This window comes from Methylobacterium sp. CM6241, assembly GCF_054817845.1.
Genome location: NZ_CM139246.1, coordinates 3,146,279 through 3,203,949, shown reverse-complemented (window position 1 = coordinate 3,203,949; position 57,671 = coordinate 3,146,279). Strand labels below are relative to the sequence as shown.

The 57,671-nt window shown below is 61.9% G+C and carries 47 protein-coding genes and 6 pseudogenes (2 of these 53 running past the window's edge); 23 read left to right on the top strand and 30 right to left on the bottom strand.

Annotated elements, in window-relative coordinates:
- Positions 1-1,386, bottom strand: partial view of a tetratricopeptide repeat protein gene (locus tag ACYQR9_RS14935; protein ID WP_461226987.1) — the 5' portion only. Its footprint begins 414 nt before the window's first position; only the first 1,386 of its 1,800 coding nucleotides appear in the window; its start codon is at positions 1,384-1,386; its stop codon lies beyond the left edge, outside the window.
- A 355-nt stretch (positions 1,387-1,741) separates the two neighbouring features.
- Positions 1,742-2,875, bottom strand: coding sequence for a cyclophane-forming radical SAM/SPASM peptide maturase GrrM/OscB (gene grrM / locus ACYQR9_RS14930; protein WP_461226985.1), 1,134 nt, complete (start codon positions 2,873-2,875; stop codon positions 1,742-1,744).
- A 1,314-nt stretch (positions 2,876-4,189) separates the two neighbouring features.
- Here grrM and ACYQR9_RS14925 point away from each other — a divergent pair.
- The gene (locus ACYQR9_RS14925) at positions 4,190-4,876 is read left to right on the top strand and encodes a zinc metallopeptidase (RefSeq protein WP_461226983.1); all 687 of its coding nucleotides are present in this window, start codon (positions 4,190-4,192) and stop codon (positions 4,874-4,876) included.
- Between the two features lie 193 nt (positions 4,877-5,069).
- Positions 5,070-6,031, top strand: a pseudogene (locus ACYQR9_RS14920) (IS630 family transposase).
- Positions 6,032-6,196: 165 nt separating this feature from the next.
- On the opposite strand, the gene ACYQR9_RS14915 reads toward ACYQR9_RS14920, so the two are convergent.
- Positions 6,197-6,397 (bottom strand): hypothetical protein, encoded by a 201-nt coding sequence (locus ACYQR9_RS14915; RefSeq protein WP_461226981.1) that lies wholly within the window; start codon positions 6,395-6,397, stop codon positions 6,197-6,199.
- A gap of 172 nt (positions 6,398-6,569) precedes the next feature.
- On the opposite strand from ACYQR9_RS14915, the gene ACYQR9_RS14910 reads away from it, so the two are divergent.
- Positions 6,570-7,124 carry a PAS domain-containing protein gene (locus ACYQR9_RS14910; protein WP_461226979.1) on the top strand — a complete coding sequence of 185 codons (555 nt, stop codon included), beginning with the start codon at positions 6,570-6,572 and terminating at the stop codon, positions 7,122-7,124.
- A gap of 326 nt (positions 7,125-7,450) precedes the next feature.
- Here ACYQR9_RS14910 and ACYQR9_RS14905 read toward each other — a convergent pair whose 3' ends face one another.
- Complete coding sequence (locus ACYQR9_RS14905) at positions 7,451-7,765, bottom strand: hypothetical protein (RefSeq protein ID WP_461226977.1); 315 nt, start codon at positions 7,763-7,765, stop codon at positions 7,451-7,453.
- A 52-nt stretch (positions 7,766-7,817) separates the two neighbouring features.
- On the opposite strand from ACYQR9_RS14905, the gene ACYQR9_RS14900 reads away from it, so the two are divergent.
- Entirely contained in the window at positions 7,818-8,084 is a 267-nt protein-coding gene (locus tag ACYQR9_RS14900) for a hypothetical protein (RefSeq protein WP_461226975.1), read from the top strand.
- Positions 8,085-8,087: 3 nt separating this feature from the next.
- Here the strand turns inward: ACYQR9_RS14900 and ACYQR9_RS14895 are convergent, their stop codons facing one another.
- Positions 8,088-8,327: a DUF6894 family protein gene (locus tag ACYQR9_RS14895; RefSeq protein ID WP_056432528.1), complete on the bottom strand. Its 240-nt coding sequence runs from the start codon at positions 8,325-8,327 to the stop codon at positions 8,088-8,090.
- Positions 8,328-8,689: 362 nt separating this feature from the next.
- Here ACYQR9_RS14895 and ACYQR9_RS14890 point away from each other — a divergent pair.
- Positions 8,690-10,417: pseudogene (locus tag ACYQR9_RS14890) on the top strand (GGDEF domain-containing protein).
- 26 nt (positions 10,418-10,443) lie between these two features.
- Positions 10,444-10,868, top strand: a pseudogene (locus ACYQR9_RS14885) (IS630 family transposase); the annotation flags it as partial.
- A 28-nt stretch (positions 10,869-10,896) separates the two neighbouring features.
- Here ACYQR9_RS14885 and ACYQR9_RS14880 read toward each other — a convergent pair.
- Positions 10,897-11,547 carry a PAS domain-containing protein gene (locus ACYQR9_RS14880; RefSeq protein WP_461226973.1) on the bottom strand — a complete coding sequence of 217 codons (651 nt, stop codon included), beginning with the start codon at positions 11,545-11,547 and terminating at the stop codon, positions 10,897-10,899.
- A gap of 48 nt (positions 11,548-11,595) precedes the next feature.
- Between ACYQR9_RS14880 and ACYQR9_RS14875 the strand changes: the two genes are divergently transcribed.
- A complete protein-coding gene (locus tag ACYQR9_RS14875; protein ID WP_461226971.1) occupies positions 11,596-12,000 on the top strand; it encodes a hypothetical protein in 405 nt (134 codons plus the stop codon).
- 211 nt (positions 12,001-12,211) lie between these two features.
- Positions 12,212-12,412: a hypothetical protein gene (locus ACYQR9_RS14870; RefSeq protein ID WP_461226969.1), complete on the top strand. Its 201-nt coding sequence runs from the start codon at positions 12,212-12,214 to the stop codon at positions 12,410-12,412.
- A 61-nt stretch (positions 12,413-12,473) separates the two neighbouring features.
- Here the strand turns inward: ACYQR9_RS14870 and ACYQR9_RS14865 are convergent, their stop codons facing one another.
- Positions 12,474-12,674 (bottom strand): hypothetical protein, encoded by a 201-nt coding sequence (locus ACYQR9_RS14865; protein ID WP_461226967.1) that lies wholly within the window; start codon positions 12,672-12,674, stop codon positions 12,474-12,476.
- A gap of 621 nt (positions 12,675-13,295) precedes the next feature.
- On the opposite strand from ACYQR9_RS14865, the gene ACYQR9_RS14860 reads away from it, so the two are divergent.
- Complete coding sequence (locus ACYQR9_RS14860) at positions 13,296-14,558, top strand: glycosyltransferase (RefSeq protein ID WP_461226965.1); 1,263 nt, start codon at positions 13,296-13,298, stop codon at positions 14,556-14,558.
- A 1,045-nt stretch (positions 14,559-15,603) separates the two neighbouring features.
- Here the strand turns inward: ACYQR9_RS14860 and ACYQR9_RS14855 are convergent.
- The 3 genes and pseudogenes from ACYQR9_RS14855 to ACYQR9_RS14845 form a co-directional block, all read right to left on the bottom strand.
- The gene (locus ACYQR9_RS14855; protein WP_461226963.1) at positions 15,604-16,908 is read right to left on the bottom strand and encodes an IS701 family transposase; all 1,305 of its coding nucleotides are present in this window, start codon (positions 16,906-16,908) and stop codon (positions 15,604-15,606) included.
- Positions 16,909-17,240: 332 nt separating this feature from the next.
- On the bottom strand, positions 17,241-17,828 hold the full coding sequence (locus ACYQR9_RS14850; RefSeq protein ID WP_461226961.1) for a PAS domain-containing protein: 588 nt from the start codon (positions 17,826-17,828) through the stop codon (positions 17,241-17,243).
- Positions 17,829-18,429: 601 nt separating this feature from the next.
- Positions 18,430-18,698: pseudogene (locus ACYQR9_RS14845) on the bottom strand (IS630 family transposase); the annotation flags it as partial.
- A gap of 61 nt (positions 18,699-18,759) precedes the next feature.
- Between ACYQR9_RS14845 and ACYQR9_RS14840 the strand changes: the two are divergent.
- Positions 18,760-19,710: an IS481 family transposase gene (locus tag ACYQR9_RS14840; protein WP_461226959.1), complete on the top strand. Its 951-nt coding sequence runs from the start codon at positions 18,760-18,762 to the stop codon at positions 19,708-19,710.
- Here ACYQR9_RS14840 and ACYQR9_RS14835 read toward each other — a convergent pair.
- The 3 genes and pseudogenes from ACYQR9_RS14835 to ACYQR9_RS14825 form a co-directional block, all read right to left on the bottom strand.
- Positions 19,710-19,871, bottom strand: a pseudogene (locus ACYQR9_RS14835) (IS630 family transposase); the annotation flags it as partial. The gene ACYQR9_RS14840 and the pseudogene ACYQR9_RS14835 sit on opposite strands and share 1 nt — an antisense overlap.
- Before the next feature lie 475 nt (positions 19,872-20,346).
- On the bottom strand, positions 20,347-23,205 hold the full coding sequence (locus ACYQR9_RS14830; RefSeq protein WP_461226957.1) for a sensor domain-containing phosphodiesterase: 2,859 nt from the start codon (positions 23,203-23,205) through the stop codon (positions 20,347-20,349).
- A 212-nt stretch (positions 23,206-23,417) separates the two neighbouring features.
- Positions 23,418-26,006 (bottom strand): calcium-binding protein, encoded by a 2,589-nt coding sequence (locus ACYQR9_RS14825; protein WP_461226955.1) that lies wholly within the window; start codon positions 26,004-26,006, stop codon positions 23,418-23,420.
- Between the two features lie 257 nt (positions 26,007-26,263).
- On the opposite strand from ACYQR9_RS14825, the gene ACYQR9_RS14820 reads away from it, so the two are divergent.
- The 4 genes and pseudogenes from ACYQR9_RS14820 (at position 26,264) to ACYQR9_RS14805 (ending at position 30,073) form a co-directional block, all read left to right on the top strand.
- Positions 26,264-27,405, top strand: a protein-coding gene (locus ACYQR9_RS14820; RefSeq protein WP_461226953.1) for an IS3 family transposase whose coding sequence is annotated in 2 segments (ribosomal slippage) — positions 26,264-26,531 and positions 26,531-27,405 — 1,143 coding nt in all. Because the reading frame shifts where the segments join, the coding sequence is not laid out codon by codon here.
- A gap of 299 nt (positions 27,406-27,704) precedes the next feature.
- A complete protein-coding gene (locus ACYQR9_RS14815) occupies positions 27,705-28,094 on the top strand; it encodes a helix-turn-helix domain-containing protein (RefSeq protein WP_461226951.1) in 390 nt (129 codons plus the stop codon).
- A gap of 426 nt (positions 28,095-28,520) precedes the next feature.
- Complete coding sequence (locus ACYQR9_RS14810) at positions 28,521-28,874, top strand: ParB/Srx family N-terminal domain-containing protein (RefSeq protein WP_461226949.1); 354 nt, start codon at positions 28,521-28,523, stop codon at positions 28,872-28,874.
- A 75-nt stretch (positions 28,875-28,949) separates the two neighbouring features.
- A pseudogene (locus tag ACYQR9_RS14805) lies at positions 28,950-30,073 on the top strand (IS3 family transposase).
- Between the two features lie 49 nt (positions 30,074-30,122).
- Here the strand turns inward: ACYQR9_RS14805 and ACYQR9_RS14800 are convergent.
- The 5 genes from ACYQR9_RS14800 to ACYQR9_RS14780 form a co-directional block, all read right to left on the bottom strand.
- Positions 30,123-30,353 (bottom strand): hypothetical protein, encoded by a 231-nt coding sequence (locus ACYQR9_RS14800; protein ID WP_461226947.1) that lies wholly within the window; start codon positions 30,351-30,353, stop codon positions 30,123-30,125.
- A gap of 261 nt (positions 30,354-30,614) precedes the next feature.
- Entirely contained in the window at positions 30,615-31,361 is a 747-nt protein-coding gene (locus ACYQR9_RS14795) for a hypothetical protein (RefSeq protein WP_461226945.1), read from the bottom strand.
- 187 nt (positions 31,362-31,548) lie between these two features.
- The gene (locus ACYQR9_RS14790) at positions 31,549-32,109 is read right to left on the bottom strand and encodes an HAD domain-containing protein (protein WP_461226943.1); all 561 of its coding nucleotides are present in this window, start codon (positions 32,107-32,109) and stop codon (positions 31,549-31,551) included.
- A 108-nt stretch (positions 32,110-32,217) separates the two neighbouring features.
- Complete coding sequence (locus ACYQR9_RS14785; RefSeq protein ID WP_461226941.1) at positions 32,218-33,855, bottom strand: inorganic phosphate transporter; 1,638 nt, start codon at positions 33,853-33,855, stop codon at positions 32,218-32,220.
- A 279-nt stretch (positions 33,856-34,134) separates the two neighbouring features.
- Complete coding sequence (locus ACYQR9_RS14780; RefSeq protein WP_056453266.1) at positions 34,135-35,037, bottom strand: LysR family transcriptional regulator; 903 nt, start codon at positions 35,035-35,037, stop codon at positions 34,135-34,137.
- Positions 35,038-35,161: 124 nt separating this feature from the next.
- Here ACYQR9_RS14780 and ACYQR9_RS14775 point away from each other — a divergent pair, with 124 nt between their 5' ends.
- Positions 35,162-35,563, top strand: a complete 402-nt coding sequence (locus ACYQR9_RS14775) for a DoxX family protein (protein ID WP_461223953.1) — start codon at positions 35,162-35,164, stop codon at positions 35,561-35,563.
- Between the two features lie 136 nt (positions 35,564-35,699).
- A complete protein-coding gene (locus ACYQR9_RS14770; protein ID WP_461226939.1) occupies positions 35,700-36,743 on the top strand; it encodes an LLM class flavin-dependent oxidoreductase in 1,044 nt (347 codons plus the stop codon).
- Between the two features lie 47 nt (positions 36,744-36,790).
- On the opposite strand, the gene ACYQR9_RS14765 is transcribed toward ACYQR9_RS14770, so the two are convergent.
- The 6 genes from ACYQR9_RS14765 to ACYQR9_RS14740 form a co-directional block, all read right to left on the bottom strand.
- Positions 36,791-37,561 carry an ABC transporter ATP-binding protein gene (locus tag ACYQR9_RS14765; RefSeq protein WP_461226937.1) on the bottom strand — a complete coding sequence of 257 codons (771 nt, stop codon included), beginning with the start codon at positions 37,559-37,561 and terminating at the stop codon, positions 36,791-36,793.
- Complete coding sequence (locus ACYQR9_RS14760; RefSeq protein ID WP_461226935.1) at positions 37,558-38,910, bottom strand: ABC transporter substrate-binding protein; 1,353 nt, start codon at positions 38,908-38,910, stop codon at positions 37,558-37,560. Before ACYQR9_RS14760 ends, ACYQR9_RS14765 begins: the two co-directional genes overlap by 4 nt.
- 40 nt (positions 38,911-38,950) lie before the next feature.
- Positions 38,951-39,988, bottom strand: coding sequence for a branched-chain amino acid ABC transporter permease (locus ACYQR9_RS14755; RefSeq protein WP_461226933.1), 1,038 nt, complete (start codon positions 39,986-39,988; stop codon positions 38,951-38,953).
- A 5-nt stretch (positions 39,989-39,993) separates the two neighbouring features.
- Positions 39,994-40,887: a branched-chain amino acid ABC transporter permease gene (locus ACYQR9_RS14750; RefSeq protein ID WP_461226931.1), complete on the bottom strand. Its 894-nt coding sequence runs from the start codon at positions 40,885-40,887 to the stop codon at positions 39,994-39,996.
- Positions 40,884-41,759, bottom strand: coding sequence for an ABC transporter ATP-binding protein (locus tag ACYQR9_RS14745; RefSeq protein WP_461226929.1), 876 nt, complete (start codon positions 41,757-41,759; stop codon positions 40,884-40,886). Before ACYQR9_RS14745 ends, ACYQR9_RS14750 begins: the two co-directional genes overlap by 4 nt.
- 416 nt (positions 41,760-42,175) lie before the next feature.
- A complete protein-coding gene (locus ACYQR9_RS14740; RefSeq protein WP_461226928.1) occupies positions 42,176-43,048 on the bottom strand; it encodes an SDR family oxidoreductase in 873 nt (290 codons plus the stop codon).
- Positions 43,049-43,151: 103 nt separating this feature from the next.
- Between ACYQR9_RS14740 and ACYQR9_RS14735 the strand changes: the two genes are divergently transcribed.
- Positions 43,152-44,045, top strand: coding sequence for a LysR family transcriptional regulator (locus ACYQR9_RS14735; protein ID WP_461229812.1), 894 nt, complete (start codon positions 43,152-43,154; stop codon positions 44,043-44,045).
- A gap of 65 nt (positions 44,046-44,110) precedes the next feature.
- On the opposite strand, the gene ACYQR9_RS14730 is transcribed toward ACYQR9_RS14735, so the two are convergent.
- From ACYQR9_RS14730 to ACYQR9_RS14720, 3 genes are all read right to left on the bottom strand, one after another.
- Positions 44,111-44,287, bottom strand: coding sequence for a hypothetical protein (locus tag ACYQR9_RS14730; RefSeq protein WP_461223969.1), 177 nt, complete (start codon positions 44,285-44,287; stop codon positions 44,111-44,113).
- Between the two features lie 2 nt (positions 44,288-44,289).
- A complete protein-coding gene (locus ACYQR9_RS14725) occupies positions 44,290-48,192 on the bottom strand; it encodes a chemotaxis protein CheB (RefSeq protein ID WP_461226926.1) in 3,903 nt (1,300 codons plus the stop codon).
- Positions 48,193-48,666: 474 nt separating this feature from the next.
- Positions 48,667-49,815 carry a helix-turn-helix domain-containing protein gene (locus ACYQR9_RS14720; RefSeq protein ID WP_311275557.1) on the bottom strand — a complete coding sequence of 383 codons (1,149 nt, stop codon included), beginning with the start codon at positions 49,813-49,815 and terminating at the stop codon, positions 48,667-48,669.
- Between the two features lie 283 nt (positions 49,816-50,098).
- Between ACYQR9_RS14720 and ACYQR9_RS14715 the strand changes: the two genes are divergently transcribed.
- Both ACYQR9_RS14715 and ACYQR9_RS14710 read left to right on the top strand, forming a co-directional pair.
- Positions 50,099-50,812: a Crp/Fnr family transcriptional regulator gene (locus ACYQR9_RS14715; protein ID WP_207413718.1), complete on the top strand. Its 714-nt coding sequence runs from the start codon at positions 50,099-50,101 to the stop codon at positions 50,810-50,812.
- A 1-nt stretch (position 50,813) separates the two neighbouring features.
- Positions 50,814-51,074, top strand: a complete 261-nt coding sequence (locus ACYQR9_RS14710; protein ID WP_056426362.1) for a DUF6894 family protein — start codon at positions 50,814-50,816, stop codon at positions 51,072-51,074.
- A 49-nt stretch (positions 51,075-51,123) separates the two neighbouring features.
- Here the strand turns inward: ACYQR9_RS14710 and ACYQR9_RS14705 are convergent, their stop codons facing one another.
- Together ACYQR9_RS14705 and ACYQR9_RS14700 are read right to left on the bottom strand one after the other, a co-directional pair.
- Positions 51,124-51,957, bottom strand: coding sequence for a helix-turn-helix domain-containing protein (locus ACYQR9_RS14705; protein ID WP_461229811.1), 834 nt, complete (start codon positions 51,955-51,957; stop codon positions 51,124-51,126).
- A 279-nt stretch (positions 51,958-52,236) separates the two neighbouring features.
- Entirely contained in the window at positions 52,237-53,133 is an 897-nt protein-coding gene (locus ACYQR9_RS14700; protein WP_461226924.1) for a helix-turn-helix domain-containing protein, read from the bottom strand.
- Positions 53,134-53,323: 190 nt separating this feature from the next.
- Between ACYQR9_RS14700 and ACYQR9_RS14695 the strand changes: the two genes are divergently transcribed.
- From ACYQR9_RS14695 to ACYQR9_RS14680, 4 genes are all read left to right on the top strand, one after another.
- The gene (locus tag ACYQR9_RS14695; RefSeq protein WP_461226922.1) at positions 53,324-54,721 is read left to right on the top strand and encodes a sensor histidine kinase; all 1,398 of its coding nucleotides are present in this window, start codon (positions 53,324-53,326) and stop codon (positions 54,719-54,721) included.
- Between the two features lie 135 nt (positions 54,722-54,856).
- The gene (locus tag ACYQR9_RS14690; protein ID WP_461226920.1) at positions 54,857-55,480 is read left to right on the top strand and encodes a response regulator transcription factor; all 624 of its coding nucleotides are present in this window, start codon (positions 54,857-54,859) and stop codon (positions 55,478-55,480) included.
- A 229-nt stretch (positions 55,481-55,709) separates the two neighbouring features.
- On the top strand, positions 55,710-55,961 hold the full coding sequence (locus tag ACYQR9_RS14685; RefSeq protein WP_461226918.1) for a hypothetical protein: 252 nt from the start codon (positions 55,710-55,712) through the stop codon (positions 55,959-55,961).
- Positions 55,962-56,008: 47 nt separating this feature from the next.
- Complete coding sequence (locus ACYQR9_RS14680) at positions 56,009-56,215, top strand: hypothetical protein (RefSeq protein WP_207413725.1); 207 nt, start codon at positions 56,009-56,011, stop codon at positions 56,213-56,215.
- Between the two features lie 235 nt (positions 56,216-56,450).
- Here the strand turns inward: ACYQR9_RS14680 and ACYQR9_RS14675 are convergent, their stop codons facing one another.
- Positions 56,451-57,671 carry the 3' portion of an FAD-dependent oxidoreductase gene (locus ACYQR9_RS14675; protein WP_461226916.1) on the bottom strand. Its footprint extends 438 nt past the window's final position, so the window shows 1,221 of its 1,659 coding nt (coding positions 439-1,659); its start codon lies beyond the right edge, outside the window; the stop codon is at positions 56,451-56,453.

Sequence of the window (57,671 nt, the reverse complement as noted above, 5' to 3'; positions counted from 1 at the left end):
GTATCGACTCTGCGCTATTTGCAGCTCTGCGATGAGGTCTAGGGAACGCGCATAAAAAGGATGTTGTCCCGAAAGCGACTTCATTCCAAGTCTAAGCGCCTCATTTAAGGTCTTATCGGCGAGCGGGAGACGATCCTTTCTTATATAATATCGACCAAGATTGTTAAGGGCTGGTATTTGCCTAAAATGCTGCGGTCCAAATTTTGCAGTTAAGATCTCCTGGGCGGTAGATATATCCAATAAAACAGAGTCGTAGCGAGCCTGCAGGGTATGTAGAAAAGCTAGGTTGCTTAAAGAGCTAGCAACGTTAGTATTGTTCGGAATTGACAGGCTCGTGAAAAGCTCTAATGCCTCATTTAGGAGAGCGTCAGCTTCGTCGTATCTACCCCAGTTGTGGTACACGGATCCAAGCTGACTCGCCGTGCTAGCTCGTTCAGCGGCTGTGGCTTGCGTATATCGAGTGCGCACCTCAAGTAAAACCTTCTCAGCTTCAGGGAGATCACCGACGGCCAAGAGCAAGGCTCCATAACTCTCCTCGACCTCTCGGGTTGCCAACGCAGCTTCCACATCAGGCGCAAGCCGCGTTCGTAAGTCCTTCGAGATTTCATTAGCCTCCGAATACCGACCAAAAGTGACCGCAAGACGCTGTAGTTTAGTGGCGACTTTCACGTTATTCGGTGCAATCACAGCTGCGCGGCGATAAGAGGCATAAGCATCGCTTAAGTCCCCTTCTTCTTCAGCCAAACCGCCAGCCTGCAAAAGGTTTGCTGCTGCTTCATTGGCATTTTTTGCTGCCTCCTCTTTGAGCAGCAAGGCCGCCGCCCGAGGTGAGCCACGAGAAAGTTCAATTTTAGCCTTTGCCATTTGTTTGGCCGGGATGTTTGATCCAATCTGGTCAAGCCGACGTCCCGCCTCTGCGGCGGCACTCACATACGCTTCGGTCGCTTTCGTGGGGTCGCCCAATTTGTCGAGCAAAGTCTGAAGAGAGACGAGGAGAGTACGCAGATCCTCGGCACTTAAAGATTGCTCCCCGGTCAGGCGAGCCTTTATTTGATCTCGACGAGCCGTCCATGCCGAAGTAAGCGTTGCCTCTGTCGTAGCCATGGTATCTTTTGAGGCTAGTATCACCAGAGCTACAAAGGAGGTCCCTATTAACGCGAGAACGGCCCAAAAAATCAGGGAATAAAATCGAGCCTTAAGCCACTGCTCGCCGGTTACCCCCCCTTCTGGTATGGGATCATATTCGCGCTGCATCAGAGCAGCACGTTGTTCGGGAGGGATATACAATAGCGACTTGAGCGTACCCCTTAACCGTTGGCGGCTGAAAATACCGTATGATACGACCACGAACGCGAGTGTACCGACTACAAGACTGAGGGTGATCACGGGGCCGCGCCGGCTTGTCGACTCATAATGATCTGGTTAAGCAGTTGCGGCTATCTGCATTGCTATAATTAGTATAACGCTTAGACAACCGAGTACGGCGATGAAGGTCCAGAATACGAGAGTACTGCGCCGAGCCTGAATCCACTCAGCGGCGGTCATTCCCTTCGGCGTCGTATCATACTCACGAGCTATAAGTTTGGCGCGGTCCCCTTCGGGGATCGACGTAATTATTTTAGATATTTGCTTCAATCTAAATTGCGCGCTTGCAGAATAGGTTAATGCGACCACTAGTACGAGATAAGCGACAAACGAGAAGGGACTCACAGCCGCAGTGGGTAGAGCCTTGACCAATCCGTCAAGCATCGAGCAGTGCTCCTCTGCCGGTGAGGCCGTCTTCGACCCAGCTAATGCCCAAATTTATCATGTTTTTTATTACAAGTCGGCAAAATAAGGTCTCCGACGACGCAAAGCTTCCGTTTTCAAAGTATTTGTTTGACGGAGCGCCTCCCCCACAAACGCCGAAGTATTCGCAACTCTGCCGGCAGGCATCTACTCCCGCGGCAACGTCTTTCGCGACGGCCAGCAGGCGCTCATCACGGAACAGGTCGGATAATGGACGGTCCGCAATATTGCCAAATATAAATGGCCCGTAGGCCGTATCGACTCCAAGAAGCTCTGGACAGAATGTTGACACGTTACCAAGTCGGTCAACGTTCAACGTGCGGAATGGCTCCGCAAGCGCGTTTCTAGGGGCAGTCAGGTCGGCTCCGAGTACGGCGTTAACTGCATAATCGATTTCTCGGACCCACTGCGGGAAGCTACTAGCGCGCAGTAGGTCATAGTATCGATCAAAAAAAGCTCGAAATCGTTGCTCAATACCTTCCTCTGTCAGTGATGACGTCGCGTTAGCGGCTTCCTGCTCCTCAACGTTAAAGCAGATCTCGCGAATATTATTCTCGAGAAAGAATTGAAAAATCTCGTCTGCGCACTCAAGAGAACTACTAGTTAGTACGGCAATCACGTGAAAGCGGATTTTCCCTTGCTGCAGAGTTCGAACTCCCCGCATCGTGCTGTCAAATGTGCCGCGTCCTCCACGATCCTTTCGACGAGCGTCGTGAAGTTTTTTCGGACCATCGAGGCTTACACCGACTGTGACTTCGTGCTGTCTGAAAAGATCGCACCAATCATCGTTAATTAATGTAGCATTCGTTTGAAAGTTATGCTTGATAGCAATCTTTCTCGGTCTGAGCTCCTCGATTATCTTAAATGCTTCTTTATAATAGCTAGGTGGCAGAACAGTTGGCTCGCCTGCATGCCAAGATATTTCAAGTTCGTCATCAATTAAATCGGACGCGAATAGATTCTTGGCCGCAGCCGTTAAGGTCTGCATGCTCATTGCGCCCTTAATGTTGCGCGAAGTCAGGTAGCAATAATCACAATCAATATTACAGAATGCCGTGGATTGTATAATGAGAATGGACGCAGGCATTCTGTATCTCTCAAAAAGTTCAGCACTTGTTCGCCGATGAATTGCTGGCGTTTCTGAAACAGTTATCGAACGCCTTGCTGAATTGCGTGAGCGTAATGCCGCCATCCCGCGTCTGAGTTGATTTGACAGTTGCATCGGCTTTGATGAGGGCAGAACGAAGGGACTGGATTCGATCTTCTACAGTCTCTCCCGAAGACTTATTTAGTGCAGTTGCCTCTGATGTGATTACACTCAGGCTGGCACAAAGGGCTATCGGCCCCACAGCCGCGAAAACCTTGTTACGTGCCATTTCCCACTCCCAACTAGATAACTCGACATTATCGAGTTCGCACTCGACTGCAATCCCCCAATCAGAATGTCCCGCCCTGAACGGGAAATTTTTACATTCGTGTCTCATTTTTGGGCTTCCGGCGCATCTTGTTAGTTGCGAACGGGAACCCTCGTTAGAACCTGGATTTCGGTGCTGGTGGTCGTTGTCGCTTGCTGGCTATGGAAAAAGACGCAGTTCATTGCCAAGTATGGACGCCGAAATGGGGTGCTTTCAGAGTTCGCTTCAAGAACGGGATGACCGACAACATTCACCGTCCTGGCGACAGGAAAATTGGTAAATTTCAGGGCTCCCCCCCAGCTCGATAGCCGCTCCGGCAGCGTAGAACGCACGGCCCTTTCTGCCCACCCACTAGCTGCTCCTTCGTCCCCATGAGCGAAATCATCGCCGAGTGGTCAGTTTGGAGTTCGATGCCGTTGCGGTCCGGGTGGCCTCCGCTCCGAGCCAGGAGGCTATCTCGGCCGCGACTTGGATCCTGAAGGTGAGGTCGTGATCAGGCTGACAGCCACGGTCCGCGTCATGGTCGCGTTCGGGCCCGTAAACTCCTGCGAGAGCGCGAATAGCTGCCGGCCCTCAAGTACGATATTTCAGATGCATCCGACCTTAAGGGCGCCTTAGAGTTCCTGGCCGGAACGTACAATCCGGATAAGGTCGTTTTCCACCTACAGGTAGCCTTTGATACGGCCTTCGAGACAATTTGGGCGTACAAACAGATGTCGGTTTCTCGGCGTCCAGCCAACATGTGTTACCCGCTCAGAGGGGAAATTGCCCGACGGTCAACGAATGACCGCTTTCGGGTAACACGGGCGCGTGGGCTGTACGGCCGGGTTGGGTCGGATGCCGAACGTCCGCTTACGGACGCAAGGCCGGGGTCGGGTTTCCACCCAATCCAGTCTTTGACGCTGGTCAGGCCATTGTCGGACGGTGGATATTTTAAGCAAGGCGCCGCGCTTTCACGGATACGGCCGCGTGCCTACATATCCCTCGTGCCCGTCCTCCTAGCGCTTGGCGCCGTCCTCCTGTTCGGTCTGGTGTTCGGCCCCCAGTGGTGGGTGCGCCGGGCGATGCAGCAACACGCCACCGAGCGGCCGGACTTGCCCGGGACCGGCGGCGAACTCGCCCGCCATCTGCTCGACCTAGCCCAGCTGGAGCACGTCCTCGTCGAGATCGCGCCAGCCGACCACTACGATCCGATTGCGAACGTCGTGCGGCTATCGCCGGAAAACCATGACGGCCGCTCGATCACCGCGGTCGCGGTCGCAGCGCATGAGGTCGCCCACGCGCTCCAGCACGCGGCGGGGGATCGGCTCCTCGCGGCACGGGTAAGGTTCGCCCCGGTCGTGCAGGGCTTCGAGGTCGCCGCGGCCTTGGTGATGACGACCGCGCCCGTGGTCCTTGCCTTCGTCCATTCGCCTGCCCTGCTCGCCCTGCAGATGGGTATCGGCATTGCGCTCCTCGGCGTTCGCGTCCTGTTTCACTTCCTGACGCTGCCCGTCGAACTCAATGCAAGCTTTTGCCGGGCCCTTCCCATCTTGGAGACGGGTCGCTACCTCGACACAGGCGACATACCCGGCGCCCGCACTGTACTGCGCGCCGCCGCCCTCACGTACGTGGCCTCGTCCCTCGTGGCCCTCGTAAACATTGCCCGCTTTCGACGGCTCCTCCCGTTCTAAACGTCCAACGCGAGCGTCCGGTTTTCCGCCCCACTAAGTTGCGATCGGACCGTCGCCTTCCGGGCCTGACCCAGCCATCCCTCGTGGTTGCTGTGCGCCCTAGAGCGTTTTCGGTTTGCGCTGAGTCGATGCGGCGGGGTTCACAGAGATGCGGTAGGCTGATTCACTGATCGCTCTGGGTGAGGAGCGACCGATGGGACGGCCCTACAGTCATGATCTGCGCGAGCGGGTGGTGGAAGCCGCGGCCACGACCTCGCGCCGGCAGGCAGCAGCGCGGTTTGGGGTCGGTGTTGCCACCTCGATCCGCTGGATGGCCCCGCTCACGACGACCGGGACGGCGGCCCGACCGTAAGGATGCGCGCGCCGCTCGAAGCTCGATCCGTACGAGGCGTTCCTGCGCGGCGTGATCGACGCAAAGGACGACATCACCCTGGAGGAGATGCGGGCCTGGCTTCGGGACGAGCACGCTCTGACGGTCGGGCTCGGTACCCTTTGGACGTTCCTCGACGCGCGCGATCTCACGTACACAAAAACAGCCCACGCCGCGGAGCAGAACCGCCCGGATGTGAAGGCCGCCCGCGAGGTGTGGTTCGAAGGTCAGCTGGATCTCGACCCTGCCCGCCTCGTATTCCTCGACGAAACCTGGACCTCGACCAACATGGCCCGCACCCGCGGGCGTTCATCGCGCGGAGAGCGGCTTCGCTCGCCCGTGCCGCATGGCCATTGGAAGACCACGACCTTCGTGGCGGGCCTAAGCCTGTCCGGGATCGCCGCGCCGTTCGTGCTGGATGGGCCGATCAATCTGGGCGCCTTCCAGCCCTACGTCGACCGCGTCTTGGCGCCCGAACTCGTTCCCGGCGACATCGTCGTCATGGACAACCTCGGCAGCTACAAGGGGCCTGCCGTGCAAGCCGCCATCGAGGCCGCGGGCGCACAGCTGTTGTTCCTCCCGCCCTACAGCCCCGAACCGAAGGACCGCGCAGCGACTTCAACCCTATCGAGATGGCCTTCTCGAAGCTAAAAGCGCTGCTGCGCAAAGCCGAGGAACGGACCGTCGAGGGAATGTGGTCGGCCATCGGGCGCCTCGTCGACGCCGTCACACCCGACGAGTGCGCCAACTTCTTCGCCGCAGCAGGATATGAGCGGATTAATTGAAAACGCTCTAAGGAGAAGCTAGCCGCCTGCCCGGAAGCGGACCTTCCGCATCCGAACCCTTGCAGACCCCGGGACAGTCCGCTTCCCAGCAGCGAGGCCTCGGGACTCACAACGGAACATTTCAATGTCGGTTCGGGTCGAACAACTACTGTAACCGCACTGCATTCAGGTTTCATCTTCAACAATTGCGCGGAGGGCTTGAAGGGCCCGGTAGCGCCCTTCCTGCGTCCTTATCTTGAACCACAGGCTCAAGCACTCGCTTGCATCCAAAGGCGTGCTGTCATGGTAGAACTGCTGCACAGGCACACCAATTTCGTGAGCGATTCGCTGGAGGAGTGCTGCAACACGCTTATCTGATTCTTCCATATCGAATTCTAAATCGTATCCAGAAAAAATTGTTCCCTGGAAAAATAACTCCGGCCTGTCCGTAGAGTGCTTGCACGAAGTCTGTTCGACTTTCTAAATAAAATCGTGATATAATTCCTTTTTGGCGCAGAGGCTTCAGCGTCGCATTGGAACTGAAGCTAAGGAGCGCCATATGATCTTCGTAACAAATTTTGACGGCGGCGTAAGCTACGTAAGTTACGAATGGACTGTGTTCACTGGGCAAGCAGCAACCGAGGTTGTTGGGCATGGATGGTTCAGCTGTGTCCATCCTGATGATTACGAGATCGCAGTTGGCTTTCTTCGCAAGGCGCACGAGCAGCAGAGCGAGTTCAGCATTCGCCTCCGGCTACAGCGCCCTGATAAGAGCTATACGTGGGTGATGATCGGAGCTGTCCCGTCCTTTGGACCACCGGGGAGCACCTTTTTAGGCTATCTCGGCTCAATGACCGAACTCAGTGCTGGTACCTTTGATCCTCTGACCGCCTACGGCACACTTGCGCGCTTCGTTCCACCGCCTTCGCACCCCTCGACGCCGTCAGGCTCTGCGTTGGAACTCGTGGCCAACTACTTACTAGTCGCACACGGGCTCATTGAGCAGGATCATGCAAAGGAAATGCTGCCTGTATTGCGGAATGCACTGCTTACGGCGGGCATATTGCTCGCTCAAAGCACCACATCACCTGCGCAAGGTAATAGCGTCCATTGAAAGGCGCAGGACAGAATGTCCGCTTCGGACCGCCGGGCTGAGGTCTGCTCCCCACCCGACCCGGTCGTAGAGCGGACGGACGGGTCCCAACCTAAATCGGTCAGTCCTCGCCATCCAAACCTGCCCGTAAGCAGCCATATGTCGAGCCGCGGTAGTGATGGGCCTACCATCGGTGATGGCACTAAGATCCGTATTCGCCAGAAAGCGGCTAGCCACGCCAAAGAGCGATCCACAGGCCACCGAAACGACCGTCACGCACTTGGTCGCGATACGGCGGAACAAGGGATGACAAGCCTATCCTGAAAATGGACTTCGCCGGACCATCATCAGAAGTGGCCTTCGGCTCGGATTGGGAGGCGCCTGAAGCGACGGCCGCATGCATGAAAGAGGGCGTTCGCGATGGCGGTGTTGTCACCAATGTTGCCGAGTTCGCCCAAGCCCTTCAGGCCAAGTGCATTCACCTCGGTATCCTCATCCGGCACCTGGATTGCCTCGACTTCCGGAGCATCGGCCGCCGTCGCGACAAGGTACTCGGCCAGATCCTCGTTGCAATACGCGCCATGATTGAGCATCGTTTCCTTCAGGAGAGCCGACCCCAAGCCATCCGGTCCTGTCGCAAACGCGAACTCGCTGACGTTCATGGGTCGTTAGCCATACCCGCCCAGCTTGCTGCCTCCGTTCCGGAGCCAGTCCATGATCCTCAACGCCCTCAAGCTAAAGCGCCAAGCGCGTGACGACTTCACCAAGGCGCTGATCAAAGAAACAAGGGTGATGCTGGACGAGCCAGAGGCCGAACCCAAGCGTCCATCCAAGCTCGGCGCTCAGAAGCTGACGCCTGAGGAGCAGAAGCGCAGGTTCGTCGAAGGGGCGCGTGAGGCCGGGGCCAGCGAGGATGAAGCGGACTTCGATGCAGCGTTTAAGCGGATCGCGAAGCCAAAAGTCCCGACAACTCCAAAGTAGACGCTACCGGATCAGCCACGTGCCTGTATAGGTCACGGCGGCTGAGTAGACAGGGTGCCCCTCTTCGTCAGTCACCAGCACAGAGAAAGCTTGGTGTTCGCCGTCCTTGCACACTTCATCGGCCGCTATCTCAGGTAGAACCTTCTTGGCATGCCGCGCCACTGCATTGAGATCGGTAAGTTCAATCCCCTCTTCATCACGAAGCGATACGCCGTCGTGGATGTCGAAGTAATAACGTGGCACAGCGGCTCTCCACACATAAAAGGCGGGAGCGCAATTTGTCTCTCAAGCGCGGGGCGCCAATCAGAGGGCCGCGATTGTTCTATCCTACACGAGGAGCATCGCAACCGCACTAACATCTACTGCGGCAAATGGCGAGTTCAACTCGTTGCTGGCCACTTCGCACGTCGTATATGTCGACGATATAATCGCCAAAACAAACGCGATTACGCTGGGGCCTAGCGAGAGCTACCCCCCCCGCTCGAAACGCGCCGGCTGGAAAAATCTTTTTCTTAGCCATCTTCTTTCACGCGGAAACAGGAGCTTGGGGCCCTTCTCCCTCCGGCGTGCCGATCCGTGTCGGTTCCAACATCATAGGACCGGCAATGGCACTGTGTGAGCGCGAAGCGGGTGTCGCGACGGCAAGCACCCGGCGCAGCAATGTCCGGCATCGCCTTGTCGCTCAGGTTGGTCTCGTCGTGGTCATGATCACGATCGTGCTCTCGGGCTTCTTTTACACCAACCGGCACCAGCAGGCTCTCATCGATCTGCGCGAAGGCGGGCGGCAGATGCGCATCGCCCAGGAAGCGCTCATGGACGCGGAAGCCTACGTCCTCAACAGAGCCCTCGGCGACCGGGACAGCGAATACAGCGAGTACAGCCGCGCCTTCGAAGCGTTGCATAGCCGTCGCGATACGTATCTGGCTCGCCTCGATCCTTTCCTAAAGATGCCCGACGGGACCAGCGCCTCCGCCGACGCCAGCATCAAGTCGCTCGAAGCCATCTGGACGGATACACTCGAACTCGTCCGTGCCGGAAAGCTGGAGGCGGCTCAGGCCCTGCTCAGGGAGCGCAGGAGTGCGGCTCTGATCGGCACCATGCGTCGCGCGTTCGATGCCTTCCTGGCCGACTGGAACTCGCACTTCGCCGATCACGAGACGCGCATTGAGATCGGCAAAACCATCGTGTTGCTCTCGCAGATCCTTATTGCCGGAGTGATGATCTTCGCATTCCGATCAAGTGCGCGAGATGCCCAGGCCCGGGCGACGGCCATCACGGACATGGACGCTTCCAGAACACAGATCGGCCATCTGTTCGAGATGACGGATATGCTCCAGAGCGCTGCCGATCATCACGATGCAAACGCAGTCCTCCGCGCCACCGCTGGCGAGTTGATCGGCGGGTTCAGCGGCGCGCTCTATGTCTTCAACAATTCGCGCGACCGCCTCGTCCTCTCGACCTCCTGGGCATGCGAAGATGGATCGCCCCCGCCGGAGGTGATCGCGATCAACCAGTGCTGGGCCATGAAGCGCGGCAAGCCGCACATCAACCGTGGCGGCTCCAGAGCCCTTTGCTGTGAGCATCATGTCTCCGGTCTCGCCGCCCTCGAAATACCGATGGTCGCGCGGGGTGAGAACCTTGGTCTTCTTCAGATCTTTGCGCATGGTTTGGACGCAGAGAAACGCCTCGCTGACATCCTGCCGCTGAGTTCGGCGCTCGGGGACGCGATGTCGCTCGCCCTGTCCAACATCGCTCTGCGCGAGAAGCTGCGCAACCAGGCGCTCCGCGATCCACTGACGGGCCTCTATAACCGACGCTACATGGAGGACAGTCTCGATCGATATGTCCGCATCGCTGAGCGCGAGGGGCGGATGGTTTCGGTGATCATGATCGACCTCGACCACTTCAAGCGCCTCAATGACGAGCACGGTCATGCGACAGGTGACGCTGTTCTGAGGGAAGCGGCGGCTGCGATCGTCGGAGCGCTCCGTGAGACCGATGTGGCCTGTCGCTACGGTGGCGAAGAACTGATCGTGTTTCTCCCCGACTGCAGCCTCGAGGATGCAGCGCTCTAGGCAGAACAAATCCGAGAGCGGATCGAGGCTCTGTCCGGGGCCCATGGTGCGAAGGTCTCGGCGTCGCTAGGGGTGTCCTCTCTGCCGAGCACATCAAGCAACAGCGCTGACCTCGTCAAGGCAGCCGACACGGCACTCTATCGAGCCAAACATAGCGGAAGAAACCAGGTCGCGACCGCTCCGGTTCAATCGGGCTGGCGTGCCGAAAGCGAAGCCCCGGCTAGCCCACAGGGGCGCCTTCGTGTCGCGGGCAAATAGCTTAACGGCACTTAAGAAGAAGTAAAACAACAACCGCGGGGCTGCCTGTCAGCAGCCTGACGACGAGACCGCCCTTCGACTGATTGATGGCCGGGGTCCGCTTCGGCCGCTATGCCGAAAAGGCCCTGGTGCCGGCCATGAAGCACGGTAGCACGGTCGTGCTCGACAACTTGTCCGCCCACAACGTCAGCGGCATCCGCGAGCGCATCGCTTCTGCAGGTGCCCGCCTGCTCTACCTCTCGGTCTATTCGCCCTAAACGAAAGACCGCTAAGAGATTTCAATCTGACCGAACTCGCCTGTGCCAAGCTCAAGGCCAATTTGGGTGCCCAGGCCGCCTGCACGGTCGCAGAACTCTGCAACACGCTCGCGCAGGTCCATGGACGCTTCACGCCGAATGAGTGCCGCAATTACCTGATAGCCGCAGGGTACGATGCCTTTGACCCAACCTGACTGGAAGCGGCTCTATAAAGTTTCAGAGTTAGTTCATCGAGCCGCGACGTCGGGCATCCGTAAGCTTCGACAACGCTCGTCCGACTTCAAGCAGCAGCATATCGCTCATCCGGTGCAGGAGAGGCTCAGGAAGCTCGTGGATTGCCTCCTGCGCCGCGAGGCAATGCTCGGCAGCCCGTTCCAAGGGGTGCTGATGCTTAAAGTCTGGAACGGGATTCGCCTCATGGTCACGAACACGCGATTGTGTGATGTCGATTAGCACACCGCTTCCACGCTGAGGCCGCCCTGCCTCGTCCAAGGTGATACGCCCACGATCCAGAACCCAACGTACAACGCCGTCAGCAGAGCAAACTCGGTACTCGAACGTGCAGCAAATTCCCGTCATCATACTGCGCACTATCTCGTCGGCAAAACGCTCACGATCCTCGGGATGCACCCCGGCAAGGAACACATCGAGCGCCACGCCGGCAGCCATCGCTGTGGGGTCGATATTGAACACGAGTGCAACGAGTGCGTCCGCATACGCGAGATCCTTCGCAACGTCGTATTCCCATCGTCCAATCAGGTCTGAAGCGTCGAGCGCCTGTTGCAACATGATCTGCGAGACCTGCGTCCCGCGCGTTTGAATACGCCCCACACGCGTCTCCAGAATCTGATAAGGTTCGATCCAATACGACAATATAAGCGAAACCTAAGTAAATCTATACCGGTAGAAAATTACTACGAGATGGTGCAAAATACATCGCTAAACGTGATTCAATCAAAAGTTGCGCTGGAGGGCCGCATGGGCCGGAAGTTGAGTTCGGCTGAAGCCGATGTGTTTGCCAAAGACAGTACAAGTTTGCCGAATCAGACCGCTGAAGTCACCTCGTCATATGGCTCAGTGCTTCAATCAAGAATTGCAAAGGCGCTGGATCTTTCCGTAGCGGACTTCCTCCATCCAGCTGAATCCGAGAAACATACCCAAGAAGCCAATCATGACGGCCATGCGCCGGAGACTGGGCTGACGCAAGACTGCGTGGATCTCATTGAGGCTTTTGTACGTGTGGTAGATCCTAAAGAGCGTGAACGCATTCTTAATATGGTTCGAAACGCGGCTCGCGTGAGCGAGCACGAGGAGCCGCAAGGTTGACGGCCCGATCTGTAGGCTAAGGCGGATTATCAGTATTTAACCGAAACTAATGCAGTTTCAAATAGAACAATACAGAACTATTTGCAGTCGCGGTTTTGGCGTCATCTGATCTGTATATATTTATCTTTATATTCGATGGTTTTCTTAATTTGCCCTGTGCGAGGCACGCTGGCTAGATCAGGGGTCTGTGGCTGGGTGAAAGGCCAAATACATGCCTGAAGCTCAGAAAATTTCGACCATCAGCCGTATTCAATCACTACTGGATGATGACTTCGCTGAAATTTCATCAGCCCTTAGTCGATTACAGGAATTATTACAACTAGAGGCCGCATCGCGATTGATAGCAGATCGGGGGGCACAAGTTAAGGATGGCGCGGTGATAGGCTGGTTAGCATGGCACTCCTTAATCTGATTGTTAACGGCGCATACGAAGCGTAGCCGATAGCAGATCGTGTCTATGTGCTACGTTGTTGCTATTTAGCATCACTTAAGCGAACAATTTCATTTCGCCGTTCCTCTCTTTGTGAAAGTTCCTGGCCGACCTGCCACAAGAGAGCACGTGTCAAAGCAATCATCGCAGGGGTGCCTGCTTCGATGACGGCCTCATGCGCCGACAAACAAGCCTCTGCCATCTCGTTGAAACGCTCGTCGTCTTCCATTTCTGCACCGTCCATTCTGTCCGAAACTGGTTGGATACTGGCAGGATAGCTTAAGTAATCAACGTGGATCAAACGCGAAATGTTCTAACTCAGGTTGTATTTTGCATGGCCTCCAAAAGATGCGATAAACCGGTTGCGCACAATCGGAGTTACACATGTGTAAGCGGGATGCCGCTGAGTACGAGTCAGACCAATCGGAAGCGCTATTGAACCGGATCGCTGTAGCACTCGATTGCCCGGTTGAAGTGTTCTCAGATCTGTCATTGCCTGATCGAAACCCTACGGCGGAGCTTCTGCAACTTTGGGCCATGATTGAGGTCGAGCAGGACCGATTGAAGGTGCTGAGCTTCATCCGCGGCTTGGCTCCCAGAACCGACGTTCCACAGAGCCGCTGACGTTTAAGCGCCATCCGCAGCCTGCTGTGGGAATGGCGAGCCGATCTACAGAAAGCTGCTGCAGCAGAAGGGCTGCTTCCATGCTGTAAAGGCTTGCGGTTTCCGGCGCAAGTAGCGAAGGAATGCTGTAGTGACCTGATGATTGATAGTATAACCAAGGTGGTCTCAGCCATATCAATTGCTTTTTTGCCTTGAATCGCCGATTTTGCGCCCTCGGTTTTCTACTACTTAAGGCTCTCTAATGAAGGTCATTTTCGTTTCGATAGGTAGCCATGGGGACGTCTTGCCGTTCATAGGCCTTGCCATCGAAATGCGCCGACGCTCCTTCAATGTCCTCCTCGCTGCGCCAGGACATTTTGAGAGGCTGGCGAAGCAAGCGCGACTGCCGTTTCACCCCCTTGGCAGCCAAGCTGAGTACGATGAGGCCATCGCCGACCCGAACCTTTGGCATCCTCGCAAGGGAGCGGCCCTTCTGCTTGGGTACGCGCTGAAACTGATGCCGGTCGTTGACGCCTTCCTAGGCCAGGAGGCAGAACGGGGCCCGATCCTGGTCGTCGCCTCAACACTCAGCTTAGGCGCCCGTATCGCTCAGGATCGCCTGGGGCTCGACGTGATCACGGTTCACCTCGCTCCTTTCATCTTTCGGAGCCGGCATGCACCTCCCATCATCCCAGGAGTGCCGCTTCCCCGTTGGCTCCCAAATCGTCTCAAGCACTCAATCCAGCTTGGAGCCGAAAAATACGTGCTCAATCCCGTCTCTCTTCCCGCGGTCAACGCATATCGGGCTGAGTTCAATCTGCCTGCTGTGGATCGATTGAGGACATGGTGGCACTCGCCTCAGCGCATCATCCTCATGGTCCCAAGCTGGTTCGCCCCGCCACAGGATGACTGGCCACATCGCACAGTCCAGACCGGATTTCCTCGTGTCGATACCTTCGGTGATGCCGGTACGCTGTCACCATCGCTTGCTGCGTTCGTAGAAGGCGGTGAGCCTCCCTTGGTCTTCACCTACGGCTCCGCGATGAGACAGGCAGGGCGTTTTTTCGAGACGGCCGTCGCCATCTGTAGGCGGATGGGACGTCGCGGTGTTCTCCTGGCGCCTCAGAACGGCCAGATCCCCGACGATCTACCGGCCAGCGTGTTCAGGGCGGCCTACGCCCCTCTCAGTGCACTGCTCCCATATTCCGCCGCGCTGATCCATCATGGCGGGATTGGCACTGTTGCGGAGGGGCTAGCTGCTGGCGTTCCGCAGCTCATCGTACCAGTCGCCTTCGATCATTTCGACGAGGGAGAGCGTCTTCGTCGTCTTGGGGTAGGTATGACGCTCTCACGCAGACGCTTCACACCCTCTCGCGCCAGCCAATGCCTCAATACGCTTCTCCATTCTCCAACTGTTGCGGAGGCTTGCAAAGAAGCGAAGAAACGAAGTGCTCAAGAGAACGGCATAAAGGTCTGCTGTGGCATCATCGAGCGGTTCTCGAAACGGATGCGTCACGGTTACTGAAAAATCTGCGCTTAATGGATTTGTATTTCTACGGGCGTTTTATCTAGCCATCGGTTGTGGTCCTCCTGGCGTTATGGCTCCGAGCTATATGCAGAATGTTGTCATGGCACGAAAAAAGCTTCAGTCTGAAGAGATTATCGCCAAGCTTCGCTGAGGGGATGTTTTGGTCTTGTAAGTACGCAAGGTCGCAGAAGGTATACGATCTATCTAGTTGGCCGAGTTCACGTATTGCCGTTTGCGTTCCGGATATGGTTTTAAAGGTCATCAGGTCAAGCGACTGGATTAACTGGAGACGGAGAGCCTATGACTTTGCTGTGCATCCACGCCGTTGGGGCGTGAAATGCTTCCTCGGCTGGATTAGCCGCAACTGCCGCCTTCGGGGAAAATTTTGAGGCGACCTTCGCTTTGGCTCAGACTTTCCTCTACGCTGCCGCCTTCATGATCCTCATGCGAAGGCTGGGCCGAGCGTCATAACTTATCGGACAAAAATCAAGCAAAGCATTATAGGCATAAGTATTTACTTAATACAATGCGGTGCTTCGCGAGGCAATGGCTCTGAAGATACATGGCTTACCGAACCTGTTGCTATCCGAAGCCAGCAATCTTTGTGATAATAAATGAGCGAAATTCTCCTTAGGATGAGTAAGCATTCCGGCTGTGGCTGATTGAGTCTGTTGCCGTACAAAAAGTTGAGCGGCGCTCAACCTAAGCTATCAAGGGACCCGTTCGACTTTATGACTACTTATACGGGTGACCTAACCGGCTGGCTTGGAATGGGCTGCTTTACAGTCTCAGGCAGTATCGAACCGGCTAGATATGAAGCGAAGACAGAAGACGGATATTGAGCACGTAGCGCTGAAACTGCGACAGGTAGAGGTTTGAACGGCGCTGAGCAAGAATTTTTCGCTGAGTTGTGCTATAAATTTGTTCGCTTTCTGAGGGCCGCACGTGGCCTTACACAGTACAATTGCAACTGCATAATTTGGTAGCCGACCTTAGCACTACTTTAGCAGACTGATTTCAGGGAGGCCGGTGGAGTACGGCATCACAGTGCGGGCATCGCCGCGGTGGTGGCTGGCTGGGGTGATCCAGGATGGCTTGGCGGATCGCCTGCATCGAGGGCTGGGGCGGTGGGCAGGCGATTCTTTTTTTTCCGCCCCGCCGCGGCGAGGCGGCGGGACTGAAGGAAGGCGTAGGCGATCATCGTCATCAGCGCGTGTCGGTGCAGCCCGGTCCACGAGCGGCCTTCGAAGTGGTCCAGGCCGAGCTCCTCCTTCATCTGCTGATGCGTCTGCTCGCAGATCCAGCGCGCCTTGATCGTGGCGGCGAGCTGCTTGAGGGTCGCATCGGCCGGCAGGTTCGAGAGGTAGAACTTGCACTCGCCCGAGCCACGCTCTTCACGCACCAGCCAGACAGCTTCCCCGGGCAGGTGCTGGTTGCCTTGTGTGCCGATCCGCTGCGTCGGCCCATCGGCCATCCGGACGCGCAGCCCACAGAAGCGAGCTCGCAGCCGCCCTTTGGTGCCGTGTCGCCACGTCACGGATCGGCCGGTCATGTCCACCAGGATCGTCTCGGCCGAGACCGAGACCTGATCCGGCACGTGATGCTGGCGGGGTCGCCCCCGCCCCGCGACCGGGAAGACCATCGCCACGTCGGCCGGGTAGACCTTGCTGCGTCCCGAGATCCCGACGGCCCATCTCAAGCCGCGCTCGCTCAGGGCCTGCCGGAACGGGGCGGAGCAGCCGTAACCCGCATCCGCCAGCACGCAGCCAAAGCGCACGCCACCCGCTCGGACCCGGTCGATCTCCGCAACCGCGATCTCCAGCTTGGTGCGAGCCGCGCGCCGGTCCTCGGGCACACCGGCCCGGGCCATCCGGTCCGGGTGCCCTGTCCAGATCTCGGGCAGGAACAGTCGCAGTCCCACAGCCACGGGCACCTCGCCACGCGCCAGCGTAAGCGAGACCAGCGTCTGGCAATTGGCGGTCTTGCCCAGCGTCGTGGCGTATTGCGGCGCGACCCCGACCGAGCGGTTGCCTTTCTTCGGCAAGGCGGTGTCGTCGACGACGAGGATCGCATCCGAACCGCCGACCAGGCGATCGGCCTCGCGCAGAAGCGCCTGCTGTAGCGGCGCTTCATCCCAGATCCCGGCCGCGATGAAGTGGTGCAACCGATCGTAGGGAACCCCATCAGCCCGCGCCGCCATCGGCTGGACGCTCTTGCGGTCGCCCAAGCCGATCAGCCCCGCCACGTAGAGAGGGCACATCGCCCGACGCGCCGGATGCGACAGGCCCGCCAGGAACGGCTGCAGCCACTTCTCCAGATCGTCACGCCACCTGCCAGCACCTGACATCGCGATCACCCACGAACATCGCCGTGGCATGCGAATCCGCAAGAATCCTACATCGTTCCCTCAGTCTGCCAAAGTAGTGTTAGGGGATTTAAGACAACTTCGTTCGGTAAAGTAGGAGGTAAATATCTGAATGCACACGTGATTTATTCGCTTAGAGCCGTATATTCTGCGTTCGCTTAGAGTGATTGTTAATTTTGGATGCCCCGTATGCACATGTGTAAGTCGCGCGGCTCAACGCGTTAAAAGGATTTACTGACTAGCTTCCTAATGCTGAGGCTTTAACTGACAGTCCGAGCTATTTCTATCGATGGATTTGCAATTTGATCAGTGCGTCAGTTCATGCGCGTCCTGCGCTGGTGAATTGCAGTTTTCGAAAGACGACGTCCGATTTCAAGTAGCAACATGTCGGTCATGTTCTTAAGTAATGGCTCGGAAAGTTTCTGTATTGCGTGTCGGGCAGCAAGGCAATGTTCGGCAGCCTCCTCCAACGGGTGTGCTAAGCTATCAGCCCCTTTGGTTGGATGATCGGCCTCATCAGCCCGGTTCGGCGTAATATCAATCAGCAAACCGGTGCCCCGCAGGGGGCGACCTGTCTTGTCCAGATGTATAAGGCCTCGTGCTAAAACCCACCTCATAGCTCCGTCCGCCGAGTAGACTCGATATTCCTGTACGTAAGAGCGGCCCGCCCTTGCGCTTATCGCAATAACCTCCGCCGTTTTTGCCCTGTCCTCCGGATGAATTCCTGCAAGAAACAGGCTTAACGGAACGCCACCTTGCGCCGTCGCAGGATCAACGCTAAAGAGCAGGGCAACCGTCGCATCTGCGTATAGCAGATCGTTGGGGATGTCCCAGTCCCAACGCCCGATGACATCCGATGCGTCGATCGAAGCCTGCAATTGGATCTGCGAGCCTTTCGCCACATCTGTCCCGACCCTTCCCACCAAAACCTCCAAAGTAGCGTTAGATTGCTTCGTTCACTTCAATGTGAGACTTTTTTATGATCCGTTAACATGCGATAGATTTTGCAGCGATATGGCCACGCTTTCGCATGCAATCCGCTGTACGCGTGCGGGCTTCAACTTCGGAATGCTGATTTCATATGACAGGACGTTAGCCGAACTTGATTGAAGCTGCTTCGTCCGCTTCCTCCGACGCAATGGGGAATCTAAACTCTCTTCTACCGAGCCGCAGTGATATGCTCCAGCATCAGGTTGCAGCGCAGCTTGGACTTTCGTCGGAAGAATTTGGCAAGGCGAATCGGCTGGCGTCTGTTTCACACCGGAAGGATGCTTTTGTGGGAAGCTCCGATGCTGGTCTCGTCTGCAAGTGTCTGGAAATGTTCGTAACGTACTGCCGCATCACTCATATTTGGCATTGCATTCGGTTCCTTTCGGTAGTCCATGATGTGTCGAATAACTCACTTCTCGTCACAGAGCGCTTGACAAAGTGCATCTGCGCTGCACCGGATCCGCGGTCCGGTCACAACAGTGGCAGAGGGGCTCAGTATCTTATGGTAAGTTTCTAACAAAAAAGCGTTTCTCGCTTATTTGGCTCATATCCTGCTGGAACGGAAAACTGGGGGCCCTCGTCTGGCGTGACGGTGTCGACGAGATGTCCGATTGTCGACCAGAGTCCCTCGACGGCGCGTTCGGCAGCTTTGCGCAGCGGGTCCTTCAGTTTCGAGAACGCCATCTTGGTGGTGTTGAAGTGGGTACTACGGAGGGGAACAGCCGTCGAGTGTCGACCGCTTTGATTGCTGCCCGCACGGCCGTACCCTCGTGGCTGCCGAGTTAGGTGTTTGATCCCGCGGTGTGGTGATACGGTTGCGCATCATGCTGCGAGGGAAGCGCTATGGGCCAAGTTCTCCATGGAAGCGCCACCACGACGGAGGCAGTCCGTCGCGCGATCCAGCTACGTGAAGAGAGCGTAAGGGCGCTGGCCCGGCGCTACAGCGTCAGTCCGACGACGGTGCAGAAGTGGCGCAAACGGGCGACGACGGCGGATGCCCGGATGGGACCCAAGGAGCCGCGCTCCACCGTGCTCACGGTCGAGGAGGAGGCGATCATCGTCGCTTTCCGACGGCACACGCTGCTCCCGCTCGACGATTGCCTCTATGGCCTGCAACCGACGATCCCGCACCTGACCCGGTCCTCGCTGCATCGCTGTCTGGAACGGCACGGCATCAGCCGACTGCCCGAGATCGACGGCGACAAACCCAAAAAGCAGCGCTTTGCGAGTTACGCCATCGGCTACGTCCATATCGACATCGCCGAGGTCAGCACCGCTGAGGGCAAGCTCAGGCTGTTCGTGGCCATCGACCGAACCAGCAAATTCGTCTTCGTGCGGCTGGTCGAGAGCGCCGGCAAGATGGAGGCCGCTCAGTTCCTCCGCGACTTCATCGAAGCGGTGCCTTACCGCATCCACACTGTGCTCACGGACAATGGCATTCAGTTCACATCACGCCAGCGGGATATCTACGACAGTCAGCACATCTTCGATCGTGTCTGCGACGAGCATGGCATCGAGCACCGTCTGACCAAGGTGAACCACCCTTGGACCAACGGGCAAGTCGAGCGAATGAACCGTACGATCAAGGACGCGACGGTCAAACGCTACCACTACGACAGCCATGCTCAGCTGAGAGCGCATCTGCATCTGTTCGTCGATGCCTACAATCATGCCCGCAGGCTCAAGACGCTGCGCGGCCTGACGCCCACCGAGTTCATCCTGAATGCCTGGACGAAAGAGCCCGATCGCTTCAGGATCGATCCGTCACACCTCATCCCGGGACCGTACACCTAGTCCATGACCGCGCTGTCACTGGGGGTGAGTTCGGGCACCAAGACGCGATCGACGTGATCCTGGAAGGCGTCGCGTTTGATTGGCTCGTCGAGCACGAACGGCGCGGCGCTCTCGGACAGGCGCAGCCCCGCCGTGACGGTCGTCGTTTTCCAATAATGGGGTGGATGTCTCTCGGCGGCATAGATGAGCCAAGTTGGTTGTGTTGAGAGCCACCACGGGGAGGAGTCCGTGATAGAGGTTAATACCATTGGCCTGGATTTGGCTAGGAACGTTTTCCAGGCGCATGGGGCAAATGCCTCCAGTGTTCCGGCCTTCAGCAAGCAGCTGCGGCGCGATCAAATATTGGCCTACTTCGCCATCCAGCTTCCTGCCTCGTAGCAACGGAGGTTTGCCCCAGCGCGCATCACTGGGGTCGAGAGACCGGCAAGCTTGGCCACAGGGTAAAGCTGATGGCGCCGGCTTAGGTGAAGCCGGTCGCTAAGCGGCAGAAGAACGATGCCGCCGATGCCGAGGCGATCTTCGAGGCGGCAAAGCGCCCGACCATGCTGTTGGTGGCCGTGAAATGCGAGGCCATGTAGTCCGCCGCAGGGATCTTCCGGGCTCGAGACCTCCCGATGGGCCAGCGCGCCCATCTCATCAACGCGATCCGTGATCACCTGCCTGAGTACGGCCTGATTGCGCTGCAGGATCCCTTCCACATTGAGCACCTGATCGGGCAGATCGAGGATCCCGCCTCGGACATCCCGCAAGCCGCTCGCTGCTGATGGTGTCTTTTGTTTGGTTTGGGTGGATATCACGCAAGTCAGCTTGCGTGCCTGTGAAAAGGTTCTCTCTAATGAAAACCTTGGTGTCGTCTGCCGGCATTGGACTACTGATAAAGTAACCCTGTATATCCGTACAGCCCTCTAAACATACCTGCTCAAGCTGATGATTGGTCTCAACGCCTTCCGCCGTAACGGTTGCTCCAAGTTGCTTCGCGATACTCACCACGGCCCGGACAATTCCTGCAGCCCCAGGGTCGTCGATCTCGCTGACGAAGGACCGGTCAATCTTGATGCTGTCGAAGGGAAACCGTCGTAGATAGCTCAGCGATGAGTAGCCGGTGCCAAAGTCGTCGAGCGCGATACGAACGCCAAAGCTTTTCAAGCGGTGCAGGCAGGCGATCACCGCCTCCGCATCCTGGACGAGAACGCTCTCGGTGATCTCCAATACGAGACGATGGGGCGGGAGGCCTGAGGTACGCAGAGCCGACATGACACTCTCTTCAAGCCCCGGTTGCTGGAACTGAATGGCAGAGACGTTGACGGCGATCCGCAGATGGCCAGGCCAGGCTGCCGCTTCCCGGCATGCCTCCTGCAGCGCCCAGGAACCGAGTGAGACAATCAGTCCGGTTTCCTCGGCCAATGGGATGAATGCACCAGGCGCAATCATTCCACGTGTCGGGTGAGGCCAACGCATCAGCGCCTCGAAACCGACGATCCGGTGGTCAGACAGACGCAGCACAGGCTGATAATGCATCGCAAAGCTGCCACACATGATGGCCTCACGCATCTCCAACTCAAGCTGCATGCGGGCCTCGATAGCCGCATCCATACCGGGTTCGTAGAAGCGGTAGCTGTCGCGTGCTGCCTCCTTGGCTCGATAAAGCGCGAGGTCCGCGTTCTTGAACAGGGTTTCGGCTGTGTCGCCGTTGGACGGAGACAGAGCGATCCCAATGCTGACGCCGACGGTCACAAGGTGCCCGCCAAGATCGAGTGGTTGGCCTACCGCATCGATCATACGCTGTGCTAGCGAGCTGACTTGGTGAACGTGGTCTACGTGCGAGACGATGATCGCGAACTCGTCGCCGCCGAGCCGTACCACGACATCGCCGTCGCGAATGTTTGCGCGCAAGCGCGTAGCGATCTGACAGAGCAGTTGGTCGCCCGCAGGGTGGCCAAGTGTGTCGTTGACGGACTTGAACCGATCGAGGTCAAGGCATAGCAGCGCTGCCTGGCCTCGGCCGCGGCGAACCTCGGCCAGTCGGTGCTCTAGATGCTCGTAAAAAACGGTTCGGTTGGGCAAGCCCGTGAGCGCATCGTGGCGTGCCATGTAGGCGATGCGGTGCTCAGATGCTTTGCGCTCCGAGATGTCGATGTAAGTGCCAACCATACGAAGAGGTGTGCCTTGCGGGTCCCGCGACACTACTCTGCCACGTGATAGAACCCAGGTGTAGTCGCCAGACTTGGTGCGCATGCGGCGCTCGGAGGAGTACATGGCAGATCGCTGTTCGAAATGCTCCGCCACAAGCGCCAGCGTCTGCTTCAGGTCGTCGGGGTGGGTGAGCCCCATGCAGGTGTTGATGTGAGCTTCGATGTCTCCGGGCTCGTAGCCGAACATGGTGTACCAGCGGTCGGAGTACCAAACCTGCCCCGTGGTGATGTTCCAGTCCCATAAACCATCGCTGCCACTGTCGAGGGCGAATGCAAGGCGCTCTTCGCTCGTGCGTAGACGCCTTTCGCTTTGAATGAGAGCGTCCTGGGTCGTACGTCGCTCGGTTACATCGAGATCAAGGCCAACGATCTGCAGCGGCTTGCCCGTTGCTTCATCACGGATGATGCGGCCAAAGCTCTTGAGCCAGCGGTACCCAGCGCTGCCCTCGGGTCTCCTCACCCGATACTCGACTTTGTAGGTCGTGCCGTCACGAAGCGCTGCTGTGTGAGCCGCATGGACAAGTGGAAGGTCGTCCGGGTGTACTCTCGCGGCCCATTCGGCGATCCCGATGTCGATCCAGTCGGTTGAGCCCGAGTCGCAATCGAACCCAAGCATGTGGGCGCTCTCAGGGGAGTTTTGCGCTAAATCTGTGTCCAAGCTCCACTGCCAAATTCCTGCTCCGGCAGCTTCCTGAGCGAGCCGGAGGAGATTGGCTGTCTGCTCTAGTTTCGCATGTGCGGTTCGGTAGCGCTCCTCGCTCGCTTTGATCAGCGTCTCTGATCGTGTGCGCTCCTCCAACGCGGTTTCAGCCGCGATCCGTGCACGGTGAAGTTCGATATGAGCGACAACAATCCGAGCGAGACCTTCAAGCTGGGCTCCCTGCAGCTCTGAAAACGTTCGCGGCTTGGTGTCGACGAGGCACAGCGTGCCAAGTCGAATGCCTGATCGAAGAACAAGAGGGGCGCCTGCGTAGAAGCGGATGGCATGCTCACCCGTTACTAAAGCGCTCTGGGCGAAGCGGGGGTCCGTCGTCGCGTCTTCCACGACGAGAACATCGTCAGACAGAATGGCGTATGTGCAGAATGCGATATCACGCGACGTGCCATCTGCAGCGATCCCACACTTGGCCTTGAACCACTGACGGTCGCTGTCGATGAGCGTGATCAGTGCGATAGGCACAGCGAACAACGCGGCGGCAGTGCTGCACACCGCATCGAAGTGGGCCTCAGGCGCCGTATCGAGGATGCGCAGATCGCGCAGAGCCGCGAGACGCTCGCCCTCATTTGGCGGAAGCGGCGGCATGGTTATTCCATCGCTATAGGTTGCTCATACAACAAATTCGGTTGACGCACGCTATGTATCAAATTTTGACAATAATTTCATGCATGCGTGATTGGTCGCGTAGCTCGCAGAGGCAGCGATACCATTGGCGAGCAGTCAATATCCAATCTATCACTCTATTTTTAAGAATAAGGGGCTGCCCAATGGCAGCCCCTTCAGAGTGAGAGAAAGTATCAGAGAATGAACGACCCGCTGTCTATGGCTTGATGGCCCTGGAGGATGAAGTCGAAGTCTGATGCACCATCGCCATTCGTATCTCCCTGTACAAGAGCGTTGCCGCCAGCGAATTTCACTCGCAGCTCGCCAGCCTCGCCGGAGAACGCCTGGGTTCCGATAAACTCGAAGCCCTGGTCTCCGGCTTGCCCGAAATTCGCATCGATTGCGCTGAGGTCGATGCGGTCGCCCGCTGCGAAATCGAAGTCCTTGACGATGTCGCGCCCGCCGATGGCGACGTCGCTATCGGTGGCGTCCTTGAACACGAAGGTGTCGGCACCACCGCGTCCGTAGAGAAGGTCACGACCGTCGCCGCCGTAGATCTCGGTATCGCCGGCATTGCCGAAGATCTCGTTGTTGCCGGCATTGCCGTTGGCGACGAGAGCCACGTTTCCGCTGAGAACCATCTTCTCCGTATTGGCTTCCATCGTGTGGCTGACGGTCGAGCGGATCGTGTCGAAGCCTTCGCCCGGCTGTTCGATGGCGCGATCCCCGGCATTGTCGATAAGGTAGGTGTCGTTGCCGGTGCCCCCGCGCATGGTGTCGGCTCCGCTGCCCCCGAGCAGGGTGTCGTTGCCGCCGTTGCCCGTCATGACATCGTCCCCGGCACCGCCGCTCAGACGGTTGCTGCCGCCGTTGCCGGTAATGTCATTGTCGAGGTCGTTGCCGAAACCGCTCAGGTTGCGAGCCCCCGTCAGGACGAGGTTCTCGACATTGGCTGAGAGGCCGTAGGTCACGGAGGCATAAACCGTGTCGTTGCCCTCGCCCGGAAGTTCCACGATCTTATCGCCGACCCTGTCGACGAAGTAGGTGTCGTCGCCGAGACCGCCATGCATCGTGTCGTTGCCGGTTCCGCCGTCGAGAATGTCGGCTCCGCCCTTGCCGAACAGGAAGTCGCTCCCGCTCTCGCCGCGGAGGGTGTTGTCCCCGCCGGTGCCGAAGATGGAGTTGTTCAACGTGTTGCCCGTCCCATCAAGATTTCCAGCGCCGGTCAACACGAGGCGCTCGACATTGGCCCCTAGGGTGTAGTCGAGCGAGGAGCGCACGGTATCGGTGCCGTCGCCAGCCAACTCGATGACTTGGTCGCTTGCATCGTCGACTACGTAGGTGTCGTCGCCGGTGCCCCCGCGCATCGTGTCCGCGCCGGTGCCGCCGATAAGGGTGTCATTGCCCCCGCGTCCGGAGAGCGTGTCTTCGCCGGCGCCCCCATCGAGGCGGTTGGCACTGTCATTGCCGGTCAGGCCGTCGGCGCCGTCGGTTCCCGTGGCGTCGATGGCACCGGTTCCGATGAGAATGACGTTCTCGACGTTGGCGCCGAGGCTGTAGGTCACCGATGAGCGCACGGTGTCGTTGCCCTCGTCGGCAGCCTCGATGACCTCATCGCCCGTGGAATCCACGACGTAGACGTCATCGCCGGCCCCGCCGCGCATGATGTCGTCGCCGGTGCCGCCGATGAGGATATCATCGCCGCCGAGCGCGGTGAGGCGGTCATTGCCGTCGCCACCGTCGAGGCGGTTGTCGCTAGCGTTTCCGACGATGCTGTTGTCGAGGGCGTTGCCTGTCCCGTCGATGTCGCCGGTGCCGGTGAGGATCAGGTTCTCGACGTTGTCGGGAAGGGTGTAGGTCACCGAGGAGCGAACGGTGTCATCGCCTTCGCCGGCAGCCTCTACCACGGTGTCGCCGGCCGAGTTAACGATGTAGGTATCGTCGCCTCCGCCACCGATCAGGATGTCGTTTCCGTCTCCGCCGTCGAGGCGGTTGTCGCCGTCATTTCCGGTGATGCTGTTGTCGAGAGCGTTGCCTGTCCCGTCGATGTCGCTGGTGCCGGTGAGAACCAGGTTCTCGACGTTGTCGGGAAGAGTGTAGGTCACCGAGGAGCGAACGGTGTCATCGCCCTCGACAGCGTCCTCGACCACGATATCACCCGCGGAACCGACGACATAAGTATCGTCGCCGCCACCGCCGATCATAGTGTCGTTGCCGGTCCCACCATCAATCACATTGTCCCCATTGGAGCCACGGAGCGTATTATCACCATTGCCTCCAGTCAGATCATAGGTTTCGCCGATTGCTAGCCCTGGAAGATTTGGAGTTTCATCGAGATTCAGATTTTCAACCGCCAAGTCATTTGCTGTGCTTCCAAACAGAAGATTTACTACGCCACCAAGCACCGCGCCTACAATCCCACCGACGATCCCTAGTGCGCCAACCTCGCCTGTGCTTCCTAGATCAACATCTAACGGCTCGCCGCTGTAAGCCGCAATAATTTCGCCGTTGTCAGTAACAGTTGCGCTATCGTAGGTGCCAAAAAATTCGGCCGTTCCATTAAGTACGCCGTATCTTACGTCGACTGTCCATTCTCCGATGTACGTGTATACCTTATTATCAACAACTAAACTAAATGAACTATAAGTTTCCGTACGCCTTCCCACTTCATTTTGTGTGCTTTGTCTCTCTGAGAAATAGGCGTTATCAACTTCAGAAAAATCTTCCAGCCAAAAATTACGTAGCGGGAATTCTGCAGCGGTGTTGATTTCAACGGAGGACATGCGGAGCTCCAATTGGTTAAGCTGCCCGTGATCGACATGTGTCAGCGCGGTGGCGCCGACCGATCACAGAGCGATCCATGGATGGCGCATAAAAGTTCCCAATGAGTGAACTTTTCCCATCAAAGTTGTTATATTCAACTCTTAGGGGAATTCAACCGATCCCCTTGAGCCGCGCTCGCTTAGCTTGGATCTGACCTGACCGGCTGGCTTTGGACCGGGCTGATTGAGAGGATCAGCCAGGACTGAAGGAGCTGGACATGAAGCGAGGTCGGAAGACGGGTGCGGAGCAGGTGGTGCTGAAGCTGCGCCAGATTGAGGTGCAGACAGCGCAGGGTAAAAGTTTGGCGATAGCGTGCCGGGAGGCGGAGATCTCCGAGCAAAGTTACTATCGCTGGCGCAAGGAGTACGGCGGCCTGCAGATCGACCAGGCCCGTCGGATGAAGGATCTGGGGCGTGAGAACGCTCGATTGCGCCGGCTTGTGGCTGACTTGTCCCTGGAGAAGCAGGTGTTGGCGGACGTCGCCGCGGGAAACTTATAGCCCCGGAGCGACGCCGGCAGGCAGTCGACGTGATCCAGGAGAAGTACGGCCTCTCGGAGCGCCACGCCTGCCGGATCGTCGGCCAGCACCGGGGTACGCAACGCTACGTGCCCACGGTTCCGGCTGACGAGGATGCGCTGACCCGCGCCATTATCGCCTTGGCGTCCGAGTACGGACGCTACGGCTACCGCCGCGTCACCGCGCTGCTGCAGGCAGCGGGCTGGCAGGTGGGGAAAGACCGGGTTCAGCGGATCTGGCGTCGTGAGGGGCTCAAGGTCCCGCAAAAGCATCGGCCGCGAAGCCGGCTGTGGTTGAACGATGGCTCCTGCGTACGGCTGCGGCCTCTCCATCGCAATCACGTCTGGAGCTTCGATTTTGTGCAGGGCCAGACCCATGACGGGCGAAGCCTGCGTATCCTGACGCTGATCGACGAGCACAGTCGCGCCTGCCTAGCGCTAAAGGTCGCCAGACGCATCAACAGTCTGGGTGTGATCGAGGCGCTGGCCGATGCGATGTGCCTGCATGGCATCCCGGAGAATATCCGCTGCGACAACGGCCCGGAGATGATCGCGAAGGCTTTGCGGAAATGGGTCGCCAAAACCGGCCCGCAGATCCAGTACATCGCACCAGGATCGCCGTGGGAGAATGGCTATTGTGAGAGCTTCAATGGCAAGCTGAAGGACGAGTGCCTACGCCAAGAGATCTTCTACTCGCTCAAGGAGGCACAGACCGTGATCGGTATGTGGCAGAATAACTACAACCGCGTTCGACCGCATTCGTCCTTGGGCTATCGGCCGCCCGCGCCTGTCACCTTCCCGGACCTGGCCTTCCGGCTACCCATGGCCGCCACCATGCAGTAGCCTCTCAATCGGCTCGGTCCAAAATACCGGTCAGGTCAAGAGCAAGGCCGAGCTTTTTGGATAACACATGGCATCTGCACATCTTCATGACCGAGAACTCGGTAGGTATGCATTTGGTGCGAGCCAAGTTGCTGGTCCAGAATCGGCAGCGATTCATCTGATCGCATCCAGTCCCCCTTCGGCGCATCGGATGACCCCTGCATGCTGGGGCCTTTTGGAATGACGCCGAATGCAGTATGCCAAAGTTATTGCCCCAGCTTGGCGTTAACGCATTCGAAACTCAAGCCACACAGGAAGCTATGTCCGACGATAAGAGGGATGGAAGCGCGGGTGCAATTGGCCTGCGCATCAAGTCATTGCGACGTTCGGCTGGGCTTAGCCAAGCCAGTTTAGGTAGCGCCTTGGGCGTAACTTTTCAACAGGTCCAAAAATATGAGAGCGGCCAGAGTAAAATAGCCGCCGAGAAACTACAAAAGATAGCTCAGGCTTTAGGAGTCGACGTCAGTTACTTTTACAATGAGCGGAATGAGAAAATCCCCACTGTCGAGATTCCAGGATTCAGCGGAGTTTCCACTTCACTGGACGGGGTATATTTTAAGGAGGCGTTCGATAAAATCAAGGATCCACGAGCCCGCTATCTGCTAGCTGAGCTTGCGCGTGTTTTTTGTGAAATAGAATCTGAGAAATAGTGGGTTTTGCCGACACAGGTTAACATAAATGGGCTGGCAAGTCAAGAATCGGCGCTTGTTGTGTCTTAAATGCGGTTATTTATAGGCGTAGTCTATTTTATTGGCGAGCAGCTTGCTTCTGCGTGATGATTGAGATGAGCATGGCTTGACACCCGACGGGTATACTCTACATTTTTATTAAGTCGAAGTTTTTGTGTCCGCCGGGGCTCAGCTTCGATCTGCCCGCAATCGTAATCCTTTCTGAACGGCGCGCCTGACAGGCTCGCTGCGCGATTGCACGTCCCCTCGCCCCGCGGCACCGGCCCCGGGGCGTTTCTGTCTCCGGGCCTGAGCGGCCCTTCTCTCACAGCACTGCGCCGACTTTGACCCTGCGGCCTTCCGGCACGCGGGCTCGTCGTCGTGCGCTTTTCCAAGGACATCCCCATCATGACGACGAACGCACTGGCCTTCCCCACGGCCGGGTTGACCATCCTTGACCAAGCTCCGACCTCCCTCAGCGCCAACCCGCGCAATGCCCGCACCCATTCGAAGAAGCAGATCGCCAAGATCGCCGACAGCATCAGGGCGTTCGGCTTCACCGTGCCGCTCGTCGTCGACGAGACCGGGCTCGTGCTCGCCGGGCACGGACGCTTGTTGGCAGCAAAGCAACTCGGCCTGCCCACCGTCCCGACCGTCCGGCTCGATCACCTGAGCGACACGCAGAAGCGCGCCTATGCGATTGCCGACAACAAGATCGCGACCCTGGCCGGCTGGGATCGGGCGACCCTCGCCCTCGAATGACCTTGACCCAGCAAAGTAGTCCGCGCTGAGCGCAAGTTTATCGGGCATCTTGAACCCTGAAGGAGGGAGGATGCCATGCCTCGCAAACGCTTCACGAACGAACAGATCGCCTTTGCCCTGCGGCAGGCGGAGAATGGCGGCACGGTGGACGAGGTCTGCCGGAAGATGGGTGTATCCGAGCCGACGTTTTACCGTTGGAAGAAGCAGTTCGTCGGCATGGGCGTGCCGGAGATCCGACGGCTCAAGCAGCTGGAGGACGAGAATGGTAAACTCAAGCGGTTGGTCGCAGACCTGACGCTGGACCGCTCGATGCTGCAGGACGTGCTCAAGCGACCCGAAGGGCAGCGTCAGCAAAAGTGGTGAGGCCCGCCGTTCGCCGTGAAGTCGCCGGTCACTTGCAGGTGACCTACGACATCAGCGAGCGTCGGGTCTGCCAGGCCACCGGCTTCGGCCGCTCGTCCCAGCGTTACAGGAAGCGAGCCGACCCGCAAGTCGCTCTGCGGATGCGGTTGAAGGAGCTGGCCGCCGCACGGGTCCGTTACGGCTACCGGCGGCTGCACATCCTGCTGCGACGGGAGGGCTGGGAGGTGAACCACAAGCGCACCTACCGGATCTACCGAGACGAGGGGCTATCGATCCGGTCAAAGCTGCCTAAGCGTAAGCGAGCTTGGCGTTATCGTCAGGGTCGACCAGGGATCGGTGGGCCCAATGAGGTGTGGGCGATGGACTTCGTATCCGACCGCATCTTCGACGGACGTCCATTCCGGATCTTGACCGTCGTTGATTGCCACACGCGAGAGGCGCTCTCACTCACACCGAGAGCCAACTTCCGCGCCTACCAAGTGACCGAGGCGCTCGACGCCTTGGTCAAGCTGAGGGGACGGCCCAAGAGCTTGCGGGTCGACAATGGGCCGGAGTTCGCCGGTCGCATGCTCGACCAGTGGGCCTACCTGAACGGGGTCGAGATCGCCTTCTCACGACCGGGCAAGCCGACCGACAACGCCTACATCGAGTCGTTCAACGGTCGTCTACGGGCGGAGTGCCTGAACGCCTCGTGGTTCCTGTCGCTGGCCGATGCCCGCGAGCGCATCGAGATCTGGAGGTGCCAATACAACGAAGATCGACCCCACACGGCCTTGGGCGGCTTGCCCCCCCGAGCCTTCGCCAACCAAGCTGTCACAGCCCGAGAACTTGCATAGGCCGTGGACCACAAACGGGGTCAACTCCAACATGGCTCAAAGCCATACCTCAGGGAGGACCACTTTTCAGGGGGCAGGCCACCTCCTGGCGAAAGTAGCGGTAATCGATGCTGCCGATCTCGGTCGCCGGAAGAGGGAAGCGTTCGTCGGGACGTGCACCATACATGGCGGTGAACGCCGCGCTCGGTGGCGGTACCACGGCCTCGCGCCGGGCCTCCATGGTCACGCAGCCACCGCCGGCAAGGCTCACCCAGGCCAGAAGGACGAGGATCGGAAGCATAGGGCCGCTTCTACGCCGGAGGGCGGCAGCCGATCCCGGCTTAGTCATGAGACGCGCTACCTTTCCAGAGACGTTCGGCGCCGAAGGCATCGGATGGCCGTCAGACGCTCAGGAAAGATGCCTTTCGTCTAGGCCTGAGGGAAACGCATAGTTCTGATGGGATTCAGATGACGATCGAATGGACGGCACGCGCCGGTAACTCGTCATCGCCCTCGATGCCGGCTTTCTGAACCTTTACCGCAAGATAGCGACGCCCGACGATCAGGCAGGCACGAGAGTTTTGCTCAACCTGGCCCGTGCTTCGTTGGCCAGGCGGTGCAGGACGTCCGCGTAGCGCGTGAGCAAGCGCGCGAGAGGCGAGCGCCACAGGCCGTGTCCGTCATCACAGAGCGGATCGTTCACCACGGGACTGCCATCGGCGCCCACCAGGACGTTGCCGATGTTCGGATCGAGGCCTTGCGGCGATACCGCACGCAAGGACGCGACATAGGCTTCGTATCCAGGCCACGCGGCCCTGAAGTCTTCGCGGATCCCGTCGAAGCTCGCGTGATCGATCCGCGGCTCGTGGGCCGGCCATTCCACCTTGAACCGGTCTCGGACGCCCTCGTTCATCGCGACGCCCGGATGGTCCGCGATGACGGCATGGGCATAGGCCAGCCACCAGGCATCCCGCGCCGGATTCGTGAGCCGTGAGCCCACGGTCATCAGCGCGCCGCAGCGGCTGACCTGCAGGTCGTGGATACGCGGCGCGTGCGGGCCATCGGAGCCTGCGAACCCCTTGCGAAGCAGGGCCGCATAATCGCCGAATCCATCGGCCTTGCGTGCGAAGCGCACGACGACGTCCGGATGGTCCGGATGCGCATGGACGGTACCATGGTACCCGAATCCGATCTCCGACCAGCCTGTGGCGATGAGCGCGGCATAGGCCTCCGCGGCCGACCGTTCGGCAATGCCCAGGACCGCGAGCGAAGGACTGGACGTCCTTCCGTGAGTTCTGAACCCGAACATCGCAGCCACTCCTTCCTGCCGAACGACAATCCGACGCGACGCGCTCTCAGCAGCCGAACGGGGGCGGCGTCGAGGCGCGACCGGATGGGCAGGTCCGGCAAAGGTCGAGGAGACCCTGTCGATGTCGGGGGCAGCGTGACGCGGGTGTCACTCCACTGTCATGGAATGACCGGTGCTTTCGAAAAGTTCAATCCCTATGGGGAAGTAAATCGGCGGTGCGTGGGAATGAGCCAATCTGACCCATCATTGCTCGAGGAGCCGCCATCCCCGCCAGCAGGTCGCGGGCCAGGATCCCCTCCGCCTCGCTTAGTCCAATCTCTGCAACGGGACGAACGTGCCGACCCGCATGGGCCGGGCCGACCTCTACGTCGTCGAGGACGAGGTAGTGCGTGATGTGGTTCCGGCTCGCGTGTTCGGTGATCTCATCGCCGCGCCCGGCTTGCTCGGCGGGAAGCATCGCGCCCGTTTCGGCATTCCTGCTCGTCGGCAGGATGGCCGTCCGCCAGTCCGGGTGAAAGCAGTCCTCGGATAGGCCGGCTTCCACCAGTGTCGGGCGGCAATCGTCGACGCGCCAAGTGGACGACACGACCACCTTCGCGTCGAACTCCCGTACGAGGGCGGCCACGAGGGCGACCTGGGCCGGGTTGAGCCTGTCCTTCCCGGCTTGCCGTTGAAAGTCCACCGTCGTGACGACGCCGTCCACGTCGAGGTAGATCGTCAGCGCTCCCGCCCCTGTTCGTTCGCTCAAGGGGCCAGTCCCGTTTCGTGAAGCAACCCTGCTTCGGCCGTGGACGCCTACCGCGCGACGCTGCGATCGTCCAGCATCGGGTCCCCGGCCGGCGACGTCGAGGTGCCGCTAGAACACGTGCCGTAGGATGAAGAAGAGGACGCCCGCCAGGGTGATGGCTGCGGGCAGGGTCAGGACCCAGGCCAGCGCCATGTTGCGTACGGTCGACATCTGCAGGCCCGAACCGTTGGCGGCCATGGTGCCGGCGACGCCGCTCGACAGGATGTGCGTGGTCGAGACTGGCAGACCGTAGAGTTCGGCGAGACCGATGGTGCCGGCGGCGACCATCTCGGCGGAAGCGCCCTGCGCGTAGGTGAGATGGGTCTTCCCGATTCTCTCGCCCACGGTGACGACGATGCGCTTCCAGCCGACCATTGTGCCGAGGCCGAGAGCCAGTGCGACGCAGACCTTGACCCAAGTCGGGATGTAGCGTGTCCCATCGTTGAGGAGGCCGGTATAGGCCTTCAGGGTACCGGCCTCGGCTTCCGAGAATGTCGCGCCGTTCTTCGGCAGGAGCCGGATCGCGTCGGCGGCGAGATACATGTCGTTGCGCAGGTTCGACGTCGCCGCAGCCGGCACCTGCTTGATGGCGCCGTAGGCCTTCACGTTATCGGCGATGTCGGTGGAGAGCGCGGCGAGGGCCCCATACACGGCAGGCTGGTTCAGGTCCTTGGACTTGAGAGCTTCCGAGACCTGCTTGCGGGCCTCGGCGGCGTCAGGCTTCGGCGCGTTCCCGGCATGGCTGGCGAATACCGTGCTGGCGTTCTGGGAGGTCTGGATGAAGGCCGGGGTGGTGTCGTCCGACATCGTGCGGTTGAGGGCGTAGGCGGTGGGGGCCGCGCCGATGAGGATGAGCATGATCAGGCCCATGCCCTTCTGGCCGTCATTGCCGCCATGGAAGAACGACACGAGCGTGCAGGTCAGGATCAGAAGGCTGCGAATCCACAAAGGCGGCGGGGTTTCGCCCTTGGGGGCCTCGTAGAGATCCTTGCGCCGCACGGTGAATTTGAGGGCCAGCAGCAGCAGGGCGGCGGCGGCGAACCCGATGACGGGGCTGAACAGCAGCGCCTTGAACACGCCCAGGGCCTGCGCCCAGTCGACGCCCGAGGTTGCCTGTCCTTCGGGGGCCATCAGCTGGTTGGCGAGGCCGACGCCGATGACCGATCCGATCAGGGCATGGGACGACGAGTTCGGCAGGCCGAAAGCCCAGGTGCCCAGGTTCCAGAGGATGGCGGCGATGAGCAGCGCGAAGATCATGGCATAACCGGCCGACGACCCGACCTGCAGGATCAGTTCCACCGGCAGCAGGGTGACAATGGCATAGGCCACGGCGCCGGAAGACAGCATCACACCGAGGAAGTTGAAGGCGCCCGACCAGATGACCGCGACGAGCGGCGGCATCGAGTGGGTATAGATCACGGTGGCCACGGCATTGGCGGTGTCGTGGAACCCGTTCACGAACTCGAAGGCCAGAGCGATGAGCAGAGCCAGTCCGAGCAGCACGAAGGCGCCGATGGCGAGAGGCGACTGCCCCACCGCGTTCATGTCGGTCACGAGGCTGTAGAGCGCGTAGCCCAGTCCGGCGACCAGGACGAGCAGGAAGGCGATGACGCCGCCCGGATGAATGCCGTGGTCGAGCTTTGGCCCCGTGGCGGGCGCCTTGGCGCCCTGCGGCAGGCCGGTCGGAGCAGCAACGGCGTCGGACATGATGGCCTCAGGACCCGGGGGATCAACGATCCTGCCAGTAGGTCGCGCTCATAACAGTCCTGTGACATGCATTCAAAAAGCACCGATGGCGCTGGATTAAAGTGATCGACACGAACGTACGACGCGAACTCGCTCCGTGAACGGTGCCAAGTGCAGGCGCTGCGAAGCGTTGTCCGAATCCGTCCGGCCCTGTCGGATGGAACGACCACCTTTTTTCTTTGATTCTGACCTCGACCACTCTGTCGGCGCAGAGGCGTTCGTCGCTCATCATGGTTGGCGTCACTGGCCCGTGTCGGCGCAACGCAATTGGGCAATGAGCCAGCGTCCGGCCGGTCCCGGCGGCCGTTCCATCGGGTATACGGCCCACATCGGCAGGAACAGGCCGCCCTTCGGCAAAGCGGCGATGTCGAGCCGCACGAGGTGTCCGACGGCGAGGTCATCCGCCACGACCTCCAGGGGCATCCCGCCCCATCCGAGCCCCGAGCGCAGGAAAGCATGCTTGGCTCCGAGATCGGCCAGCCGCCAGGTCCTTGGCGAGAACACGCCGAACTCGCGCCCCTTCGTCAGCTCGCTGCGGTCGGTCAGGACGAGTTGGACATGCTCGGCCAAGTCAGCGGTCGGGATCGTCCCCGTCCTGCGCGCGAGGGGATGGGCGGGCGAGGCGACCATGACCAGTTCGATCTGGCGCAACGGCTCGCGCGCAAGCTCGGGCGGCAGCAGGGGCGTGGCACCCGCGACCGCGAAAGCGCAGCGCCCGTCGAGGACCGGCGCGATCACCGCCCCCAGGGTCTCGACCTGGATGCGCAGGGGCGTGGAGGGAAAGGTCGGCTGGAACGCGGCCACGGCTTGCGTGAGCACTTGGAACGGGAACAGGACGTCCAGCACGATGCTGACTTCCGCCTCCAGGCCGCCGGCAAGGTCTCGGGCCTGGGCCTTGAACGTCTCGGCGGCCGCTACCGTCGCGCGTGCATGGGCGAGCAGCACGCGGCCCGCCTCAGTCAGGACCGGATAACGGTTCGAGCGGTCGAAGAGCTTGATGCCGGATTGCGTCTCCAGGTTTGCCAGAGACTGGCTGACCAGCGACTGCGCCCGCCCGAGCTTGCGTGCGGCTGCGGAGAAGCTGCCGGTATCTACCGCGGCGACGAAAGTCCGGAGTTGATCGAGGGTGAGTTGGTCGAGCATCCATCTGTCCAGGTGATGGTATGCATCGAAAGATATAGGCTTCGATGGGGGATGGAAGGGGCCTACGGCTTAGCGCACAGCCGAGCCGGTCCAGAGTTCGGCGACATCGAACTGGATGTTACTCATGTCACAGACCCTCACGGCCCCGTCCGCTCCGTCGCGCAAGCTCACCATTGCGACATGGTCGTTGCAGATCCTGCTCGCTCTCGTGTTCCTGGCGGCGGGCGGCGCCAAACTCGCCGGGGTGCCGATGATGGTGCAGGTCTATGACCTCATCGGCGTCGGCCAATGGTTCCGCATCGTTACCGGCCTCGTGGAAGTCGCAGGCGCCGTCGCCCTCCTGATCCCCGGCTACGCGGCCTTTGCTGCCCTCTGGCTGGCCTGCACCATGGTCGGCGCCATCATCGCTCATCTGGTCGTTCTACCCACGCCGGTGGCCCCGGCTGCCGTGCTGCTTGCCCTCACCGGAACCCTGGCCTGGCTGCGCCGAGACCAGATCCTCTCGGTCCTGGCGCGCCGTCGCTGAGTAAGGGGCCGTTGCCCGGGATGGCCGCGGCCGACGCGAACGGATGCGGCGCCATCGCAAAGGGGCCGCGCTCCCATTCTCGCCTCATCGATCTGCACGCTTCTTCCATCTGATCGCACCAGAGAGACCGTCCGCCATGGAACTCGGCATCGACAGCTTCGCCGTCACCCTTCCCGATCCGGAAACGGGCCGGTCCCTTCCGGCGGCCGAGCGCATGGCGCGTCTGCTCGCGGAAGTGGAGGTGGCCGACCGGGCCGGGCTCGACGTCTTCGGTATCGGTGAGCACCACCGCGCCGAATTCCTCGATGCGGCTCCGGCCGTCATCCTCGCGGCCGCGGCGGCACGCACGAGCCGGATCCGATTGACAAGCGCCGTCACGGTGTTGAGCGCGGCCGACCCGGTCCGCGTCTTTCAGGAGTTCGCTACCCTCGACCTGATCGCCAAGGGCCGGGCGGAGATCGTGGTCGGGCGCGGCTCCTTCGGCGAGGCCTACCCACTCTTCGGGTTCGCCGCCGAGGATTACGACGCCCTCTTCGCGGAGAAGCTCGACCTGCTTCTAACGCTGCGCGAGCGGACCCATATCACCTGGCGCGGCCGGTTCCGCCCGCCGCTCACCGGCCAAGGCGTCTATCCGCGTCCGCACCAGGAGACGCTTCCGATCTGGATCGGTGTGGGTGGAACACCGGCCTCCTTCGCGCGCGCCGGCACCCTCGGCCTGCCGCTGATGGTCGCCATCATCGGCGGTAGCTTCCAACGCTTTCGCCCCCTGGTCGACCTTTACCGCGAAGCCGGCCGCCAGGCGGGCCATGCACCGGAAAGACTCAAGGTCGGGGTGCATGCCGTCGGTTTCGTCGCCGACACCGACGGGGCCGCGCAGGAGGCGTTCTATCCCGGCTGGGCTCAGCTGTTCGGGAAGATCGGGGCGGAACGGGGATGGCCGAACACGAATCAGCGTGAGCAATTCGAAGCCATGTGCGGCCCCTACGGCGCCTACCTGATCGGAGCGCCGGACACGGTTGCGGCGAAGGTGGTGACGGCCAGCGCCGCGCTCGGTGGCATATCCCGTCTGACCTTCCAGATGAGTTCGGCGATGCAGGAGCCGGATGCCATGCAGCGATCCATCTCATTGCTCGGCACCGAGGTGATACCGCGGGTGAAAGCGTTGTTGCCGGCCTCGTGACGGCGCCCTGCCCCAGGCGCAGGGGCCCGTTCTTGGAACGACACCGTTCATGCCGGCACGTGGGTGGGCACCGTCCCGAGGCCGAGATAGAACGTCTTGATGTCGTCGCGCCCACGAAGTTCGGCGGCGGTGCCGGTGAGGACGCTGCGTCCATTCTCCAGCACGACCGCCCGGTCCGCATGGCGCAGCGCGACGGTGACGTTCTGCTCGGCGACCAGGATCGTCAGTCCCTCGTCGCGGTTGAGGCGCTCGAGGGTGCGAAAGATCTCGGCCACCACCTGCGGAGCGAGGCCCATGGAGGGTTCGTCGAGGACGAGCAGGCGCGGACGACCCATCAGGGCACGCCCGATCGCCACCATCTGTTGTTCTCCGCCGGAGATCAGCCCGGCCAGAATCCGGCGCTTCTGCAGCAGGCGCGGGAAGATCGCGTAGATCCGCGCGAGGTCGGACCGGATGGCGGATCGGTTCGAGCCGCGCCCGAGCCCACCGGTGACGAGGTTCTCCTCCACGCTGAGCCCACGGAAGCAGTGGCGGCCTTCGAGCACCCCGACGAGGCCCGCCCGCACCAGGGCGTCGGTGGGTGTCCGGGACACGTCCTGTCCGTCATAGACGACGCGGCCCGCCGTCACCTGCCCGCGTTCGGCCGGCAGGAGGTTCGAGACCGCCTTGAGGACGGTGGTCTTGCCGGCGCCGTTGGAGCCCACGAGGGCGACTATCTCGCCCGCCGCGACGGCGAGGTCGACTCCCGAGAGGGCGCGGACGGCGCCGCCATAGCGGGCCTCCAGCGCCTCGACGCGTAGCAGCGGCGTGCCGGTCACGGAGTGGCCGCCGCGGCGTGGGTCGCATTCTCCTCGGCGGCACAGTTGCGCGGCGTGATGCCGTGCTCCTTGGCGTAGGTCGCCGACGAGGCCTCGATGATCGGGCGCAGGGTCGCCCAGTCGGGGGCGATCCAGTCGGAGACCACCTTCCATTTCGCCCCGTCCCATTGCTGGAAGGTGACGCGGCCATCGCCTTCGTGATTGGCGCAGGTGACGTTGATGGAATGGAACAGGCCCTTGGCGCCCAAAGCCGCGACCCGGGCTTCGTCGAGACGCAGGTGCTCGAAGCCCCAGCGGACCTCGTCTCCGGTGAGCGTCCGCTTGCCGGACTTCGCTTGCGCCGCCCGCACCGCCTCGACGTTGAGGATGCCGTTCACGATGCCGAGGTTGTGGTAGACGCTGCCGATGCGCTTCTTGTCGGCGAGATTGCCGGTATTGCCGTCGTAGACGGTCTTGATGATGTCCTTCAGCACCGGATATTCGGCGCCCGACGCCTGCGTGGTGATGGCGACGTAGCCCTTGGCGGCCTCTCCTGCCGGGATCACGTCCTCCTCCGAGTTGGACCAGACGTTGCCGACGATGCGGTTGGCGGGAAAGCCCGTCTTCTGGGCGGTCTTCAACGCCACCGGGTTCATCACGCCCCAACCGCGCAGGACCACGTAATCCGGCTTGAGGCGGCGGATGGTCAGCCATTGCGATTGCTGCTCGTTGCCGGGATGCGGCACCTCGATCTGCTCGACCGTGAAGCCGTGCTTCTTGGCGAGGAGCTCATAGATCGGGATCGTCTCCTTGCCGTACGGCGAGCCATGATAGAGCACCGCGATGGTCTTGCCCTTGAGCTTGTCGAGTCCACCCTCGCGGCTCCCGAGATATTCGACGATGCCGGATGTCTCGCTGTAGGGGTTGAGGAGGAGCGGGAAGACGTAGGGGAAGACCCGGCCATCGGTGGAATCGGTGCGGCCGTGATTGATCGTGATCAGCGGCACCTTGTCCTTGGTGATCCGGTCGACCATCGCATAGGCGATTCCCACAGAGAGCGGGTTCCAGGCTGCGATGCCGGGACGGGATTTGAGCCGCTCATAGACCTCGACGCCGCGCTCGACCTCGTACTGGGTCTCGCCCTCGCTCCAGGTCAGCTTGACCCCGTTCACGCCGCCGTCGCGGGTGTTGATCAGGTTCAGGTAATCGATGAAGCCACCGAAGAACCCGGTGCCGCCGGCCGCATAGGGCCCGACCCGGTAACTCTGCAGGGGGAAATGCTGTTCGTCGGCACCGGCCGAACCGGTAAGCGCGACGAGGGCGGTCCCGGCGACGAGCACGGAACGCAGGGCGGTTCTGAATGCGGGCATGGGAAGTCCCTTAGTTCACTGGTCTCAGGAGTTTGAACGGTCAGGCCGAGGGGCGTAGGCGGCGCACGGCGCGGTCGAGGAGCGCACTGAGCCCGGCGGGTTCGCGGATCAGGAAGGCGACGATCAGGATTCCGAGGACGATGCGCTGACACATCTCCAGCGTGCCGGAATCGAACCCGTCGCCGAGTAAGGCTGCGCCGAACCGTGACAACAGCAACGGCAGGACGACGATTAGCCCCGCGCCCAGGAAGGCGCCGCGCAGGGTGCCGAGGCCGCCGATGATGACGATGAACAGGATCTGGAAGGAGCGGTCGAGGTTGAACCCTGCCGGCTCCACCGTGCGCAGGTAGGCGAAGGCCCAGAGCACACCCGCTACGCCGATGATGAAGGAGGACAGCCCGAAAGCGAGGAGCTTGGTGCGCGCCACCTTCACGCCGATGACGCGGGCGGCGGTCTCGTTGTCACGCACGGCGACGAAGTTGCGTCCGGTGGGCGAGGTGACCAGGCGCCAGGCCAGGACCGTCAGCAGCGTCACCACGGTGAGCGAGAACAGGTAGCGGCCACGGGCATCCTCGAAGGACAGGCCGCCGACGACCAGCGGCGGCGCGCTGATGACTCCGGATGGGCTGTCGTTGGAGAGCCAGCTGAAGCGGTTCAGCACCCAGGCCACGAAGAACTGCACCGCCAGCGTCGAGACGGCGAGGTAGAAGCCGCGCAGCCGCAGGGCGGGCAAACCGGCTACCAGCCCCGCCAGGGCGGCGACGAGCCCGGCCAGCACGATGGTCGCCGGCAGCGGCAGGAAGGGCAGCCGCAGCGACAGGTTGAAGGCGGCATAGGCTCCCACCGCCATGAAGGCAGAGGATCCGAGTGAGAGCTGGCCGGCATAGCCGGTGAGCAGGTTGAGTCCGAGGGCCGCCAGCGACAGGGCCAGGAACGGCGTCAGGATCGCCTCGTAGAGGTAGCTGCTGCCGACGAGCGGAACGATCCCATAGGCGATCGTCAGAAGAAGAACGACGCCGATGCCCTTGGCGGATAGGCGCGGCAAGGACTTGTCCCGCGGAGTAGAGGTGGCGGCCATGGCGCTCAGACCCGCTCGACGCTGCGCATGCCGAACAGCCCCGAGGGTTTCAGCAACAGGAAGCCCAAAGCCGCGACATAGGCGATCCAGCCCTCGATGCCGCTGCCGATGACCGGCCCGAGATAGACTTCCGACAGCTTCTCCACCGCGCCGACGATGAGGCCGGCGACGATGGCGCCGAGGATCGAATCGAAACCGCCGAGCACGAGGACCGGCAGGGCCTTCAGCACCACCAGGGAGAGCGAGAATTGCACGCCGAGGCGCGCTCCCCAGAGTAGTCCAGCCACCAGGGCGACGATGCCCGACACGATCCAGACCGCGGCCCAGATCCGGGGCAGACGCAGGCCGGTGTTCAGAGCCGCCAGCGGATCGTCCGCCACCGCACGGAAGGCGAGGCCGGTGCGGGTGTAGCGGAAGAACAGGCTCAGCACGGCTACCATCAGCCCGGCGACGGCTGCGGCGAACAGGTCGAAGCGGCTGACGAGGATGCCGGCGAGGTCGATCGGCGTATCGTCGATGCCGAGATCGAGCCCGTGTACCTGCGTGCCCCAGACGAGCTGGGCGGCTCCCTCGATGACGTAGGCGACGCCGAGCGTCGCCATGAAGAGAGTGATCGGCGGCTGGTTGACCAGGGGCCGCAGGACGGCGCGTTCGATGGCGAGCCCGAGGAGGGCCATGACCGCCAGGGTCGCGGCAAAGGCGCCGATGAAGGGCACGCCCCGTTCCGTAAGGCTGACGAAGGTCAGTGCCGCGAACAGCAGCATCGCGCCTTGCGCGAAGTTGAGCACGCCGGAGGTCTTGTAGATCAGCACGAAGCCGATCGCGACCAGCGCATACATGACGCCGGACAACAGACCGCCGACCAGCACCTCGACGAAGAAAGCGAGATCGGGATTCATGCGCCGGCCTCGAAGGCGAGGCCGAGATAGGCGGCGATGACGGCGGGATCGGCCTGGACCTCGGCCGGCGTACCGGAGGCGATGCGCCGCCCGTGATCGAGGACGGTGACGCGATCCGATAGGCCCATCACCACGCCGGCATCGTGCTCGATCAGTACGATGGTGGTGCCGGTGGAGTCCCGCGTGGCGCGAATATCACCGCTCATCCGCTGTTTCTCGGTGGCCGTCATGCCGGCCATGGGCTCGTCGAGCAGCAGGAGGCGCGGTCTGGCTACCAGGGCGCGGGCGAGCTCGACCCGCTTCTGCACACCATAGGGGAGCGTGCCGACGAGCCGGTCGCGTATGTCGGCGAGGTCGAGCGCGGCGATGACGGCCTCGGCCCGCTCCCGGTGCTCGCACGCTTCGCGTCGCGCATGGGGAAGTCCGAGGACCTGCGCACCAAGCCCGGCGGACTGGCTGTCGACCAGCCCGATCGTCACCGTATCGAGGACGGTGAGACCCCGGAACAGCGCCAGGTTCTGGAAGGTGCGGGCCACACCGAGGCGGGCGAGGTGCCGCGTCGGCACGCGGGAAAAGCGGTCGTCGCCGATCCGGATCGCTCCGGAATCCGGCGCGTAAAGCCCGCTGATCGCGTTGATCAGGGAGGATTTACCGGCTCCGTTCGGGCCGATGACCGCATGGATCTCCCCCTCCCCGACCGACAGATCCACGGCATCGAGCGCCACGGTCCCACCGAACCCGAGCGACACGCCTTCGACTACAAGGAAGGGAGCACCCTCCTCGACGATCCTGGGATGGAGCCGTTGGCGGGAAGCGGGAAGGCTCACGGATCGTGGCCGATCGACGAGATGCGGCCGGACAGCAACATTCATGATGAGAGAAGCGTTTCCGGGGGGGGCGAGGTAATGTATTCACGTCAATGAATCGAGATCATGACGCGATAAAGCCAGTCTCATGGGATGGATGATACCCTTGACGGATCATCGATAGGCCCAGCTTCATCTATAAATCTAAATCTGTCAAAAGGATAAGGAGCTATATTTCTGGCGCTTTTACCTCATTCGTTCCATGCGAGCCGTGATCGGGAGATTGGTTCTGCTCAGGCTATCCGTGCGCTCTCTTATTTTTGGAGCGCCTGTCGGCACCGCGCCGGTTGATCAGGGGGCGCGATCGATAGACGATCCGAGCACAAAGCGGATTCTTGATGTTGCGCGTGGCCATCCGGCCTCAGGAGTTCGGTATTCCCCACCGAACTCCTGGAGCCTGACGGCCGGTGTCCCAAATGGTGTCAGGCGGACGCCGCGATCCTGGCGGCAAAATCGCGATAGGACTGCAACGGACGACCCAGAAGTGCCGTGAGGCGATCGATGTCGCCGGTCTCCGGCCGCATCCCGATGTCGAGAAAGCATTCGCACATCAGGCGCATGTCGAAGGCCATCCAGCTCGGCGCGTGCTGCTGCCGCAGGTTCTGCTCGAAGGCGCCGGTGTCGTCACCGCCATACGCGACCGGGCGGCCCAGGATTTTGGACCAGATGGCGGCGACGTCCGCACCGGTCAGCGTCTCGGGACCGACGAGATTGATCCGGTCGAAGGGGAGCGGTGTGCTGGACCGCTCGCGGCGGATGAGTTCGAGGGCGGCGATCTCGCCGATATCGGCCGCATCGATCATCGCGAGGCCCTTGGCCCCGATCGGCATCGGGTAGACGCCGTAGCCGAGCACGACGTCCTTGATCAGGGCATCGTTGTTCATGAAGTAGGCCGGGCGCAGGATCGTGGCGTTGAAGCCCATTCCCTCGATCATCCGCTCGACGCCGAACTTGCCCGCGAAATGCGGCACGTTCACGTAGAGGTCGCTATGGATCACCGACAGGTAGACGAGCCGCTCGATCCCGGCCTCGCGGGCGAGGTTGAGGGCGATCAGGGCCTGGGTGAATTCGTCCGGCACCACGGCGTTCAGCAGGAACAGGGTGGAGATTCCCGACAGGGCGTTCCGCAAGGTGTCGACATCGAGCAGGTCGCCCTGGACCACGGCCACACCCGCGGGAAGCTCCGCTTTTACGGGGTCGCGGACGAGTGCGCGGACATCGGCGCCACGCTGGACGAGGTGGTTGATGACGTGGCGGCCGACGGTGCCGGTCGCGCCGGTGACGAGGATGGTCATGGGGTTCACTCCAAGGTTGGTTCAAACGACACCCGGAGAATGATGGGCCCACTCGTGGATCGATAGACCGTCTGTTAGGATGGTCCGTCTCACAGGTGGGACGATGGACCTCCTCGCCCTCGCCGATTTCAACCTCGTCGCCCGGCACGGGGGTTTCGGCCGGGCTGCCCGCGCTTCTGGACGCCCGAAGGCGACCCTGTCCCGCCGGGTCGGGGAGCTGGAGGCCAGCCTCGCCCTGCGCCTGTTCGAACGGGGCGCGCGCAGCCTGAAGCTGACGGAGGAAGGCCGCGCCCTTCACGAGCGGACGCGGGTGCTGCTCACCGAACTCGACGAAGCGGCGTCGGCCATCGCCACGGGCGGAGACAGGCCCCGCGGACGCTTGCGCATCAGCGCGCCCGTGCTGTTCTCACAGACCGCGATGGGCCGGCTCGCGGTCGATTTCGGGTTGAAATATCCCGACATCCGGCTGGAGATCACCACGGAGGACCGGGCCGTCGACATGGTGGAGGAGGGCTACGACCTGGCGATCCGGGTCAACCCGGAGCCGGACGAGACTCTGGTCGGCCGTATCTTCTTGCGGGACCGGCTGGTGGTCGTGGCGAGCCCGGGCCTGGACCGGCCGGGAGAAGGGGCAACCGTGCCCGGTGTCATCCGCGGACCGATCGGAGGTCCGCTGACCTGGGACATGCGATCGCCCGGCGGTAAGTCCAGCGTCACCGTCGATCCGGTGCTCGGCCTGTCATCGCTCATGATGGTCCGCGATGCGGTCCGCGCCGGGCTCGGCGCCGGACGCCTGCCGATCTCGCTCGTCAGCCGCGATCTGGCGGCCGGCAGGATGGTTCTCTGGGGCGATCTCGACCGGCCGGAGATCGCCCTCTGGACGCTCTACCCGTCGCGGCGGCTGCTGAGCGCACGTGTCTCCGCCTTCCTCGTCCATCTGAAGGAGGCCTTCCCGATGGGGACCGCCGATGAGCTCGCGGCGCATATCGATGGATAGCAGCGAGGCCCCTGCCCCGGCGACGGAGCCCGACGGTCTGTCATCCGGCGCCCATGCCGAATGCTTCAGCGGATGAGCGCTTCGGCGATCTTCTCAGGCTCGACCGGCGCTTCGATCCTGACCACATCCGCGAAGCGTGCCGGTAAGCCGGCTCGCTCGCAGTCACGGCGCAACGCATCGACCCGGGCATACTCGTCCTCGACCACGAGGATCACGCGGCTTGCCCAGGGGCTCGATTCCATCGTCACCCCAGATCTTGTGCCTGGGCATGATCGATGAGTGGCAAATCGATGGTGCAGTGCAGGTCCGTCGAGGAGAGGTCGTAGGTGGTGCGTGCCTGCATGACGTAGGGCAATGCCCGCTCGATCAATTCGCGGCCGTAGCCGCCGGCCTTCGCGATCGGACCCTCTTCCTCCAGCACATGTTCGAGCCCGGTCTCCCGCCACTCCAACACGAGGCGCTCGCCTTCCTCGCCCGCATAGGTCCGCCACGTCACCTCCAGGCGGCCCGCCTCGGTGGTGAGCGCCCCGTATTTGCGGGCATTCGTGGCGAGTTCGTGCAAGGCCAGCGCGAAGATTTCCACCGTGCGCTTGCGCAGGCGTACCTTCGGACCCGACAACAGGACGCGCTCGGGCATGTTGGCGGCGCCGAGGGCGTCGAGCTCCGCACGGAGCACCGCGTCCATGGTGATCGGCTCGTTATCCGCGCGGGATAGAACGCCTTGTACACGTGAGAGCGCGGACAGCCGGTTCGTGAAGGCCACCTCGAAATCCTCGAGCGTCTCGCTGGAGCGCAGCGTCTGTCCAGCGATCGACCGGACCACGCCGAGCAGGTTCCGGGTGCGGTGCTGCAATTCGGCGACCATGACCTTCTGGCGTTCCTGGTAGGTGCGCAGGTCGTCCACATCGGTGGAGGTGCCGAGCCACTCGACGATCCTCCCCCTTTCGTCATGGACCGGGGTCGCGCGCGTCTGGAACCAGGAATAACGGTCCTCCGCCGCATTGCGGATCCGGTAATTGACCACGAGCGTGCCCAAACGCTCCGCCTCCTCCCAGCGCGCGAGGGTCTCATCACGGTCGTCAGGGTGGAGAGCGGCGATCCAGCCGTGACCGAGGCTGTCCGCCTCGGACTGCCCCGTATAGGCGCCCCATTGCGGGCTGGCCCAGGTCCATTGGCCGCCATCGACCGCCCGCCAGACCAGCTGTGGGACGCCCTCGATCAACGCGCGCTGGCGGGCCTCGCTCTCACGCAGCGCATCCTCGGCGCGTTTGCGCGTGGTGACATCCGTCGCCGAGCCGAACCATTCGATGATGTTGCCGTCGCCGTCGAAGACCGGGATGGCCCGCGAATGCGTCCATCCCACAGTGCCGTCGAGACGTCGGACCCGGTGCTCCAGGTCGAAGGAACGCTTCGCGGCGTTGGCCGCCTCGATCTCGGCACGGACCTGCGCCTGATCTTCTTCCGGGATGTACCGGGTGACCCAGCTCTGGTCGGGATCGTCAGTATCGGACAGGAACCCTCCCCCGGAGAGTTCGTGCATCATGTCCCAGGCCGGACTCATCCGGTAGAGCACCTGCGAACTGGCCTGGACGAGCGCCCGCAACTGCTGTTCCGAGCGGCTCTGTGCCGCCTCGGCTTTGCGACGCGCGGTAATGTCGACGAAGGTCATGACGGTGCCGTCGATGCGATCCTCCACGGTGCGGTAGGGTCTGAGCCGCATCATGAACCATTGCCCGGCCCGGCTGCGGACCTCGTTCTCCACCGGCACGAGGTCCTGCAGCACCCGACTGGTGTCCGCCTCGATCCCGTCATACTCCAGACGGTGCGTGAAATCGGTGATCGTACGGCCGATATCGGCTTTCGTGATGTTGAAGAGTTCCGCGATCGGTGGCGTGAACATCTTGATGCGCAGGTTGGCATCGAGGAACAAAGTGCCGATTTCCGTCGCGTAGGTGAGATTTTGCAAGTCGCTATGCGCCACCGAGATGCTGGCCAGCTTGCTCTTCATCTCGGCATTGACGGTGTGAAGCTCCTCGTTGATCGATTGCAGCTCCTCTTTCGAGGTCTCGAGCTCCTCTGCCGTCGAGCGATACTCCTCGTTGATCGATTGCAGCTCCTCGTTGGTGGCACGAAGATCCTGGATCGACGCTTCGTGCCCGCTGCGGCTGGCGATCAGGGCTTCCTGGGCAGCCCTCAACTCGGCATGAAGGCGGCGAACCTCGTCGGGCTGGGTGTCGGTTGCGGCCTCTGACGTGTCGTCGCCGCGCACGCGGCCGCCATCCAGGAAGAACACGAGCGCGCGCGTCCCCATATGCGCCTCGCTGGGAACGGGAACGACGTGCATGGCGATCCTGCGCCGCTCGCTGTCGAACGCGACCACGGTCGGATGGGTGAGCGTCGGTTCCTTCTGGTCGAGGGCGCGGGTCAGCGCCAGCCTGAGATCGAGCCGCAGCTCCGGCCGCACCACCGTGGGGAGTTGGTTGGAGACCGGCCCGGCCGAGTGGAGGAGGAAGCGCCCCGCATTCGCCGAGAGGTGCAGGATGTGCTGAACGTCATCCACGAGCACGCTCGCGGGCGCGCTCTGTTCCAGAGCGGACAGGTGCAGCGTGGCCGACCTGTCCCCATTCTCGTTGCGCGCGGGCGCAGCGTGATCCGGGGGCATGAACCGTTCGGGCACGGCGAATTGCGGCAGGATCGGCAGTGTGCGGGCCGCATTCGGCCGGGAGCAGTAGATGCGCGCTTCCCGGTCGAGGGGGGCGAACTGGTCCGTTGCCGCGTCCACGGTCTCGGCCGACCCCAAGAACAGGTAGCGTCCCGGCTTGAGGCCGTAATGGAAGATCGCGCAGAGCTGCTGCTGCAGGCTGCGCTCGAGGTAGATCAAAAGGTTGCGGCAGGTGATGAGATCGAGCCGCATGAAGGGCGGCTCCTTGATGACGCTGTGCGTGGCGAACATGACGCTGTCGCGCAGCTCCTTGCGCACACGGTAATGCGAGCCTTCGTCGACGAAGAACTGAGTGAGGCGCTCATTGGAGACGTCGGCCTCGATCGAGCGCGGGTAGCGCCCCTCCCGCGCGATCCCGAGCGCGGTATCATCGAGATCCGTGGCGAAGATCTGGATCTGCGGATGGAGCTTCCGCCGCGCAGCCTCCTCATGCAGCAGGATCGCGAGGCTGTACGCCTCCTCTCCAGTGGCACAACCCACGACCCAGGCGCGGAGGTTCTCCCCCTTTTCGGGCCCGAGATCGTCGAAGAGCGGTCGGATCGTCTGGTGCCTCAAGGCCTCGAAAGCCTGCGGGTCGCGGAAGAATTGCGTCACCGAGATCAGAAGATCGGTGAAGAGTTCTTTCGCCTCCTCGGGAGTGGCCAGAAGGTGATTGGCATAGTCCGCGAGCGTATCCGTGCGGCAGACTTGCATGCGTCGGATCACGCGCCGCATCACGGTGGCCCGCTTGTAGCCTGAGAAATCGTGGCCCAGGCGGGCGCGAAGGAACGCCACGATGCGCCGAAGCTCGTTGGCGCTGGCGTCCATGTCGAGAGAGCGGACGGCCTCCTTGCTATGGGCCAACTCCACCACGCGCTCGGCCAGGCGGGCCAGCGGCGCGACGAAATCGGCCGTCCCCGTGGAGATGGCGTTCTGCGGCATGGAGGCGAAGCTGGCTTCCGCCGGCTCCTGCACCATGACGACGCCCCCGCCCTCCCTGATGGCCTGGATACCCACCGATCCATCGGCGCCGGCGCCCGACAGGATGATGGCGATGCCGTCGCCACGGGCGGCGGCGACGGAGCGGAAGAACATGTCGATGGGCGATCGCCGGCCGCGCGGCTCGCTGAACTCCCGTGCCGTGACGCTGTCGCCATCGATGACGAGTTCGCGATCGGGCGGGATCACGTAGACGCAATTGGGCTTGAGGGTCGGCCTGTCCTGGATCTGGTTGACGGGCATCCGGGTGCAGCCCGACAGGATGTCGGCGAGCATGCTCGGGTGGTCGGGTGCGAGGTGAAGAATGACGACGTAGGCGAGGCCGAGATCCGGCGGGAGTTGCCGGAACAGGCCCTGCAGCGCCGCGATGCCGCCCGCCGAGGCGCCGATGGCGCAAACGGGTACGAATTTCGGAGAGGGAAATGCGTGAGATTCGGGGTCGTACATGTGGCCCTATCCGTGGCGGCTGACCGATCTCTTAGCGAGAACTCGGGCAGATACCCAACGGTCGAGTCCGCTTCTGTTTTCCCCACACCGGTGAAAAACCGGCTCGCCGGCTCGTCCTGCACCGCGTCGGGTCGTCCACGTTGGGGCGTCCACGGGCTCGAACCCTTGCGAGGAGGGAGCCTCGACGGAACCGAGGACCCGCTATCCGGCCGGAGCCCATGAGCACATGGGCCGGATGATCTTCGATGATCAGGGCGGACGTGGCTCGCAGGCAGGGGCGAGCGGGGCCAAAGCAGGCCCGGCGGCGAAGGATCGTGAGAGCACCATATCGCCCCCGGTCTACGGACCGGCGGGCCTCGCGGCGAGAACCCTGCTCTCAGCGAGGAAGGCGTCCGCGTCTGCGGACGGAAGGCGGGTCGACCGATACCGGACCGTCGAGGCGCGTTGCGTCGGCGCTTCGCCGACGCCGAAATCCTATGCGGCGGACCGCTCGCCGAGATGCAGATAGTCCGCATCGAATTCGGCAAGACGCTTCAGGCGCGGCCAGTCGAGGATCCTCAGGGTCCGGCCCTTGAGCTCGATCAGCCCGCGCCGTCGAAGCTCCTGTAGCGAACGGTTGACGTGGACGGTGGTCATTCCCGTCGTATCAGCGAGCTGGTTCTGTGTGACGGGCAGGTCGCAGCTTTGGTTGGTTCCGACACCCGCGGCCTGAAAGCGGGTGATCAGTTCGCAGAACAGATGGGCGATCCGCTCCAGCGCCGTTCGCTGACCGACATTGACCAGCCACTCGTGCAGGGTCGCCTCATCCACGAGACTTGCCATCCGCAAGGCCCGCGCGATGGCCGGATGATGCTCCATGAGATCCTTCACGACAGTCACCGGGATCCGCACCACCTCGCAGGCGGAGAGCGTGGCGAGGGTGTGATCCATGCGGTTCATGAGCGCCACATCGAGATCGCAGGTGTCGCCGGGCACGAGATAGGCGGTGATCTGGCGGGCGCCGCTGGAGCGCTGCTTGTAGCGGCAGGCGATCCCACTCATCACGAGATGGACGCCATCCGGTGGGTCGCCCGCCCGGACGAAATCGGTATGCGGCGCGATGGGGCGAGGATTGGCGCTGATCCGCTCCAGGATCTCCCGGTCGGCCTGGGAGAGCGTCACGAATCCCTCCAGCTTGCGGATGAAGGGGTTGCTCCGGCCCTCGACCGGTTGAAGCCTCCGAATAGGCGTCACGACCTCGGCGCTCATGGGTGGGGGCGCTTTGGTGAGGCTGTCCAGCAGCGCGATGATATCGTTGGGCAGAGCCGGTTTGGTCAGCCAGGGCAGGTTCTGGAAGTCCGAGGCACGAGGCTCGTCCTGCTGGAAACCCGAATGGACGAGGATGGGAATTCTGCGTTGGCGCAATTCGCGGCCCAATACGGTGCAGAAGCCGTCCCTAAGCTTGACGTCCACCACCGCGAGGGCGGGACTGGCCAGGTCGATGGCGGCCAGTGCCTCGGGCGTCGTCGCGAATGGCCCCAGCACGCGGTAGCCCGCCCCCATCAGAGCGTCGCTGAGGTCCTCCGCTATGAGAAAATCCGGTTCGGCTAGGAGCACCGTCGGTTGTCGGGCTGCAAGGTCCATGTCCGGGCTCCAAAAATGAAGGCCACCTGTCATCTGACGGGCAAAATCGTATACCCAGGTTTAAACATGATCTGAATTGACAGTAAACAAAACAAAGCGTCCGGTGCGGTATCGAACTTACGTCGGATACGCTGGTCAGCTTCGGTTAATCTATGACAGTTTGCCAAATGTTATTGAGATCATCTGTTGTCCGTGCCATGACTTAGCGATCGCCTGCAACGATGTCCGAGCGTAGGCGGCTAAGAGACGCCGAGCTCTTGCTCCGACGAGGAGGCAAGGGCCCATGGCTCACATCCAGCAATCTGCCGTGCGCAATCGCCTGCTGAAGGTCATGACCGGTGAGGATTTCGCCCGGCTCCAGCCTCATCTGGAACCCGTTGACTTGCTGGTCGATCAGACGCTGATCGAAGCCAATATCCGAACCGAGTACCTGTACTTCCTGGAGAGCGGTCTCGGTTCGATTACGGCCGACGGTACCAACGGCCGGGTCGAGATCGGGATCATCGGCCGAGAGGGCGTGATCGGCGCGTCGCATGTGCTGCTCGGCTCGGACCGTGTCCCCTACCGGCACTTCGTGCAGATGGCGGGTCACGCCTTGTCGATCCGCGCCGGGATCGTCAGCGCGGCGGTGGACGAGAGCCCGACCCTCCGCAAGCTGCTCCTCCGCTACGTTCTGACCGAGATGATCCAAGTCCGGCAGACGGCGATCGTCAACGCCACCTTTGAGATCGAGGTGCGCCTCGCACGCTGGCTGCTCATGTGCCACGATCGTGCAGAAGGCGATGAACTGCTGCTCAAGCACGAGTTCCTGTCGATGATGCTGGGCGTGCGGCGCTCAGGCGTCACCCTGGCCATGCAGCAGCTCGAAGGGGCCGGTCGTATCCGAGCTCGGCGCGGGCGCATCACCGTGCTGGATCGGGAGCTCTTGGAGGAGATGGCCAATGGCAGCTACGGCACGCCCGAGGCCGAATATGCCCGCCTGATCGAAGGCGCCTGACATGCCCCGGTACTTCTTCAACCTTCGCTATGGTGCGGGCCTCGGCAAGCTGGCAGTCGATCCGGAGGGAGATGAACTGGCCGATCTGGACGCCGCGCGCCAGCATGCGTTGCAATGTGCCCGCGAGCTGGTCGCTGGATCTCGCTCGTTTGCCGTGCGGGATTGGTTCGCCTGCTCCTTCGAGGTCGAGGACGCGAATGCGCGCCGCGTGCTGACCGTGCCGTTCAGCGACATCGTTCCGGAGGACGATGACGAAGATTGAACGGCGCCGTCCCCAGGATGCCCTGAGGTAACCCCTTGGGCTCCGCCGGTCACTGCATCGTGGCGTGCCGCGCCTCCGGTTCCATCAGGCGACGCCAGCGTCCCGGAGTCGTGCCCTGGTTTTTTGCGAAGGCGCGGGTGAAGTGGCTTTGATCGGCGAAGCCGCAGGCCAGGGCGATGTCGGCGAGCGTCCGATCCTTCCTCCGCATCATGACCTTGGCGCGGGCGATGCGCTCCCCCGTCAACCAGGAATGGGGCGCGATGCCGGTGGATTGGCGAAAGGCGCGCGCGAAGTGGCTGACGGACAGACCACAGGATTCCGAGACCGCCCGGAGGTCGATGGCCTGGGCGAGATCGGCACGGATCCGGTCCTGAGCGCGACGAAGCTGCCAGGGAGCTAGGCCGCCGCGAACGGTCTCGGGCGCGGGTTTGAGCCGCGTATAGGTTCCCAGGAGATGGGCCGCCACCGCATGGGTCAACTGGCGGCGGATGGCCCCGGCCCAGCGATCGTCCCGATCCAGGGTTTCTCCGACACTGACGGCGAGATGATACAAGGCGGGGTCCGCCAGCACCATTCCGTAGACCGGTAGGAATTCCTCGACGGGATCGGCGTCGTGGATGTTCAGATCCTCGGCCACCTGCGTCAGGATCTGGCGATCGAGCCCGATCTGGAGGGTTCGCGCCGGAGCCCGCAACAGGCAGGGCTGACGCAGGTCATGAAGGATCGCCTCGCCTGCGCGCAGCTGCATCTGTGGCTGACCATCCGCACGGTCCAGGAGCGCGACGTGGTTCCATGGCGTCGGTGGCTCGTCGAGCCGGATCTGGAGAACGAGCGCATCGACCCGGTCGATCCGGACCGCGCTTCCGACGCCGTCCCCGGACATCAGCACGATGCCCCCCTCGGACCAGTCGCCGAGCCGGATTCTCGATGGGCCAACCGGATCGCATGGAGTTCGCTCGAAACGAAAATGCTGCCTTGCGCGAGGGCGGGCGGATGCCGGGGCCGGGCGCGCGAGAGCTTGCTTTGCCGGTTCGTGGACAGGCGTCACGTGCATGTCTGTTTCCCCATTCACCATGGAGATCACTTAAATCGCTGAGGCCGCTCTCGTATTTCGCCGAATTGCCGTGGACTTCGCATATCCTGCTGTCCGGATTGCGAGGGGTTATGAATAATGCTGCCTATACTCGCCGGGTGTCCGACCGACAGCGCGCTTGAATGCCGTGTTGAACGAGCCCTGACTGGAAAACCCGGAGGACAGGGCGACGTCGATCAGGGATATTTTACGCTCGATCAGTAATCGGCGTGCGTGCTTCAGTCTTTCTTCGCTGACGAAGGCATAAGGCGTTTTCCCGGTGACGCGCTTGAACATGCGGGTGAAGTGGAAGGGGCTGAGGCAAGCCACGGCGGCGATCTCGGCCACGGACAGGTCCCGTTCGAGATTGTCGCGGATGAAGGCGACGGCGCGGTTGATCCGGTCCGGGGATGCGGCGTCCGTGGCGGGGCGCGCTCGCGTTTCCGGTCGGTCGTGACCGTAGGCCTGCGCGATCCGGGCCGTCAGGGCGAGGGCGGCAGCCTCGACCATCATGCGGCCCGCCGAGCTTTCCCGGATCAGTTCCTGATGGATCGACAGGCCGATCTGGACGAGCAACGGATCCTCGACGCCGGCGAGATAGCGCACGGCATCGGCACGGATGCGCGCGTCGCCATACAGGGCGGCGAGATGGTCGAAACGCTCCGCCGGCAGATAGATGTGGAGGATCTCGTCCAGGGGCGCCGAGATGTTGATGTCGTCCTCCCCGACCCCGACGGGACAGAGCCAGATCGTTCCGCTCTCCACCGGCGTCCGCTGCCGGATCCCGGCGCCCTTGCGGCTGACATGAGCATCGGGGCTGCGCCGGACCGCCAGCGTGATCTCCATCTGGGTCGGGACGATGGCGGGCAGGTCGCCGGCCGGATGAGACCGCAACTCCGCGGCGACGCCGTTCCATTGCCGACCCGCCGAGGAGGCGAAGAGACCCGCTTTCGGGAACTTGTGTGCGCCGTGACGGTGAAAATCCATGCCGGCAACGTGCAAGCCGCGCGCGAACTCGGCTATTATACAGGTGTATCGGATACCAGACGAGCAGTGCCCGACATCGCGGCGAAGCCAGGCGGACGAGCGAATGCGGCAGGTCTTCTCGCGGTGGCCGAGCCGGGCGTCCGCCTCGCCCCGAGCGGATCGACCGACCTCGGGAGACCCCCCCGCCTGGATGCGAGCCGGTCCGGCCCGTCGCCGGAAGCTGCACCCCACCGGGTTCGGCTTTGCCGCCGGAGTGACGCTCCCGCCCGTCATCCTGGCGGGGCTCGCCGGTTGGGCGGCCGGGGCGGCGTCCACGATGGCGTCCTTCGTCATCGGAGCGGGCGGGGCGCTGGCGCTTACGGTCGCAATGTTGAGCATCGCGCGAATGCGAGCCACGTCCGAACGCAGTGAGGCGCGCTTCGCTGCCATCTTCGAGCGGGCCGGGATTTCGATGTGGCGCGAGGATTGGACGGAGGCGGCCCGGGCGGTCATGGAACTGCGCCATGCGGGCGTGACCGATATCGAGTGCTATTACGCCAGCCGTCCGGACGAACTCCGCGCTTTGTGTGCCAAGGTGATCGTCACGGACGTGAACGCCTTCACCCTCGAGGAGACGGGGGCCACTGACAAGAGCGCCTATCTCGGCCCGCTCGATCGACTGCTGCCCTCGACAGACCAGACCTTCGTCCAGTGGCTCGTCGCGTTCGGCCGCGGCGATCGGTTCTTCCGCTCGGAAGCGCATGTGGTCCGGGCCGATGGAAGCGAGGGGGACACGCTCTTCACCGCGATGCTGCCGCAGGATCTCGACGGGTTCGCCGAGATCATCGTCACCTCCCTCGATGTCACGGCGTTCAAGCAGGCGCAGGCGAACGTCGCCGTGGCCGATAGCGAGCTCGCACGAGCATCGCGGATCACCACGGTGGGAGCTTTGAGCGCGTCGATCGCCCACGAGGTCAATTCCCCGCTCGCGGTGATCGTCGCCAATGCCGAAGCCGCCCTGCGCTGGTTGAAACGGCCCCAGCCGGATGTCGAGGCGGCGTCCGCAGCCCTCGACGACGTGGTCGGCGCCGCGATCCGCGCCCGAGACGTGATCTCCCGCACACGATCCTATCTCGGCAACGCGCCCCGCCTGTTCACCCCCGTCGATCCGCTACAGGCGGCGCGGGACGCCAATCTGCTGATCGAGCGCGAGATCCGTGTCCACGGCACGACGGTCCACATTGCCGCCGACGGCGAGATCCCGCTCATCGCGGCCGATCCGATCCAGATCCAGCAGGTCTTCGTGAACCTGCTCCTCAATGCGGCGCAGGCGATGACGGACAGCGCCGGACGCCGGGATATCCTGGTCGCCATCCGCCGCGAGGCCGCCTTCGTCGCCGTCACCGTCAGCGATACGGGCCCCGGCATCGCGCAGGAGCGGCGCGCGCGGATCTTCGAGCCGTTTCATTCGACCAAAGCGAATGGCATGGGCATGGGCCTCGCGATCTGCCGCAACCTCATCGATGCCCATGGGGGCGACATCCGTGTCGATGCCGCGCCGGGTGGAGGCGCCGCGTTCCACATCACGCTCCCCATCTCCGATGCGTGATCCTTTCCCTGACGGTGAGGTGGTCGCCCTGGGATTGCGGTATGGCGCACGATAATAAGGGGTCGGTGCGAAGCTTGCAGTCGAGGCGCTACGCAATTCGTGTATGAGACGAGCGTATTCGCGCCCGCGAGACCAATGCCCGAAGCGACCATTCATATCGTCGACGATGACCCTGTGCTGCGTGAAGCGCTGGTCCGCCTCTGTATGTCCGATGGGCTGGCAGCGGTCGGTCACGCGGATTCGAGCGGATTGTCGGGCTCGCTCCTGCGCCAATCACCCGAATGCATCCTGCTCGACGTGCGGCTCGCCGAACAGAGCGGACTGGCCGTCCAGGAAATGCTGCGCGCGGACGGCAATACGGTGCCGATCATCTTCCTGACCGGCTATGGCACGATCCCCATGTCGGTCCGTGCCATGCGGGGCGGCGCCGTCGAGTTCCTGACCAAGCCCTTTATTGCGGACGTGCTGCTCGCCGCGATCCGCAAGGCGCTCGAGGCCGATGCCGCCGCCCTCGCCGATCGGCGCGCACAGGGCGAACTCGCAGCCAGGTTCTCCACGCTGACCCCACGGGAAAACGACGTGATGCGATGCGCCATCGGGGGGCTGATGAACAAGCAGATCGCCGCCGATCTCGGCATCACGGAGATCACCGCCAAGGTTCACAAGAGGCGGGTCATGGAGAAGATGCAGGCCCGGTCCCTCGCCGACCTCGTCCGCATGGCGGATCAACTCGGCATCGTGGCCACGCGCCAGCGTTGAGCGGCCGAAGGGTCGAGCCGCCATGGCGGTGAACACCGTTCTGCCGGAGCCGGCGCAAGCCGAAACCTTCGTATGAGACGGTTTAACCAACGCATCGATCGGATGATCTGCCGTATAATATTCAGATTGCTTGGACGGATTAAGATCTGGACATGAACTCAGGGCCGCGGCGAAGACATCGAGCGGCTCCGTTCTGACCCGAAACCAGTCTGACATCCGGAGACGTACCATGATCAAGCATCTCGCTTCCGTCGCCCTCCTGCAGCTTGGCCTGATGGCCCCTGCCCTCGCCATGCCGGATCGTCATCCGGCCCGCAGCACCGTCGAGCAGGTGGACCTGGACGGGACCGGTTCCCTGCAATCCCGTCATGAGCCGCAGGCGTCCCGGACCACCGACAGCTCGGCCAAGGGCGGCAACGCCGACGAGACGAACCACGCGGTGCCGAATTTCGGCACGACGTCGGGCGGTCCCGCCGACTGAGCTTTCATCGCCTCGCGGCAACGCGGTCATTTCCGGGGAGAGCGGCCATGAACCTTCTGATCAGACCCTGTCTCGCAGCCATCCTCGCGCTGGCATCGACCGTGCCCTTCGCGCAATCCCACACGCCTCCGGCGGGGCTCGACGCCGCCGGAGCGCGGGACCGGATCGACGCCCCGGGGAAGGCGGCGGTGCCGGTGACCGTCGAGGCCGATCGCCAGCAGGTCGGCCGTAAGACGGATCTGCAGGCGAAATGAGATCCGAGGTTAGGTGAGATCCGAGGTTAGGTGAGATTCAGGGCGGAGGACCGAATGGCCGGCAAGTGGTCCATTCGGTCCTCCGCTCCGTTTTCCTGACGGCGGCCATGCATCCGGCGTCCAGAGTGGGAAACGTTCTGTCCGAACGCGCTGAAGCCGGCCCAAATCCAGCCAAAGCCTGTCGGCCATAGCCCTCCCCCGCCGGTCTCGGGCTTGGCGTTTCGCCTCTGTGCCTTCAGGGCTCCGGGTGCAGGAAACCGTGGACCGCCTGGACCACCACCGATCCCTCGCCCACCCCGGATGCGACGCGCTTCACCGAGCCCGCGCGAACGTCGCCGACGGCGTAAAGACCCGGGACCGTTGTGGCATAGGGAGACGCGGCCGGCATCCCGTCGCTCCGCAGGCCGGTCGGAACGAATCCCTTTGGATCGAGACCGAGGCAGTCCGAGAGCCATCCGGTATTCGGCAAGGCACCGATCATGACGAAGACGTTGCCGATGGCCTTCGTTTCACTGATCCCGCTCGACCGGTCGGTCCATGTCACCGATGTCAGGGTGTCTTCACCGAGAAGCGCGGTGATCTCGGTCTGCGTATGCAGGGTGATGCGCGGCGACGACGCGATCCGCTGCACGAGATAATCGGACATCGTCGCGGCGAGACCGGTGGCCCGCACGAGAAGGTGGACATGCGCCACCGTGCGGGACAGGAACATTGCGGCCTGACCGGCCGAATTACCGCCACCCACGACGATCACCGCTTCGCCGGTGCAGAGTTGCGCTTCCATGGCTGTGGCGGCGTAATGGATGCCCTGCCCTTCGAAATGCGCGTAGCGCGGCAGATCCAGGCGGCGGTAGCGGGCGCCGGTGGCGGCGATGACGGCGCGCGCCGGGACGGCGGTGCCATCTTCGAGGATCACCCGGAAGGATGACCCGCCGCAATCGAGCCCCGTCGCCATGCGGGAGATCGCGAGACGCGCCCCGAACTTCTGGGCCTGGACTTGCGCGCGGCCGGCGAGCGCCTGACCGGAGATCCCGGTCGGAAAGCCGAGATAGTTCTCGATCTTCGAGGAGGTGCCGGCCTGGCCGCGGGGTGCCAGCCCTTCGATGACGATGGTGTCGAGCCCCTCCGAGGCGGCATAGACCGCGGCGGCGAGGCCCGCCGGTCCGGCGCCGATCACCGCGACATCGTAGATGCGGCCGGGGTCGATCGCTTCCGTCAGCCCCAGCGCGTCCGCCAGTGCCGCGTTCGTAGGATTGCGCATCACCGCAGCGCCCGGAGCGATCACCACCGGCAGGTCCGCCTCGGTCAGGCCGAATCCGTCCAGGGCATGGCGGGAGGCCGGGTCGCCCGCTGTGTCGAGGATGCGGTGCGGGTAGGCGTTCCGGACGAGGAAGCGCTCCAGGCGAAGGGTCTCACGCTGGTGACCGGGACCGATCAGCACGACGCCTCCCCGCCC

Coding starts and splice junctions, on each gene's coding strand:
- grrM (WP_461226985.1), bottom strand. CDS start 2,875: ATGCCTGCGTCCATTCTCATTATACAATCCACGGCATTCTGTAATATT.
- ACYQR9_RS14915 (WP_461226981.1), bottom strand. CDS start 6,397: ATGGAAGAATCAGATAAGCGTGTTGCAGCACTCCTCCAGCGAATCGCT.
- ACYQR9_RS14910 (WP_461226979.1), top strand. CDS start 6,570: ATGATCTTCGTAACAAATTTTGACGGCGGCGTAAGCTACGTAAGTTAC.
- ACYQR9_RS14905 (WP_461226977.1), bottom strand. CDS start 7,765: ATGAACGTCAGCGAGTTCGCGTTTGCGACAGGACCGGATGGCTTGGGG.
- ACYQR9_RS14900 (WP_461226975.1), top strand. CDS start 7,818: ATGATCCTCAACGCCCTCAAGCTAAAGCGCCAAGCGCGTGACGACTTC.
- ACYQR9_RS14875 (WP_461226971.1), top strand. CDS start 11,596: ATGGTGCAAAATACATCGCTAAACGTGATTCAATCAAAAGTTGCGCTG.
- ACYQR9_RS14870 (WP_461226969.1), top strand. CDS start 12,212: ATGCCTGAAGCTCAGAAAATTTCGACCATCAGCCGTATTCAATCACTA.
- ACYQR9_RS14865 (WP_461226967.1), bottom strand. CDS start 12,674: ATGGACGGTGCAGAAATGGAAGACGACGAGCGTTTCAACGAGATGGCA.
- ACYQR9_RS14860 (WP_461226965.1), top strand. CDS start 13,296: ATGAAGGTCATTTTCGTTTCGATAGGTAGCCATGGGGACGTCTTGCCG.
- ACYQR9_RS14855 (WP_461226963.1), bottom strand. CDS start 16,908: ATGTCAGGTGCTGGCAGGTGGCGTGACGATCTGGAGAAGTGGCTGCAG.
- ACYQR9_RS14840 (WP_461226959.1), top strand. CDS start 18,760: ATGGGCCAAGTTCTCCATGGAAGCGCCACCACGACGGAGGCAGTCCGT.
- ACYQR9_RS14830 (WP_461226957.1), bottom strand. CDS start 23,205: ATGCCGCCGCTTCCGCCAAATGAGGGCGAGCGTCTCGCGGCTCTGCGC.
- ACYQR9_RS14825 (WP_461226955.1), bottom strand. CDS start 26,006: ATGTCCTCCGTTGAAATCAACACCGCTGCAGAATTCCCGCTACGTAAT.
- ACYQR9_RS14815 (WP_461226951.1), top strand. CDS start 27,705: ATGTCCGACGATAAGAGGGATGGAAGCGCGGGTGCAATTGGCCTGCGC.
- ACYQR9_RS14810 (WP_461226949.1), top strand. CDS start 28,521: ATGACGACGAACGCACTGGCCTTCCCCACGGCCGGGTTGACCATCCTT.
- ACYQR9_RS14800 (WP_461226947.1), bottom strand. CDS start 30,353: ATGCTTCCGATCCTCGTCCTTCTGGCCTGGGTGAGCCTTGCCGGCGGT.
- ACYQR9_RS14795 (WP_461226945.1), bottom strand. CDS start 31,361: ATGTTCGGGTTCAGAACTCACGGAAGGACGTCCAGTCCTTCGCTCGCG.
- ACYQR9_RS14785 (WP_461226941.1), bottom strand. CDS start 33,855: ATGTCCGACGCCGTTGCTGCTCCGACCGGCCTGCCGCAGGGCGCCAAG.
- ACYQR9_RS14780 (WP_056453266.1), bottom strand. CDS start 35,037: ATGCTCGACCAACTCACCCTCGATCAACTCCGGACTTTCGTCGCCGCG.
- ACYQR9_RS14775 (WP_461223953.1), top strand. CDS start 35,162: ATGTCACAGACCCTCACGGCCCCGTCCGCTCCGTCGCGCAAGCTCACC.
- ACYQR9_RS14770 (WP_461226939.1), top strand. CDS start 35,700: ATGGAACTCGGCATCGACAGCTTCGCCGTCACCCTTCCCGATCCGGAA.
- ACYQR9_RS14760 (WP_461226935.1), bottom strand. CDS start 38,910: ATGCCCGCATTCAGAACCGCCCTGCGTTCCGTGCTCGTCGCCGGGACC.
- ACYQR9_RS14755 (WP_461226933.1), bottom strand. CDS start 39,988: ATGGCCGCCACCTCTACTCCGCGGGACAAGTCCTTGCCGCGCCTATCC.
- ACYQR9_RS14750 (WP_461226931.1), bottom strand. CDS start 40,887: ATGAATCCCGATCTCGCTTTCTTCGTCGAGGTGCTGGTCGGCGGTCTG.
- ACYQR9_RS14745 (WP_461226929.1), bottom strand. CDS start 41,759: ATGAATGTTGCTGTCCGGCCGCATCTCGTCGATCGGCCACGATCCGTG.
- ACYQR9_RS14740 (WP_461226928.1), bottom strand. CDS start 43,048: ATGACCATCCTCGTCACCGGCGCGACCGGCACCGTCGGCCGCCACGTC.
- ACYQR9_RS14735 (WP_461229812.1), top strand. CDS start 43,152: ATGGACCTCCTCGCCCTCGCCGATTTCAACCTCGTCGCCCGGCACGGG.
- ACYQR9_RS14730 (WP_461223969.1), bottom strand. CDS start 44,287: ATGGAATCGAGCCCCTGGGCAAGCCGCGTGATCCTCGTGGTCGAGGAC.
- ACYQR9_RS14725 (WP_461226926.1), bottom strand. CDS start 48,192: ATGTACGACCCCGAATCTCACGCATTTCCCTCTCCGAAATTCGTACCC.
- ACYQR9_RS14720 (WP_311275557.1), bottom strand. CDS start 49,815: ATGGACCTTGCAGCCCGACAACCGACGGTGCTCCTAGCCGAACCGGAT.
- ACYQR9_RS14715 (WP_207413718.1), top strand. CDS start 50,099: ATGGCTCACATCCAGCAATCTGCCGTGCGCAATCGCCTGCTGAAGGTC.
- ACYQR9_RS14710 (WP_056426362.1), top strand. CDS start 50,814: ATGCCCCGGTACTTCTTCAACCTTCGCTATGGTGCGGGCCTCGGCAAG.
- ACYQR9_RS14705 (WP_461229811.1), bottom strand. CDS start 51,957: ATGTCCGGGGACGGCGTCGGAAGCGCGGTCCGGATCGACCGGGTCGAT.
- ACYQR9_RS14700 (WP_461226924.1), bottom strand. CDS start 53,133: ATGGATTTTCACCGTCACGGCGCACACAAGTTCCCGAAAGCGGGTCTC.
- ACYQR9_RS14695 (WP_461226922.1), top strand. CDS start 53,324: ATGCGAGCCGGTCCGGCCCGTCGCCGGAAGCTGCACCCCACCGGGTTC.
- ACYQR9_RS14690 (WP_461226920.1), top strand. CDS start 54,857: ATGCCCGAAGCGACCATTCATATCGTCGACGATGACCCTGTGCTGCGT.
- ACYQR9_RS14685 (WP_461226918.1), top strand. CDS start 55,710: ATGATCAAGCATCTCGCTTCCGTCGCCCTCCTGCAGCTTGGCCTGATG.
- ACYQR9_RS14680 (WP_207413725.1), top strand. CDS start 56,009: ATGAACCTTCTGATCAGACCCTGTCTCGCAGCCATCCTCGCGCTGGCA.